Below are 57,260 nucleotides of genomic sequence, written 5' to 3'. Positions count from 1 at the left end.
CTGCGCCGGCGCCTTGTGCTTGCGGCGTGACGCACAGATTCAGCAGATGCATTTCATCGACAACTGGCATCAGCACGCAGTAGCCGATCAACGTCCCCGTCACGTGACGCAGACAGACGCCGAAATAGCCATTGCGCAGCGAGTCGCCGAAGTTGCCGCGGCTCCACGGAAACTCATACGCAAGTTTCTCGATCGCGGCGACTTCGTCCAGGTCGCTTTCGGTCATCGGCGACATGTAGCGGTCCGTGAGCAGCACGCCGCTCATGGGCGCGCCTCGTCGTGGGACGGTTGGCCGGAGCCGCCATCGGGCGCGTGCTGCGCGGACTGCTCGGCGCTATGAGCCGCTTTGGCTGATTTCGCCGCTTTGTCGGCCATGCGCTCTGCGGTCGTCTGCGCGACCTTGTCGCGCACGTACTCGGGTGCGGCCTGATCGGCGCGCACCGTGCGGCCCGCATGAAACGCGCGCAGCGCCGCGTACGCGAGCGGCAACGCATGCGGCAACGCTTGGCCATCGACGCTCCGCGCGGCCGCGACCGCCGGCAAGCGCTCGCCGAACGCGGCGGCCGCGTTGCCGGCGAGTGTGAATGGCACGTCGGGCAGCACGAGCCGCTCGGGTGCATCGAGCGTCGCCGCCTGCACGGTGCGCCATTCGTGTTGCGTGTCGTCCCACGCGTAGTCGGCCCAGTAGATTTCGTCCATGCGCGCGTCGAGCGCGGCGAGCACGCGCGTCGTCGACGGATCGCGCAGGCGGGCGCTCTCCGCGCACGCGAGCAGCGTGCCGATCGGTACGACCGGCAGGTTCAGGCCGAACGCGAGGCCTTGGGCGACGCCGGTCGCCGTACGCAGTCCGGTGAACGAACCCGGACCCGAGCCGAACGCGATCGCGTCGCAATCCGCCAGCGTGAGGCCGGCTTCGTCGAACAGTTCGCGGATCGCCGGCAGCAGGCGGGTACTGGACACCGCGCCGGTTTGTTCATGACGAACCCAGACGCGCGGTTCGGCGCTGGGCTGACCGGCGGCATCGACGGACGCGGACACGAGCGCCGCCGAGCAGAACTCGGTCGATGTATCGAGGGCAAGGAGCACTGTTTGAGTCATGGACCGTATTGTAATCGGCGCGGTGCGCGTGAATGGTGGTTTGCGCGGCCGCGCCGCCCGGCTTCGCGGCCGTCATCGTTTGGAATAAGCCCTCGGTCCCGGGGCGGCGGGCAATTGCTATGATTTTCGGCCGATCTCATCTATCCCGCCACGCGGGCCAAACGACCATGACCGACATCAATTCCCAGTTCGAGCAAGCCCAGCAAGACGTCAAGCAACTGCCCGAGCGTCCGGGCAACCTGACGCTGCTGCGTCTCTACGCGCTCTTCAAGCAGGCGAGCGAAGGCGACGTGCACGGCGACAAGCCGGGCTTCACCGACATCGTCGGCAAATACAAGTACGATGCGTGGGCGGCGCTCAAGGGCACCGCGCAGGACGCCGCGAAGCAGCAATACGTCGAACTCGTCGAATCGCTGAAGAGCGGCACCGCGGCCTGAGTTTCCGGCGCGCCAATCATCTGCCGAAATGGCCGTCTGGCAACGCTGCGACCGCCTCGCGGCGGTTTCGGCCACGAAGCTCCGGGCGGCCGCCCTCACTCGCCTACTTCATTCCGACACTTTCTTCTGTCGGAATTGCCCGAATGGTGGCGCAGTGCAGCAAATGTCGCTACAATGCCGCCTGCGCTTCACTGCTTTGTCCGTTTTTTCCAGCGGTCCTCGCGGCGCAGCGTCCATAGCGTTTGCTCCAATCCAGTTTAGAACCTGTCCCCTTCTGCCTAGCCCACTCCGGGCTCAAGTCCCAGGCTGGCGACTCGCCATGTTGGCACGTCGCATCCGATACAGCTTCTAACGAAAAACTCGCCTTCATTGTCGCGAGTTGCCCCCGTTTTTCGATTTGCTCGCTGCTGTTTTGCTCGCTGAATCCGACGACTTGGGTATGCCGATTGGCGTTGACGTTTTCATCCGATGAACCACCCAGGATCGTTTTCAAGGATTCACATGACTTTGAGCAACACCCCCAGCAGCCCGTTGAACGCCGTCGCCGACGAAGCACTCGGTCTTACGCCCGCCGCTCCCGAAGCCCTCGCGCAGGCTGACGCCAAGCCGACCTTCGCGTCGCTCGGCCTGTCCGCGGACGTCGTCTCCGCGCTGACCGCCGCCGGCTACGAGCACCCGACGCCGGTGCAGCAACGCGCGGTGCCGGCAGCGATCGCCGGCCGCGATCTGCTGGTTTCGAGCCCGACCGGCTCGGGCAAGACCGCCGCGTTCATGCTGCCCGCCATCGAGCGTTTCTCGCAGCTGCAAAAGACGCAGGCGAGCCAGCCGCGCGAACCGCGCCCGGCCGACGGTGGCCGCGGCCGCCGTCCCCAGCCGGTCGCGCGTCCTACCATGCTGGTGCTGACCCCGACCCGCGAACTGGCGATGCAGGTCACGACCGCCGCCGCGACGTACGGCAAGCACCTGAAGCGCCTGCGCACCGTCAGCATTCTCGGCGGCGTCGCTTATGGCCAGCAGCTGATGCTGCTCGCGAAGAACCCTGAAATCCTCGTCGCGACGCCGGGCCGTCTGATCGACCATCTCGAGCGCGGCCGCATCGATCTGTCGCAACTGCAGATCCTCGTGCTCGACGAAGCCGACCGCATGCTCGACATGGGCTTCATCGACGACATCGACACGATCGTCGCCGAAACGCCGGCTACGCGTCAGACCATGCTGTTCTCCGCCACGCTCGACGGCAAAATCGGCTCGCTGACCGGCCGTCTGTTGAAGGACCCGGAGCGGATCGAGATCGTCCAGCGCTTGGAACAGCGCACCAACATCGCGCAAACCGTCCACTACGTCGACGACCGCGATCACAAGGACCGTCTGCTCGACCATCTGCTGCGTGACGACGGCCTCGACCAGGCCATCGTCTTCACGGCCACCAAGATGGACGCCGACCAGTTGGCGGGCCGTCTGGCCGACGCCGGCTTCGAATCGGCCGCGCTGCACGGCGACCTGCCGCAAGGCGCGCGTAACCGCACGATCCGCGCACTGCGCGAGCGCCGCGTGCGCGTGCTGGTCGCGACCGACGTCGCCGCTCGCGGTATCGACATCCCGGGCATCACGCACGTGTTCAACTACGACCTGCCGAAGTTCGCCGAAGACTACGTGCACCGTATCGGCCGTACCGGCCGTGCGGGCCGCTCGGGTATCGCCGTGAGCCTCGTGCATCACGCCGAACAGGGCGCGTTGAAGCGCATCGAGCGCTTCGTGCGCACGCCGCTGCCGGTCAACGTCGTCGAAGGCTTCGAGCCGCGCAAGGCGGCGCCCTCGGGCAACGGCCGTCCTGGCTTCGGCGGCCGCGGCCGTCCTGGCGGTGGTAATGGCCGTCGCTTCGGCAGCGGCTCGGGCAAGCCGGGCGGCTACGGCGGCTCGCGCAACGGTAACGGCACTGGCAACAGCAACAGCAACGGCGGCGGCTGGGGCAACAAGTCGGCCGGCGGTTCGCGCGAAGGCTTCGGCTCGCGCGAAAGCCACGGCGGTTCGCGCGAAGGCTTCGGCGGTGGCTCGCGTGACGGCTACGGCGCGCGCCGCAACGACGGTCCCCGTTCGGCACGTCGCGGCAGCTAATAGCGACCCACCTGACCGACCGGATGGCTTCGCGCCGTCCGTGACACAGAAGAAAACCGGCGCTCGGGCGCCGGTTTTTTTTCGTCTATCGACTGGCCGCCCCAAATTTCACGATGTAAAAAATTTTTTTGCGTCGTAAAAAATCATGCTGCAAAGCACAAGAAGTACTATTGCAACAGGGAAAATATCGTTTCTTATCGCGAAAAGCAGGCATCAAGTCATTGATTTTATATAAAAATAAATATTGGAAAAACGCTTTGCGGCGTCTATTGTGCGTCCTTCGATTTGCCTAGACTCTTATATAAGACTTCACGAAACAGAACGCCTCTCCGGGCCCGACGCTTCGAGAAGACAGAGTCACCCATCCTCCATAACTGGCATCGAAGGAGCACATCATGACCATGACCCGCGAACAGCAAGTGCAGCAAATCAAGCAGCAATGGGAAACGGACCCGCGTTGGAAAGGTGTCAAGCGCACCTACTCGGCCGAAGACGTGGTGCGTCTGCGCGGCTCGGTGCAACCTGAGCACACGCTCGCGAAGCGCGGCGCGGAAAAGCTGTGGGCCGCCGTCAACAACGAGCCGTTCGTCAACTCGCTCGGCGCGCTGACCGGCAACCAGGCGATGCAGCAGGTGAAGGCTGGTCTGAAGGCAATCTATCTGTCGGGCTGGCAGGTCGCGGGCGATGCCAACGTCGCCGGTGAAATGTATCCGGACCAGTCGCTGTATCCGGCCAACTCGGTGCCCCTCGTTGTCAAGCGCATCAACAACACGCTGACGCGCGCCGACCAGATCCAATGGTCGGAAGGCAAGAACCCGGGCGATGAAGGCTACGTCGATTACTTCGCGCCGATCGTGGCCGACGCGGAAGCCGGTTTCGGCGGCGTGCTGAACGCGTTCGAACTGATGAAGGCGATGATCGAAGCGGGCGCCTCCGGCGTGCACTTCGAAGACCAGCTCGCATCGGTCAAGAAGTGCGGTCACATGGGTGGCAAGGTGCTCGTGCCGACCCGCGAAGCCGTCGCGAAGCTGACAGCCGCGCGTCTGGCCGCCGATGTGTCGGGCGTGCCGACCGTGCTGCTCGCCCGCACCGACGCGGAAGCCGCCGACCTCGTGACCTCGGACATCGACGAGAACGACCGCCCGTTCCTGACCGGCGAGCGTACCGTCGAAGGCTTCTACCGCACGAAGCCCGGTCTCGAGCAGGCAATCTCGCGCGGCCTCGCCTATGCGCCCTACGCAGACATGATCTGGTGCGAAACCGGCAAGCCGGACCTCGAGTTCGCCAAGAAATTCGCCGACGCGATCCACAAGGAGTACCCGGACCAACTGCTGTCGTACAACTGCTCGCCGTCGTTCAACTGGAAGAAGAACCTCGACGACGCGACGATCGCGAAGTTCCAGCGCGAACTCGGCGCGATGGGCTACAAGTTCCAGTTCATCACGCTGGCCGGCTTCCACGCGCTGAACTACTCGATGTTCAACCTCGCGTACGGCTATGCGCGCAACCAGATGACCGCGTTCGTCGAAATGCAGCAGGCGGAATTCGCGGCGGCCGAAAAGGGCTTCACCGCGGTCAAGCATCAGCGCGAAGTCGGCACCGGCTACTTCGACGCGGTCACGCAGACGGTCGAGCGCGAAGCATCGACGACCGCGCTGCACGGTTCGACGGAAAACGAGCAGTTCTTCGACAAGAAGGTCGCCTGAGATCAGCCAGTCGGGTTATGCAGTCCCGTGGCCTGAGCGCAGGAACGATCGGCAAACGTCGAGCGGCACCACCAGAGTGCCGCCGACGCAGGGAGGGCCGTGCCGTGCTGGATTGGCAGGAGCGTCAGCGCGAACGCCGACGGCCGGAGAGTCTCAAAGAAGCCAGCACGCGGCAAGCGTGCGGCGAACCTGAACGCGCCGGCAGCGCCGCCGGCGCGCTTTTTTTCGAAGGCGGTGCATGCCGGCGCCCTGCCGGCAGTGCCAAGCGATTCAGCGATAGACGATCACAGGAATTTTCGTATGCGTGAGCACGCGCTGCGTTTCACTGCCGATCAGCAGGCTGCCGAGCCCGCGCCGCCCATGCGATGCCATGAAGATCACGTCGCAGCGCCCCTGCTCGGCCGCTTCGATGATGCCGAGATACGGCGCCGGATGCACGCTCGTGCGGCTCTCGACACTGACGCCGACGCGGTGCGCCGCATGCTCGACTTCGCGCAGATGCACGCGCGCCTCGCGCTCGCTGCGTTGCAGGAACTCGCCGGGCGGTTCGACCACGACATCGGAGAACGGCGAGTACGGATATTGCGGCAGACAGGCGTATGCGGTAACGCGGGCGCCCACGGCCTGCGCGAGGTCGATCGCGCCCGCTATCGCCTTGCGTGACAGATCTGAACCATCGGTCGGAACCAGGATGTGCCTGAACATGATCCCCTCCGTCGCCGGCTGCCCGCAGCACGGCGTCAGCGTCCAACAAAGCCCAGGGTGCAGGCTGCTCGAAACGATTGTAATGCGTATGAATGCGGGTATTCGCGTCTGTCTGGAGATTGGCGCATCAGTCCCAGTAACCGGGTTCGCCGTACGTATGCTTGAGAAAGTCCAGAAACAGCCGCACCCGCAGCGGCAGATGACGGCGCTGCGGGAACACCGCGTGGATGCCGATCGGCGGCGCGGCGAATTCGTCGAGCACGCTGACGAGGCGGCCCGCCGCGATCTCCGCGCCGACCTCCCACCACGAGCGCCACGCGAGCCCGTGTCCGGCGAGACACCATTCGTGCAGCACCGCGCCGTCCGAGCACTCCATCGTGCCGGATACCTTGATCGACACGACCTTGCCGTCGTGCTGAAACATCCAGCCGCGCTGCTGGTTCGCGCTGGCGCCGAGCGCGAGGCAGTTGTGGCGCGCGAGATCGGCCAGGCTGTGCGGCGCGCCGCGCCGGCTCAGATACTCGGGCGACGCGACGCATACGCGCCGGTTCTCCGCGAGCTTCAGCGACACCAGCGACGAATCGGGCAACTCGCCGAGCCGCACCGCGCAATCGAAGCCTTCGTTGACGAGGTCGACGAGGCGGTCGGACAGATCGAGCGTGATCGACACGTCCGGATGCGCGACCGTGAACGCGGGCACCAGTGGCGCCACGTGCCGGCGCCCGAAGCCGGCCGGCGCCGACAGCCGGAGATGGCCGCTCGCCTTCACGCCGCCCGCCGACACGCTCGCCTCGGCGTTCTGCATGTCGTGAAGAATGCGCTGGCAGTCTTCGAGAAAGGCCGAGCCTTCGAAGGTCAGCGTGATCTTGCGCGTCGTGCGCACGAGCAGCTTCACGCCGAGGCGCTCCTCCAGTGCGTCGACGCGCCGGCCGATGATCGCGGGCGCGACGCCCTCGGCGAGCGCCGCCGCGGACAGGCTCCCTTTGGCCGCGACAGTGGCGAAGGTCTCGATCTGCTTGAAACGGTCCATGAACGATACGCGCCGCGGCGAGGCGGAAAAGTGAGCAGTGCGCGTCAGATTAGGTAAGCAAAAGTAAAAGATCAAGTGATCTTTAGCCTATTTTTTAGCACCTAAGGTCAGCAATACAATCGATCCCGACCTCTGACAGGAGCGCATGGCAATGTCGGCCACAACGACACCTTCCCCGCGAGCAGTGATTTTCGACGCCTACGGCACGTTGTTCGACGTGCATTCGGTGATCGCCGCCGCAGAGCAACTGTTCCCCGGCCACGGCGACGCGCTGTCGCAGCTCTGGCGCCAGAAGCAGATCGAATACACGCAATTGCGCACGCTCGCCGCGCGCAGCGACGCCCCCGGCGAACACTACCGCCCGTTCTGGGACATCACGCTCGACGCACTGCGCTTCGCCGCGAAAAGACTGCAGCTCACGCTCGGCCGCGCGGCCGAAAAGCGGCTGATGGACGAATACGCGTGCCTGTCCGCATTTCCCGACGCGGTGCCCGTGCTGCGTGCGTTGCGCGAGGCCGCCGCCGCGCCACGCGTGGGGCTCGCGATTCTGTCAAACGGCAATCCGCAAATGCTCGATATCGCGGTCAAGAGCGCCGGCATGAACGCCCTCTTCGATCACGTGCTGTCGGTCGACGCCGTGCGCGCGTACAAACCCTCGCCTGCCGCGTATGCGCTCGGCCCCGACGCGTTCGGCGTGGCCGCGCGCGAGATCGTGTTCGTGTCGTCGAACGGCTGGGACGTCGCGGGCGCGACGTGGTTCGGCTTCACGACGTTCTGGCTGAACCGGCAGAACCTGCCCGTCGAAGAGCTCGGCGTGACGCCGCATGGCACCGGTAGCGGCATGAACGATCTGCTGGACTTTCTGCGCACACTCGCGACGTCGTCACGCTCGAGCGGCGGCCGTCGAACGAAAGTTCCTGGCAGTGGCAGTCGCAAGCGCGCCGGCCCGCGCGTATGACGGCGTCCCCCGCATTCGGCAATCCACTTCCCCTTTTCAACCTTCGCATTTTTGCAATCTGACCGACCAAGGAAAAAACATGGCTAATCCGCTGTCGTTGCCGCAAGGCATGGAAATCACCGGCGACATCAAGCCCGGCTTTGAAGCGATCCTCACCCGCGAAGCGCTGGAACTCGTCGCGGCCTTGCACCGTACGTTCGAGCCGCGCCGTCAGCAGTTGCTGCAGGCGCGCGTCGAGCGCGCGAAGCGGCTCGACGCTGGCGAGCGGCCCGACTTCCTCGCCGCCACGAAGAGCGTGCGCGAGGGCGACTGGAAGATCGCGCCGCTGCCGCAGGATCTGCAGTGCCGGCGCGTCGAGATCACCGGCCCCGTCGAGCGCAAGATGATCATCAACGCGCTCAATTCGGGCGCCGACTCCTACATGACCGACTTCGAGGATTCGAACGCGCCGAGCTGGGACAATCAGATCACCGGTCATATCAATCTGAAGGACGCGGTGCGCCGCACGATCTCGCTCGAACAGAACGGCAAGTCGTACCGGCTCAACGACAGGACCGCGACGCTGATCGTACGTCCGCGCGGCTGGCATCTCGACGAGAAGCACGTGAAGGTCGACGGCCAGCGCGTGTCGGGTGGCATCTTCGATTTCGCGCTGTACATGGTGCACAACGCGAAGGAGTTGATCGCGCGCGGCTCGGGTCCGTACTTCTATCTGCCGAAGATGGAGAGCCATCTCGAAGCGCGGCTGTGGAACGACCTCTTCGTCGCCGCGCAGGAAGCGGTCGGCGTGCCGCGCGGCACGATTCGCGCGACGGTGCTGATCGAGACGGTCGTCGCCGCGTTCGAAATGGACGAGATCCTGTACGAGCTGCGTGAACATAGCTCGGGCCTGAACGCGGGCCGCTGGGACTACATCTTCTCGGCGATCAAGAAGTTCAAGAGCGACCGCGACTTCTGCCTCGCCGATCGCTCGCAGATCACGATGACCTCGCCGTTCATGCGCGCGTACGCGTTGCTGCTGCTGAAGACCTGCCATCGCCGCAACGCGCCGGCGATCGGCGGCATGAGCGCGCTGATTCCGATCAAGAACGATGCGGCCGCGAACGACAAGGCGATGGCCGGCGTGCGTTCAGACAAGGCGCGCGACGCGGGCGACGGCTACGACGGCGGCTGGGTCGCGCACCCGGGCCTCGTGCCGGTCGCGATGGAAGAGTTCGTCAAGGTGCTCGGCGATCGGCCGAACCAGATCGGCAAGCAGCGCGTCGACGTGCTCGTGAGCGCGACCGACCTGCTCGACTTCCGCCCGGAAACGCCGATCACCGAAGCGGGCTTGCGCAACAACATCAACGTCGGCATTCACTACCTCGGTTCGTGGCTCGCGGGCAATGGCTGTGTGCCGATTCACAACCTGATGGAAGATGCGGCCACCGCCGAGATTTCGCGCTCGCAGGTCTGGCAGTGGATCCGCTCGCCGAAGGGCAAACTCGACGACGGTCGCAAGGTGACGGTCGAACTGGTGCGCGAGCTCGCGGCGCAGGAGCTCGACAAGGTCAAACAGACGGTGGGCGGAGATACGAAGCCGTATGAGCGTGCCGCGCAGCTCTTCGAGCAGATGTCGACCGCGGAGCAGTTCACCGATTTTCTGACGCTGCCGCTTTACGAAGAGATTTGATGGTGTTGATGATGCAGGCTCGAGCGCCTTGGGCCTGCTCGAGCCAGGGGACCCCATCGGCTTGAACGACGGCACGCCGCGGACATACGTGGCGCGCCGTTTTTTTTGCTCGCCTTCGTGGACCAGCTCAGCGCGTGCGCCGATGTTCGACCCAATCTCCTGAACGGATCTCGGGCAGCCCTTTTACGGCGCTTGGCGCGACCGGATAGAAGCGGCAATTCACGACGTTGCCGTCCACTTTGACCATCACCTCACGTGCCAGAAAACGGGACTCGACGCCCGGATACACGGCTTCGATTTCGTCGAGCACCGCGACGAGCGCATCGTCGATTTCATAGACGTCGCCGAGCACGTCGATGCCCGCTTCGTCGACGACGAGACCCGGATAGTCGCCAAAATCGAACAGATGGCCGCGCACGGTGGTACTGCCGAGCAGGCTCGGTGCGGGGATGTCGTTGCGCGCGGCGGCTTCGCTGATGTCGTTGGTTTCACCGGCACGCAGCGTGCCGTAGACAAAGACGGTCTGCATCGTCGTTGAGTCTCCATGGTCAGAGGTGATGTCGGTGGCTCGGGGGCCATCGGGACATTATGCAACGGCGGCCCGTCGGCAACAGAAACTGGGCACGGCCTACAATGCTTGATGCCCGCGACGGTGAATGGCCTCGACCGCGCTTCGCCGTTGCCAGCTCCGTGATCCGAACCGACCTTGCCATGACCTCGTCCTCCGACTCCGACTTGTTGAGCCGCGTGCGTTTCGCCGACATACCGCCCGAGTTCGCGCCGAACGAGATGCATCCGATCCGCGTGCGCTCGCGGCCAATGCCGGCGGGCTGGCATATCGCGCGTCATACGCATGCCTGGGCGCAGGTCGCGTATGCGTCGCGCGGCGTGCTGCGGGTCGCAACGACGGGCACGACATGGATGGTGCCGCCATCGCGCGCAATCTGGTTGCCGCCGCATGTGACGCACGAAGTGGTCGCCGTCGAGGATGCGTTCCTGCGCACGCTGTACATCACCGAGAGTACGGTGCCGGCCGGGCTCGATACGCCGCGCGTCGTCGAAGTATCGAACCTGTTGCGCGAGGTGATTGCCGCGCTCGATACGCCTGGCCTGTCCGCCGCGCGCGAGCATCTGCTCGGCGCGCTCGCGCTCGATGAACTGACGCGCTCCGAGCCGTTGCCGCTGTCCGTGCCGATGCCCAGCGAAAAGCGCCTGCGCGCGCTGTGCGAGGCCGTGATCGCCGACCCGATGCATGGCGAGTCGCTCGAGCAGTGGGCATCGACGGTGGGCGCGAGCACGCGCACGATCGCGCGGCTGTTCCGCCAGGAACTGGGTGTGAGTTTTTCGCAGTGGCGTCAGCAGGCGATTCTCGCGCGCGCCATTCCATTGTTGAGCCAGGGACGACCGCTGTCGCACGTCGCGCAGGAACTGGGCTATCAGAGCCAGAGCGCCTTCTCCGCGATGTTCCGGCGTGCGTTCGGCGCGAGTCCACGCGCGTTTATCGAGCGAGGCGCCGAGCATCGCGCGAGCAACGGCGAGCATGATGACGCGCAAGCGGATGATGAAACGGCACAGGATCAAGCCGGTTCGACGGACGTCGCCGAGCGGTGAATGGCGACAACTAGCGCTGCGCGTCGGCCATCGATGCGGGGCACGCCTCAAACCCGCCGCGCCAGATGACGGATTGCGCCTAGCTGCGCGAGCCGCGGCCCGGTGAGCTTATAGCCCTTGCGCAGATAGAGCCGCGCCGCCGGATTGTCGACGAACACGCGCAACTGCAACTCACGCAGCCCGCGCTCGCGCGCCCATTGATGCGAGATGTCGAGCAGGAAGGTACCGGCGCCAAGCCGACGATATCCTTCGGCGATCTGCACGTCGCGGATATGCAGCGAATCACCCTCTTCGGTGATACGCAGCACGCCCATCGGCACGCCATCCACTTCGAGAATGAAATTCTCCGATTCGCGCCAACTGCCGAGAAACAGATCGCTGCGCCACACCAGATGATGCCGGCGATAGTAGCCGCCCATGTTGTTGCGGGTCAGCGCCTCGGCAAACTCGAAATCGTCCATGCTGGCCGAGCGCAGATGAAACGGTGACGGAGCTTCGGTGGGATCGAACATGGCAGGACCGCGAGGATGAGTCGGATAAACGGTAAAACAGGCCGCGCGCGCTGGCAATGGCTGTTTGTCCCGAGCCTTCCGGGAGGCGGCCGGCAACGGCAGTAGAAACGGAGCGGTTACGGTCCTATGAGCAGGCGCCATCACCCGCTCACCAGCACGACGGCTGCGGATATACACGTTCGCATCGTCGGCACAGCGCACGAAGCAGTGGCCGCGCCGTTCCAGTTCCTTGTCCACCACGTCGAGCAACACGTTGGCCAGCAACGGCGGATCATCATGGCGCGGACAACAGGCTTCGTCGCTCACGGAAATAGGCGCAGCTTCACCGCGCGTGCCTCCCGATCGCCCCGCTTGCGCGGGCATCTGACGCAATTCCTGTCGCATCGACATGGCGCTGGACACTCCCTCCCGTTCGGCCCTTCATCACCAGCTCCAGTCTCACCGACCTGTCCTGTGACTACTTACGGCCTCTGCTGACTTCTTGCTCCGGCTCGACGCCGTCGCCCTTTCAGGCATGAGGCGAGATCTCCCCAGGTAAGAGCGCACTCCTTCATGGCACAGCCGCCGCATTTACGCCGCTTCGTCCTGGTCACGAGAGCTTCGCGGTCTATTATTACCCGCCCGCCCTGCTTGGCAACGCCTTCTATGCGGTTCTTGTTTATCGGCTCGCGACTTACGCTCCACGCTTCCTTCCCACATTCGGCCGCCGTCATGCAGTTGCGCTTCACTTCATTCGCTGTGACCAGCTCATGGCGGGACTTGCACTCGCAGGAGTGCGCCCATGCTGGGCGCACAATAAAAAAAGCCCACTTCCTGCGAAGTGGGCTTTCTCAAATCTGGCGGAGCGGACGGGACTCGAACCCGCGACCCCCGGCGTGACAGGCCGGTATTCTAACCAACTGAACTACCGCTCCAGATTTTGCATCGCAGCCTGCGAGCCATACTCTCAGCTTGCTGCACCGTTCAAACTTCCAACCGAACGACGCCGATGTTCTGGCGTCCCCTAGGGGATTCGAACCCCTGTACTCACCGTGAAAGGGTGATGTCCTAGGCCTCTAGACGAAGGGGACAACGTACTGCTTACACCTTTAATGAAAAAGCCCGTTCAAGTATGTGTGAACGGGCTTTGTCTGGCGGAGTGGACGGGACTCGAACCCGCGACCCCCGGCGTGACAGGCCGGTATTCTAACCGACTGAACTACCACTCCAGTCTTTACACCCTGCTTGCGAGCGTCGGTTAATTCTCTGCAAGCTGCGCTGCTTTACTACTACTCGAATACTAAAGCGACGCTGATGTTTGGCGTCCCCTAGGGGATTCGAACCCCTGTACTCACCGTGAAAGGGTGATGTCCTAGGCCTCTAGACGAAGGGGACAAAATCTTTTCAGATCCGTCTCAATTCGCTTTTGACTTGATCAACTCGCGCTAACTTTTCAGTTAATTCGCCAAGCTATTTTCAGGTCAACAGCGAAGACCGCTACTTTACTACATTTCAGCGATTTGTGAAGTCTTTTTTCTACAACTATCAGACTTCTTAACCACTTTCACCTCTTTGCTCTGTTGGTGGAGGTAAGCGGGATCGAACCGCTGACCTCTTGCATGCCATGCAAGCGCTCTCCCAGCTGAGCTATACCCCCGCGCACATCAGAGAAACGAGATTTTAGAGGGCGATCTGCGCTTTGTAAATACCCTTTGAGCGATTACATGCGGATTTTTCCGGCGGCATGCGAAACCTCTGACGCACGCCGCCAACGGATTAGCCAAGCGCTTTTTCGATGCGGCTAACGACGACGTCGCGACCGAACAGCATCAGCACGCTATCGATCGACGGTGTATGCGTCGTACCCGCCACCAGCAGACGCACCGGCATCGCGAGCTGCGGCATCTTCAGCTTGTGCGTGCCGAGCGTCGCTTTCAGCGCGGCAGCGATCGCCTCCTTGGTCCATTCGACCGTCTTCAATGCAGCGGCCAGATCAGCGAGCGCCGGACGAACCGCGTCGGTGACGTGCTGTGCAAGCGACTCAGCGTCGGGTGCCGGGGTGCGATAGAACATCGCGGCGTTCTGCGCGATCTCCTTCACGGTCGACGCCCGATCCTTCATCAGGCCCACCACGCCCGTCAGATCCGGACCTTGGGCGAGTGTGGCTTCGTCGATGTCGAGCTCCGCGAAGAACGGTTTCGCCAGTTCGGCGAGGCGTGCGTTGTCGGCTTCCTTGATGTAGTGCGCGTTGAGCCAGTTCAGCTTGTCATGGTCGTACTGCGCCGGCGACTTGCCGAGGTGCTCGAGATCGAACCACTCGACGAACTGCTCGCGCGTGAAAATCTCCGCGTCACCATGCGACCAACCGAGGCGCGCCAGATAGTTGACGACCGCTTCCGGCAGATACCCCGCATCGCGATAACCCATCACGCTCATTGCGCCGTGGCGCTTGCTCATCTTCTCGCCCTGCTCGTTCAGCACGGTCGGCAGGTGTGCATACACCGGCGGCTCGCCACCGAGCGCGCGCAGTATGTTGATCTGGCGCGGCGTGTTGTTGACGTGGTCGTCGCCACGAATCACGTGAGTGATGCGCATGTCGAGATCGTCGACGACGACGCAGAAGTTATACGTCGGCGTGCCGTCCGGACGCGCGATCACGAGGTCGTCGAGTTCTTCGTTCGAGATTTCGATGCGGCCTTTCACCGCGTCGTCCCACGCGACCACGCCGGTCAGCGGATTGCGAAACCTTAGCACCGGCTTCACGCCCACGGGCGGCTCCGGCAGCACCTTGCCCGGCTCCGGGCGCCACGTGCCGTCGTAGCGCGGCTTTTCGCCTGCTTCGCGCTGGCGCTCGCGCAGCGCGTCGAGCTCTTCGGTCGACATGTAGCACGGATAGACGAGCCCCGCCTCCTGCATCTGCTTCAGCACTTCGCCGTACCGGTCCATGCGCTGCATCTGGTAGAACGGGCCTTCGTCGAAATCGAGGCCGAGCCACGCCATGCCTTCGAGAATCGCGTCGACGGATTCGGTCGTGGAGCGCTCGAGGTCGGTGTCCTCGACCCGCAGCACGAAGGTCCCTTTCATCTTGCGCGCGAACGCCCACGGATACAGCGCGGAGCGGATGTTGCCCAGGTGGATGAAGCCGGTGGGACTCGGTGCGAAACGGGTACGAACGGAGGTGGTCATTAGCGGTTACTCGGAAAACAGGCGCCGGCGCTCAGGCGAACACGACTGCGAAGCGCGGCAGCGAAGCGTGCCCATGCTGCGCGCGACGTCGCGCACGGCCACGAGGGAATAAGTGCAAGAGCCGAATTATACCTTCCGCACGCGGGTTGCCGCCCTCGTCCGAACGGCCTATGGCGCATGGGCGAACGGCGTCCGGACATCTGCGTACGCACCTTCCCGGCGCTCGCCCAACTCATCTTGAAAAAGCGCCGCGTCAGTTCCGAATACTTCCTCTGCAACGTTTCATTACAGCGGACCGCGCGAGCCGATCGTTTGCATTAAGATGTGCGCGCGCTGCGATGCGGGCTTACCGCACATCGATCCGATCCGGAGCGAACACCGCTGCAAGCGCGCGCAATCGCCGTCGGCGATCCGCCCGGTCTGACCTCAGCCTGATCGCGGTACGCGCGACGCCGCTCGCGTCGCGCGCGCCGTTGCTGGAGAACTCGTTGAAACCCTCATCCCCGAACTTGAGCCGCCGCAGCTTTTCGCTAGCGGCCGCATCCGCGGTGCTTGCCGCCTGCACCACGACCGCCGGCAAACTCGATGGCGCGCCGATCACCGCGACGCCCGCCGTTCCCCCGCCGCCTGAAAAAGCGCAACAGAAGCCGGTTCGCGTCGCGCTCGCTCTCGGCGGCGGCGCCGCGCGCGGCTTTGCGCACATCGGCGTCATCAAGGCTCTCGAGGCGCGCAATATCCAGATCGACCTGATTGCCGGCACGAGCGCCGGCTCCGTCGTCGGTGCGCTGTACGCGTCGGGCATGAACGGCTTCGCGCTGAACAAGCTCGCGCTGTCGATGGACGAAGCGTCGATCAGCGACTGGGCGATGCCGTTTCGTACGCGCGGCTTCCTGCAGGGCGTCGCGCTGCAGAACTACCTGAACACGACGCTGAACAACCGCCCGATCGAGAAGATGGCGAGGCCGCTCGGCGTGGTCGCGACCGATCTGCAAACCGGCCAGCCGATCCTGTTCCAGCGTGGCAACACCGGCATCGCGGTGCGCGCGTCATGCAGCGTGCCGTCGATTTTCGAGCCGGTGAAGATCGGCGGTCACGAGTACGTGGATGGGGGTCTCGTGAGTCCGGTACCGGCGTCGTTCGCGCGCAAGATGGGCGCGGATTTCGTGATCGCCGTCGATATCTCCCAGCGACCGGAAACCGGCGTCACGGCAAGCTCGTTCGACGTATTGATGCAGACCTTCACGATCATGGGCCAGACGATCAAGGCCTACGAGCTCGACAAGTACGCCGACGTGGTGATCCGGCCGAATCTCGCGACGATGAGCGGCAGCGATTTCTCACAGCGCAACGCCGCGATCCTCGCCGGCGAGGAAGCGGTCGCGAAGATGATGCCGGAGTTGCAGCGCAAGCTCGCCGCGCGGCGCATGGGAGCCTGAAAGCCCGGCGACGCACGGTCGCTGTGCGTCGCCATGGCAAAAATGCGCGCATCAAACGCAAAAAGCCTGCTTCGAATGAAGCAGGCTTTTTTATCGCCAGGCCTGGCGCTGAATCAGTTATTCCCGCCGATCGTCGCGGTCACACGCTTGCGCAGATCGTCGGCCTGATACGAGGTCTCGATCCGACGCGCACCCGTAAAGCGCTTTTCCCAGTAGCCGTCATCCATGTCGTCGACGCGGATCGTGCTGCCGGTGGACGGCGAGTGCACGAACTTGTTGTCGCCGATATAGATGCCGACGTGCGAGAACGTGCGGCGCATCGTATTGAAGAACACCAGATCGCCCGGCTTCAGGTCGCTTACCCGCACCTTCTCGCCCAGGCGGCTCATTTCCTCGGCACGGCGCGGCAGCGCGAGACCGAGCGTGTCCTGGAACACGTAGCGCACGAAACCGCTGCAATCGAGCCCCGAATCAGGCGTATTGCCGCCCCAACGGTAGCGAACGCCGATCATGTTCAACGCGCCGACCACCACGTCGCCCGCTTTGCCGGCCATGCCCGAAAGGAACGATTTGGCGCTGCCGCTTTCGCTGCCTGCGGCCTTGGTTTGGGGAGTGAGAAGGGAGAGAGGATCCGAGCCGTTGGGGGGCGGATATGAGGCATTCTGATTAAAACCGCTTACTTCGTCGGCGAACGCGCCGGGAGCTGCTGCCATCAAGACGCCAATGAACATCCCGGCGACGACGCGCGTGCAAGCCTGGGTGAAGTTTCTGTGCTGCATTGGTCGGTAGTTTTTGCCAAAAAATCAGGGGTCTAGAAAAAAAGTTTGCTCGATACTAGCCAGTAAGTATTTGCCTGTCAAAAGGAATAGGAAAAATCAATCGACGGACGCACTCAATTGGGGAAAGGGTGAAAAATCAACGATCAAGCGCCGCTTTCAGCAGCTTTCGCGTGTAAGGATGCGCGGGTGCAGTAAAAATTTTCTCGACTTCGCCGGTCTCGACGATCGATCCGTTTTGCATCACCACGACTCGGTGCGCCATCGCCCCGATCACTTCCAGGTCGTGACTGATGAATACGAAGCCGAGGTTGTATTTGTGCTGCAAACCGGTGAGCAGCTTGAGCACCTGCTGCTGGATCGATACGTCCAGCGCGCTGGTCGGTTCGTCGAGGATCAGCACGCGCGGCTCCAGTACCAGCGCGCGCGCGATCGCGATGCGCTGCCGCTGCCCGCCCGAAAATTCATGCGGATAGCGATACAGCGCGGTCCGGTCGATGCCGACTTCGCGCAGCACCGCGACGACCTTGTCGCGCCGCGCCTGCGGAGTCATCTGCGGCCGATGCAGCGCGAGCCCCTCACCGACGATCCGCTCGATCGTCTGCCGCGGCGAAAGCGAACTAAAAGGGTCTTGAAAGACGACCTGCATATTCGAGCGCAGCGCGGTCTTTTCGGCGCCGCGATAGCTCGCGAGCGCCCTGCCCTGAAACTGGATCTCGCCATGCGCGGTGCGCTGCAGACCGAGCAGTGCCATCGCGAGCGTCGACTTGCCCGATCCCGATTCACCGACGATCCCGAGCGTCTCGCCCTGGCGCACCGACACGTTCGCCGCGTCGACCGCGCGAAACCGCCCCGCGCCGAACCAGCCACGCAGGCCGGTCAGTTTCGTTCTGAAGTCGACCGCCACGTCGCGCGCTTCGAGCAGCACCGGCGAGATCGGCAGCACCGGCACGACCTCGCGCTGCGGCCGGCTCGCGAGCAGCCGCAGCGTGTACGGATGGCGCGGCGCCTCGAACACCTGCTCGACCGTGCCGGTTTCGACCAGCACGCCTCGCTCCATCACCGCGACGCGCTGCGCGAAGTGACGCACGAGGTTCAGGTCGTGCGTGATCAGCAGCACGGCCATGCCGCGCTTTTGTGCTTCGTCGCGCTGCAGTTCCAGCAGAAGCTCGACGATTTGCGCGCGAATCGTCACGTCGAGCGCGGTGGTCGGCTCGTCGGCGAGCAACAGGCGCGGCCGGCAGGCGAGCGCCATCGCGATCATCGCGCGCTGCCGCTGCCCGCCCGAGAGCTGATGCGGGTAGCTGTTGATGCGCCTCTCCGGCTCGGTGATGCCGGTGCGCGCGAGCAGCGCGACCGCCCGCCTGCACGCTTCGGCCGCGCTGACGCCGTCATGCACGACGATCGTTTCCGCAATCTGGTCGCCGATCGTATACAGCGGATTGAGCGCGGTCATCGGTTCCTGGAAGATCATCGCGATGTCCGAGCCGCGCAGGCCGCGCATCGCACGCTCGCTCTTCGCGAGCAGATCTTTGCCATCGAAGCGGATCGCCCCGCTCACCTGCGCGTCGTTCAGCAGGCGCAGCACCGACAGCGCGGTCACGCTCTTGCCCGAGCCGGACTCGCCGACGAGCGCGACGCGTTCACCGCGCGCGATCGCGAGCGTGACGTCGTCGACGGCCACCGTGTCGCCGAACGCGACACGCAGATGGTCGAGTTCGAGCAGCGGCGTGTCCGTCGATCGCGGATCGATTTGCGGCGGCGCGCTCATTGACCACCTCCGGCGTGTATCGCATCGGAGATACGCGTGTCGAGCGCGTTGCGCAGCGCGTCGCCCATGAAGGTCAATAGCAGCAGCATCGCCACCAGCACGCCGAAGGTCGACACCGAGATCCACCACGCGTCGAGATTCGCCTTGCCCTGAGCGAGCAGTTCGCCCAGGCTCGGCGTCGGCGGCGGCACGCCGAGGCCGAGGAAGTCGAGACTCGTCAGCGCGAGAATCGCGCTGCTCATGCTGAACGGCAGGAACGTGATGACCGGCGTCAGACTGTTGGGCAACACGTGACGCCACATGATCTGCCAATGCGACAGGCCCATCGCGCGCGCGGCGCGCACGTAGTCCTGCTGGCGATTGCGCAGGAACTCGGCGCGCACGTAGTCGGACAGGCCGATCCAGTTGAACAGCGACAGCAGCACGATCAAAAGAGCGAAGCTGCGCTCGAAGATCGATGAAAAGATGATCAGCAGATAGAGCTGCGGCATCGCGTTCCAGATCTCGATCAGACGCTGCCCGACGATGTCCGTTCGCCCTCCGAAGTAACCTTGCACCGCCCCCGCGGCGATGCCGACGATCGTGCTGATCACGGTCAGCACGAGGCCGAACACGACCGACACGCCGAAGCCGTACAGCAGACGCGCGAACACATCGCGGCCGCGGTCGTCGGTGCCGAGCCAGTTCTCGCGCGACGGTGGCGCCGGGTTGGGCGTCTTCGAAAAGTAATTGAGCGTGTCGTAGTAGTAATGATTCGGCGGATACAGCGCGAAGTTGCCCGGCGCATCGAAGCGGTGACGGATGTACGGATCGAGATAATCGGCCGGCGTGGGGAAGTCGCCACCGAAGGTGGTCTCGGCGTAGGTCTTGACGAGCGGGAAATACAGATGGCCGTTGTAGCGCACGACGACCGGCTTGTCGTTCGACCACAGCGGCCCCACGAGGCTCGCCGCGAACGCGACGACGAAGATGATCAGGCTCCAGTAGCCGAGACGCTGCTGGCGAAAACGCTGCCACACGCGACGCGCCGGCGACGGCGACATCAGTGCCCGCGCGGGTTCGGTGCGCGCCGCCGCGTCGGCGGAAAGGCGGGCTCGATTCATCAGCGCTCCAGTTGTTCGAATTGGATGCGGGGATCGACCCACACATAGCAAAGGTCGGAGATCAGCCGCGTGACGAGGCCGATCAGCGTGAACAGATACAACGTGCCGAGCACGACCGGATAGTCCCGCCGCATCACCGATTCATACGACAGCAACCCGAGCCCGTCGAGCGAGAACAGCGTTTCGATCAGCAGGCTGCCGGTGAAGAACGCGCCGATGAACGCGCCCGGGAAATTGACGATCAGCGGCAGCAGCGCATTGCGAAACACGTGCTTCCACAACACGCGCCGCTCGGACAAACCTTTGGCACGCGCGGTCAGCACGTACTGCTTGCGGATTTCGTCGAGAAACGCGTTCTTCGTCAGCATCGTGACGACCGCGAAGCTGCCCACCACCGACGCCGTGATCGGCAGCGTGATATGCCATAGATAGTCGAGGATCTTGCCGACGAGGCTCAACTGGTCCCAGTTGTCGGAAGTGAGGTTGCGCAGCGGAAACAGCTGCAGGAACGTGCCGCCGCCGAACAGCACGAGCAGCAGCACGCCGAGCACGAAGCCCGGAATCGCGTAGCCGACCAGCACGACGAGGCTCGTCGCGATATCGAAGTGCGAGCCGTTGCGCACCGCCTTCGCGATGCCGAGCGGCACCGATATCAGATAGGTGAGAAAGAACGTCCACAGGCCGATGCTGATCGACACCGGCAGCTTCGACACGATCAGCGACAACACGCTCTGATGACGGAAATAGCTCTGGCCGAGATCGAAGGTCGCGAAGCGCTTGAGCATCAGCACGTAGCGTTCGAGCGGCGGTTTGTCGAAGCCGTACAACTGCTTCAGTTGCGCGATCTGTTGCGCATCGACGCCGCTATGCGAGCGCAGCCCGAACGGCGAGGCGCCCTCCGCGCCCTTGCGCAGTTCGTGCTGCATCTGCTCGACGGGGCCGCCCGGCACGAACTGGATCACGACGAAGGTCAGCGTCAGCACGCCGAGCAGCGTCGGGATCATCAGCAGCAGGCGTTTGAGGATGTAGCTCCACATAGGCGGTGTTCCAGTGCGAACGCGTTGGTGGGGGCGATGGATCTGCGGATCAGTCGGCGCTGCCCGTGGGCGTGCGCGCCCGCGGATCCTCGTACCACCACATCGTCGTGATCCAGCCTTCCGCGCCATAGTACAGCGGCAAAGTCTTCGGCCACGCGAGCCCGCGCTTGAACGCGACGCGATGCGTGCCGCTGTACCAGTGCGGCACCACATAGTAGCCATGCATCAGCAGACGGTCGAGCGCGTGCGCGGCATCGGTCAGCTGCTCGCGCGTTTGCGCATGCACGAGCGCGTTCAACACCGCGTCGACGGCCGGCGACTTCAGGCCGATCGCGTTGTCCGAGCCGGGGGTATCGGCGGCCTTGCTGCCGAAGCGGGTGATCTGCTCGGAGCCCGGCACCTGCACGTCGGGCATGCGAATCGTCGTCACGTCGAAGTCGAATGCGTCGAGCCGCTTCTGATAGACCGCGAAGTCGGTGGTGCGGAAGTTCGCGGTAATGCCGAGCTTTTGCAGATTGCGCGTGAAGGTCGCGATGATCGGCTCCATCGACGAGGCCGAACCCGAGTCGTCGAGTATCTCGAACTGGAACGGCTCGCCCTTCGCGTTGCGCAGCGCGCCGTCACGATAGGTCCAGCCGGCCTGCTGCAGCAGATCGCGCGCCTGTAGCAGATTCGCGCGCAGCGAGCCGGGCGGATCGGTATCGGGCTGCTTCGGCGGCGGCCCGAATACCGCCGGGTCGAGTTGGGCGCGAAACGGCTCCAGCAGCGCGAGCTCGCCAGGCGAAGGCAGCCCCTTCGCCTGCCATTCGGTGTTGGCGAAATAGCTGTCGATGCGCGTGTACTGGTTGAAAAACAGCTGGCGGTTCAGCCACTGAAAGTCGAGCGCGAGATCGAGCGCCTTGCGCACCCGCACATCCTGGAACAGCGGCCGGCGCGTGTTCAGGAAAAAGCCCTGCATGCCGGTGCCGTTGTGCTGCGCAAACTCGCGCTTGATCAACTCGCCACGGTCGAACTTCTTGCCGACGTCGCGCCGCACCCAGTTGCGCGCGATATATTCGACCAGCGCGTCGTACTCGCCAGCCTTGAACGCCTCGAGCCGCGCGGTGCTATCGGCATACAGCTTGTAGACGATGCGATCGAAGTTGTTCATGCCGACGCGCACCGGCAGATCGGCGCCCCAATAGTGCGGGTCGCGTTTGAACGTGATCGTGCGGCCGTTGTCGTAGCTGTCGATCAGATACGGCCCGCTGCCGACTGGCTTTTCGAATGCGAGCTGGTCGAACGGAACACGGCTGCCGTCGGGCTTCATCCCCCACTTGCGCGAGAACACCGGCATGCTGCCCGCGAGCAGCGGCAACTCGCGATCGCGCTCGCGAAACTCGAAGCGCACCGTGGCCGGATCGACGACGACCGCACGCTTGATCTCGCTGAAAAGCGATGCGAACTGCGGCGCGGCCTGCGGGCTCTTCAGCGTGTCGAGAGAGAACTTGACGTCGTCGGCGGTCACAGGGTCGCCGTTCGAAAAGCGCGCGCGCGGATTGATGTGGAACGTGACCGACAGGCCGTCGGGCGCGACGACGATGTCGTCGGCGAGCAGCCCGTAGGCGGACGCGACTTCGTCGCTGCTGCCGATCGTCAGGCTCTCGAACATCAATTCGAGGCCGGGCGCCGCATTGCCACGCAGAGTGAACGGATTGAACTTGTCGAAGCTCGTTAGACGGCTCGGGTTCGCGAGCACGAGCGTGCCGCCTTTCGGCGCATCGGGATTGACGTAGTCGAAGTGCTTGAAGCCGGCCGGATATTTGGGCTCGCCGTATTGCGCGATCGCATGCGCGGCATGCGCGTGCGGCGCGACGAGCAGACTCGCGCACAGCAACGCGACGGCGAGCGCGGCGCGCAAGGGTCCGTGGATCACGCTGTGTCGAAGTCCCTCAGGCGTTTGAACCCGTCGCGAGCCAGTTGTCATGGAGTCGTGCTGGTAAATGGGCAGTGGCGATGTGGGGGATTCTACCCAATTAGCTTGCGCGATCTGGCGGCCGACTGCGACGAAATGCGTCAGCGACGGATGTTTCAGCACAAAAAACAAAACCGCCCTCCAAGGGCGGTTCTGTCATCGCTGCGGCCGGTTGGCGCGCTTCAGCGCTGACGCAGCGGCGACTCAGTGCCAGCCGCGATGTTGGTCGTAGTGACCGCGCGCATAGTCGCCGCGGCCCGGCGGATGGTGACGATACCAGTCGTTGCGCGCCCAGTAGCGATGGCCGTCCCAGTAACGGTCGCCATGCCAGCCGATCACGATTTGCGGACCGCCGTAGTACACGGGAGCCGGCTGATAGACGACGGGCGGCGGCGGAGGCGGCGGCGGTGCGTAGACCGGCGCCGGTGCGACGTAGACCGGCGCGGGAATGCCGATATTGACCCCGACGTTGAGCCCCGCGGCCATCGCGGCACCCGATGCAGCCAACGTCAACACGCCGAACACAAGCGGAACAATACGAGCGGACTTCATTGATCACCTTTGTAGGAACATGTTTTGTTGGCGGAAATATAACGCAAAGGCAGCAACACGCGTATTTCAACTTTGTAATAACTGATGCTGAAAATCGCCTCGCCGGCGGTGGCGTAATGTCTGGTTACACACGCCAGACGGCGGTGAAAAAGCACCCTCCGCGCGGGCGCCGGCTCGCGGCCTGGCTGACATCCCGAAAACGAACATTTTAAAGTTCGAAAGAACATATCTGTTCTATATTTCTCACCGCAGTCATCCGATCACCGCTCGGAGACGAGGCAAAAAAAATATTAAATTATCGAGAAAAATCAAGGAAACACGTCGCAACGCCTATGGTTTCCCCCGATATCCAGGTCGTTTCCAAGTGGTAGGATGACTGCCATTGAAAACCAATAAATGTTCGAATTCGCGCATGCCCGAGCACTGCGTCGGAAGCAACCGCTCAATGCGCCACGGAGACTGATTTTGAAAACGATCAAGGGATTGCGCTGGTGGATCATCGCCCTCGTGTGCGTTGGGACGATCGTCAACTATCTGTCGCGCAACGCGCTCGGGGTGATGGCGCCCGAGCTGATGAAACTGCTGCACATGAACACGCGGCAGTACTCGTACGTGGTCGGCGCGTTCCAGGTCGGCTATACGGTGATGCAGCCCGTCTGCGGCCTGATCATCGATCTGATCGGCCTGCGCCTCGGTTTCGCGCTGTTCGCGTGCCTGTGGTCGCTGACCGGCGTGTTCCACGGTTTCGCGGGCAGCTGGTTTTCGCTCGCGGCGCTGCGCGGTTTCATGGGCCTATCCGAAGCGGTCGCGATTCCGGCCGGCATGAAGGTCGTCGCCGAATGGTTTCCCGATCGCGAGAAATCCGTCGCGGTCGGCTACTTCAATGCGGGCACCTCGCTCGGCTCGCTGCTCGCGCCGCCGCTCGTCGTTTTCCTGTCGCTGCGCTACGGCTGGCAGAGCGCGTTCGCGGTGACCGGCGCGCTCGGCTTCGTGTGGGCCGCCGCATGGTTCGTGCTGTACCGCTCGCCCGCCGAGCACAAGCGCGTGAGCGATGCCGAGCGCGCCGCGATCGTCGAAGGCCAGGCACCGCCCGCCGCGCGCCGCGCGAGCGTGCGTGAAGTGCTGCGCACGCGCCGCTTCTGGGCGATCGCGCAAGCGCGCTTTTTCGCCGAGCCCGCGTGGCAGACGTTCAGCTTCTGGATTCCGCTGTATCTCGCCACGCAGCGTCATATGGATCTGAAGCAGATCGCGATGTTCGCGTGGCTGCCGTTTCTCGCCGCGGACCTGGGCGGTCTGTTCGGCGGCTATCTGTCGCCATTCCTGATGAAGCATTTTCGCGTGCCGCTGATCTGGTCGCGCATCTCGGGCGTCGTGCTCGGCGCGCTGATGATGATCGGGCCGGCATCGATCGGTCTCGTCGCGTCGCCCTACCAGGCCATCGCCCTCTTCTGCGTCGGCGGCTTCGCGCACCAGATGATCTCGGCGCTCGTCAACACGCTCGCCGCCGACGTATTCGATCCGGGCGAAGTCGGCACCGTCGCCGGCTTCGCGGGCATGGCCGCGTGGATCGGCGGCCTCGGCTTCTCCCTGACGGTCGGCGCGCTTGCCGATTCGATCGGCTACACGCCGCTGTTCGGTGCGCTCGGCGCATTCGACATCATCGGCGCGACGCTGCTGATCATCCTGATGCGCGGTGTGCCGCGCCACGGCCGCGCGCGCCGCGCCGAACTGAGCGTCAACACGGCTGCCTGACCTTCCTGGAAGACTCATCATGCGTTCACAGATCAATCTCAAACATCCGCCGCGCTTCGCGCTCGTCCCCCACGCTGGCGACCCGGCGGCCAACCCGGTCGTGCTAAGCGCGCAGCCGAATTGCCGGATCGAGCTGTTCGTGCTCGCCGAGGACATCATCCGCGTGCTCGTGCTGCCGGACGGCGAAACGCGCGGCCCGCGCACATGGGCGATCGCGCCCGGGATGGACGACGTGCCGCTCGAAGGCCGCGAGCGCCGCGACCTGAGCGGCTTCACGCCGCCGCCGTTCACGGTGAACGAAGCAGCCGGTCACATCGAGATCGAAACGGCGCGCGTGCGCGTGAGCGTGGCGCTCGAAGGCGGCGCCTGCGCCTGGGACATCCTGCACGAAGGCACATGGCATCGCGTGATGAGCGATCGCAAGACCCAGGCGTACAACTTCGGCTGGTGGGACTCGCGCGTCTATCACTACGTCGAGCGGCGCCGCGACGAAATGTACGTGGGCCTCGGCGAGCGTGCCGGCTCGCTCGATCGCGCGCGGCAAAGCTACGAGATGCGCAACATCGACGCGATGGGCTACAGCGCGCGCACCACGGACCCGCTGTACAAGCACATCCCGTTCTACGTGACGTGGCAGCCGCAGACGTCGACGGGCTTCGGCCTGTTCTACGACACGCTCGCCGATTGCCGCTTCGACATGGGCCGCGAGCTCGACAACTATCACGGCCACTATCGGCACTTCATCGCCGAGCATGGCGATCTCGACTACTACTTCATCGCATCGCCCGGCTCGCCGCTCGACGCGGTGCGCCGCTTCACGTGGCTCACCGGACGTCCCGCGTGGATGCCGAAGTGGGGCCTCGGCTACTCGGGCTCGACGATGAGCTATACCGACGCGCCGGACGCGCAACAGCAGATGGGCAAATTCATCGAGCGTTGCCGCGAACACGACGTGCTGTGCGATTCGTTCCATCTGTCGTCGGGCTATACGTCGATCGGGCCGAAGCGCTACGTGTTCAACTGGAATCACGACAAGTTTCCGGACATCGACGGCTTCGTGCGGAGCTATCTCGATCACGGCGTGCGTCTGTGCGCGAACATCAAGCCGTGTCTGCTGCAAGACCACCCAGCGTTCGACGACGTCGCCCACGCCGGCCTGTTGATCGAAGCGCCCGATGGCGATCCCGCATGGGTGCAGTTCTGGGACGAAGTCGGCGCGTACCTCGACTTCACGAATCCCGCGACGATCGACTGGTGGAAAGCTCGCGTGAAGGACGCACTGCTCAAATACGGCATCGCGGCCACCTGGAACGACAACAACGAGTTCGAGATCTGGTCGCCGCAGGCGATCGCGCGCGGCTTCGGCAAGCCCTATCCGGCATACCAGGCGAAGGTGCTGCAGACGCAACTGATGATGCGCGCGTCGCACGACGCGCAGCGCGAGCACGCGCCTGACAGGCGCCCGTTCCTCGTGTCGCGCTCGGGCGGCGTCGGCATGCATCGCTACGTGCAGACGTGGTCGGGCGACAACTACACGTCGTGGGAAACGCTGCGCTTCAATCTGAAGATGGGTCTCGGGCTCGCGATGTCGGGCGTGTCGAATAGCGGTCACGACATCGGCGGCTTCTCGGGTCCGGCGCCGGAGCCGGAGCTGTTCGCGCGCTGGGTCGCGTTCGGCATCTTCCTGCCGCGCTTTTCGATTCACTCGTGGAACGACGACGGCACCGTCAACGAGCCGTGGATGCATCCCGAAGTCACGCGGCACGTGGCAGACCTGATCAAGCTGCGCTATCGCCTGATCCCTTATCTCTACGAGCTGCTGTGGCAATCGCATAGCGCGTACGAGCCGGTGCTGCGGCCGCTGTTCGCGGAGTTTCCGCACGATCCGCGCTGCCTCGTCGATGGCGACGACATGATGCTCGGCTCGTCGATGCTGGTCGCGCCAGTGGTCGATCCGGGCCGGAGCACGCGCGCCGTGTATCTACCGGCCGGTTCGCGCTGGGTGTCGTACTGGAGCGGCGAAACATTCGACGGCGGCCAGACCGTCACGTTGCCCGCGCCGTTCGAGCGGCCGGTGTTCCTGCTGCGTGAAGGCAGCGTGATTCCGCTCAACATCGCCGAGCAGCATTTTGGCCGCCCCGCCGACGAACGCGCATTCCTCGCGGTGCCGTATGCCGACGCGGGCACCGCGCAAGGCGGCTCGATCGAGGACGACGGCGAGACCGAAGCCTGGCGCAACGGCGAGCAAGGCCGCTGGAACGTCACGCTGACGGGCGACGCAAACACTTTGCGGGTGACGCTCGAGCGTTCGCAATGGATGCCGCGCGTGCAGCCGCAAGTGCGCGTGTTCGTGCCGATGCGCGAAACACGCGCGGTCGTCTGCGCTAACGGCACGCTCGTCACCGATCACACCGCGCACGGCTGGCGCTGCCTGACGATTTCGGTGCCGCACTGAACAACACACCGCACCGGCCTGAGGGATCAGGCCGACCCATCAGTCTGGAGACATCCCAACCATGAAAATAAACCAGCGCGCGCGCACCCGCGCGTTCGTCCTCTGCTGCCTGCCGTTTGCGGGCACCGCGTTGTCCACCAGCGCATCGGCGCAAAGCAGCGTCACGCTGTATGGCGTCGTCGACAATGCGTTCGCCTATGCCAGCAACCAGAAGGGGCATTCGAATTTCTACATGAGCCAGGGCAACCTGCAGGCGAGCAAGTTCGGCTTCCTCGGCTCGGAAGATCTCGGCGGCGGCACGAAGGCGATCTTCCGGCTCGAGAGCGGCTTCAATTCGCTGACTGGCGCGCAAAGCACCGCGGGCTACCTGTTCAATCGCCAGGCCTATGTCGGCCTCGCGAACGACCGCTACGGCACGGTGACGCTCGGCCGCCAGTACACACCCTACTTCCAGATGGTCGGCGCGCTCGGACCGACCGGCGTGCTGACCGGCGCGACCGGCGCGCACCCCGGCGATCTCGACGCCCTCGACACGACGCTGCGCTTCAATAATTCGGTAACCTACCTATCGCCGACGATCGGGGGCCTGCAGGCAAGCGCGCAGTATGGTCTCGGCGGCGTGCCCGGCAGCGTCGCGAACGGCAGCCTGTTCAGCGCGGCGCTGCGTTATGACTTCCAGCCCGTGTCGCTCGCAGCCGGCTACGTGAAGCTGAAGGACATTTCGACGAGCGCGGCGCTCGGCAGCTTCGCGATCAACTCGCCGGTCAACAACGGTTACGCGAGCGCGCGCAGCGCGCAACTGTTCGCCGCGGCGGGTCGCTATACGTGGCACGATCTGATGGTGGGCCTCAACTACTCGAATGTGCAGTACGCGCCGGGCCACGGCTCGCTGTTCTTCGACAAGGCCGTGTTCAACACGTACGGTGCGATCGCGACGTACCGGATCACGCCGAGCGTGACGGTCGGCGGCGGCTATAGCTTCACCCAGGCAAGCAAGGCGAACGGCATCAGCGATCCGGCGCACTATCATCAGACCTCGCTCGAACAGACCTACAACCTGTCGACGCGCACCACGCTGTACGCGCTCGAGGCCTATCAGCATGCAGGCGGCAAGTCGCTGATCTCGTCGGGCAGCGGTGTGACCATCGCCGACGCGGTCGCGGTGGTCGGCGACTCGCAGAACACGACGCCGTCATCGGGTCCGTCTCAGTTCGTCGGCATGGTGGGGTTGCGGCACGCGTTCTAAGCGAGGCGGTCTCGGTCAGCGGCACGACGGGATCAGTCATGCGGACTCCTTGCCTGCCGCGCCGGATCTGGCGCGGTTTTCTGCGGACCAGCGTGGCGGGCTAACGGCGCCATGCATTGATCAGCAGACCTGCCTATTCACGTAGGACGTGGTCACACGCTGGAGGGCGGGGAATGTCGCTGACATCGCTGAAGTAGCGAGCGAGATCAAAATCAAGCCGCGCAAAAACAAAAACCCCGCAGAGCCTAGACTCTACGGGGTTTCGCCACCATTGCTGGCGGAGACGGAGGGATTCGAACCCTCGATCCAGGTTTTGGCCCAGATGCTCCCTTAGCAGGGGAGTGCCTTCGACCTCTCGGCCACGTCTCCCAAACTTTCTGTCGCACAGGGAGTCAGTGCGACGAAGCCAAGATCATAGCGGGCCGGGCCGATAAGGTCAATGTCTGACGAACATTATTTGTGCCAACGTGGCGTCTCACCACGCAATTCATTCACATGAACGCCACAAAACAAACGGGACGCTCTAGAGCGCCCCGTTTTTCCCGCCACTTATGCCTGATCGAGTTCGAAGGCCTTATGCAGCGCGCGTACCGCGAGCTCCATGTACTTTTCGTCGATCAACACCGAAATCTTGATTTCCGAGGTCGAGATCATCTGAATGTTGATGCCCTCTTCCGACAGCGTGCGGAACATCTTGCTGGCAATGCCGACGTGTGAGCGCATCCCGACGCCGACCACCGACACCTTCGACACCTTCGGGTCGCCCAGCACCTGCTCGGCCTGGACGTGCGCCTTTACCGTGCCGGTGAGGATTTCCATTGCACGCGCATAGTCGCCGCGGCCGACCGTGAACGTGAATGCCGTCTTGCCCTCGACGCTCTGGTTCTGGATGATCATGTCGACATCGATATTCGCGTCCGCCACCGGGCCGAGAATCTGATACGCGATGCCCGGCTTGTCGGGCACGCCCATCACGGCGATACGAGCTTCGTCGCGCTGGAACGCGATACCCGAGATGACTGCTTTTTCCATGGTCTCGTCTTCTTCAAAAGTAATCAGGGTGCCCGACTTCATTTCTTCGTCGAGTGGCATCAGCGGATCGGTCAGGCTCGACAGCACGCGCGTTTTCACCTGATATTTGCCGGCGAATTCCACCGAGCGGATCTGCAGCACCTTCGAACCCAGGCTGGCCATTTCCAGCATTTCTTCGAACGTCACGCGGTCGAGCCGGCGCGCTTCTTCAACGACGCGCGGGTCCGTGGTGTACACACCGTCGACGTCCGTGTAGATCAGGCACTCGTCGGCCTTCAGCGCGGCCGCGACCGCGACTGCCGACGTGTCCGAGCCGCCGCGGCCGAGCGTCGTGATGTGGCCGTCCGGGTCAATGCCCTGGAAGCCGGTGATCACGACCACCTTGCCGGCTGCGAGGTCTTGCATGACGCGCTCGCCGTCGATGTCGCTGATGCGCGCTTTCGTAAACGCGCTATCGGTCTTGACCGGCACCTGCCAGCCTGCGTAGCTGACCGCTTCGACGCCGGCTTCCTGCAGCGCGATCGCGAGCAGACCCGAGCTGACCTGCTCGCCGGTGGCGGCGATCATGTCGAGTTCACGCGGGCTCGGTTGAGTCGTGATCTCTTTCGCGAGGCCAAGCAGGCGATTGGTTTCGCCCGGACATTGCCGACGGCACGACGACCATCTGATGGCCGGCCTTGTGCCATTTCGCGACGCGCCTGGCGACGTTCTTGATGCGCTCGACCGAGCCCATCGAGGTGCCGCCGTATTTATGTACGATGAGTGCCATTGTCGTTCTGAACTGGAAGAGAAACCGCGCTGGCGCGCTGGAGACGACCGCACAGAAAGCACAGGGGCGCAACGTCTCGTGAACGGCGGCAAAGTGTGTGGCGGCGTAGATGCAGCACGCGTGCAGCACGCGCGGATTTGCCCGGGATGAAATCGCAAATGGCTGATCGGAATTGAACGGCGACGACGGATCACGCACGCCTGCCGGCACTAACGACCGATAGCGACAAAAGCGACGGCGAAATCGGGTCGGGCAAACAAGTTAAAGTACCTGATTAGGCGCAAAAAGACAAGACGCAACGAGCGCTCAAATGCGTCGAATCAGGCCTGCAATGGCCTGTTTTATCGTTGATTTGCGCCCTGTTTCACGCTTTCGACATCTGCACGCACCGCTTGCGCGACTGTCCGACCGGCGCTCAGGCGATCAGCAGATCCTCGCGCCAGACGATTTTCACGCACGCTTCGCGCTCCGGAGATGCGTCGCGCACAGTCCCGCGATTCACGCCGATCAGCGGCACGAACAGCAGTTCATCGCCAACGTAAAGCAATGGCACGTCGCGCTTCCATGCGGGAATGCCGCGCTCCTGAAACAGGTTCTTCAGCGTGCGGCTCGGCGCGTTCGGCACACCGACGCGCATGCGTTCTCCGCCGCGGCGCGCCCGCACGCTTAGAGAGGCTCGTTGCAGGACGCTGACGGGAACCATGTCGCATGCTTCGTTACGTGGCGCTGCGTGCGTTGCGTGGGCTACGTCGGAAGCAGCGACTGCATCCACCATCGCGAACACGAACGTGCCGCGCCATTGCGGCAAATGCCAGATCTCTTGCCCTTGCCACGCGAGTTCACTGATCTCGCGCTCGACGAGCGCGGTTTCGTCGGCGGGTTCGCTGCTATCGCCGGCTTCCCAGTAGACGAGGCCGCGATAGCTGCGCAACGCATGCCCCGCATGATCGATGCGGAGCCGATGTCCGTCCTGCCCCGCTGCCACTTCGCGCAACTGCCGCAGTGCATCCGCGACACGCGCGCTCGATGCCGCGACGAAGCCGAGCGTACGCATCCAGTAGCGCAGCAGATTGAGCGCGCGATCGTCGTCGAGAGCGAGCAGCACGTCGTGCGCGAGGGCGCGTCCTTCATCGCGCGACGCGCTTTCCATGTCGGCGCGCGCGAGCGTGTCGAGCAATCGCTGCGCCGATGCCGAATGCGCGGCCGTGCGCGCGAGCGCATCGCGAAAGCCCGGGAAGTGCACCGCGAGCACCGGCATCACCTGATGACGCAAGGCGTTGCGCGCATAACGCGTGTCCGCGTTCGATTCGTCGTCGATCCAGCGCAGCTTGCGCGCGCTCGCATAGTGTTCGAGCTGCGCGCGCAGCAGATGCAAAAGCGGCCGCACACGTGTCGTCGACGCACCTGTCGGCAGCGAGCCGGGCGCCATCGCCGCGAGACCCGCGAGCCCCGCGCCGCGCAGCAGTTGCAGCAGCACGGTCTCGGCCTGATCGTCCGCATGCTGCGCGAGCCATAGCGTGCCAATGCCGTGCGTTGCGCACATCGCTTCGAGCGCGCGATAACGCGCGTCGCGTGCCGCGCCCTCGATGCTCAGGCCCGGCGCGCGCGAAACATCCACGCGTCGCGCGTCGAATTCGACGCCACGTTCGCGCGCGAAAGCCTCGCAGTGCGCGAGCCACGTATCGGCATGTGGACTCAAACCATGATGCACGTGCAGCGCGATACAGCGTGACGCACCCGCGACGCGCACCGCCGCGTCGAGGAGCACGCTCGAATCGACGCCGCCGCTGAATGCGACCGCAATGCGCGCGTTCGAATCGAGCCCGGACAGCGCGGCGCCGAGCGCCTCGATCACGAGGCGCTCGGCGGATGAGTCGGCGGTGGTGGTCACGTCGTTAGCGCGGAAAGCGCCGGTGGACGAAAGAGACAGGCCAACGCGCGGGCTTATGCGCCCGGCGTCGTTTCCTTGAATTTGCCGTACGCCATCAGCCGTTCGAAACGGCGTTCGCGCAGGTCGTTGGTGCTCATACCCTGGAACTGGCGTAGCGAATCGGCGAGCGCACGGCGCAGCATCGCCGCCATGCCCTTCGGATCGCGATGCGCGCCGCCGAGCGGCTCGTTGACGATCTTGTCGATCAGACCGAGCGCCTTCAGACGATGCGCGGTCAGGCCGAGCGCCTCCGCTGCTTCCGGTGCCTTGGCGGCGCTTTTCCACAGGATCGATGCGCAGCCTTCCGGCGAGATCACCGAGTAGGTCGAGAACTGCAACATCAGCACGCTGTCGCCCACCGCGATAGCGAGTGCGCCGCCCGAGCCGCCCTCGCCGATGATCGTCGCGATCAGCGGCGTCTTCAGCTCGGCCATCACGTACAGATTGCGGCCGATCGCTTCGGACTGGCCCCGCTCTTCCGCGCCGATGCCCGGGTACGCGCCCGGCGTGTCGATGAACGTGAAGATCGGCAGGCCGAACTTCTCGGCGAGGCGCATCAGCCGCTCGGCCTTGCGATAGCCTTCCGGACGCGGCATGCCGAAGTTGCGCAGCGCGCGCTCCTTGGTGTCGCGGCCCTTCTGATGACCGATCACCATGCACGCCTGGCCGTTGAATCGCGCGAGACCGCCGACGATCGACAGATCGTCCGCGAAGCTGCGGTCGCCATGCAGTTCATGGAAATCGGTAAACAGCTCGCTCACGTAGTCGAACGTGTACGGACGCTGCGGATGACGGGCGATTTGCGAAACCTGCCACGGTGTGAGGTTCGCATACAGATCTTTGGTGAGCTGCTGGCTCTTCTTGGACAGCCGCTCGATCTCTTCCGAAATATCGACGGCCGAGTCGTCCTGCACGAAGCGCAATTCTTCGATCTTCGCTTCGAGTTCAGCGATCGGCTGTTCGAAATCCAGAAACGTGGTCTTCATTGGTTGTAATCCTTGGACTTACCGGGCAGCGCGTATTCTAACCGCGTGCGCCGATGTCAAAACCATTTCTCAACTATCGATATCATATACGCGATAGTCTCTGAAACGGCTTCGTTTCCTGTTCTTCTTTAGTAGTCGACCGGTAACGGATCGAGACTACGCCACATGTACCAGGTCGCCACCGTGCGCCACGGCTCCCAATTCGCGGCAACCTCGCGCGCTTCGCTGCGCGTGACGGGTTCGCCGCTGAAATAGTTGACGCTGATCGCGCGGATCAGGCCGAGGTCGTCGAGCGGTAGCACGTCGGGACGCGACAGGTTGAAAATCAGGAACATCTCCGCGGTCCAGCGGCCGATGCCGCGAATCTGCGTGAGTTCGGCGATCACCGCCTCGTCGTCCATCGACGTCCACTTGCCGACGTGCAACGCGCCCGACACGAAATGCCTCGCGAGATCGAGCACGTACTCGGCCTTGCGTTTCGACAAACCGCACGCGGTCAGCTTCTCGAGACCGAGCTTGATGAACTGCTGCGGCACGAGCTTCGGACACGCGACTTCGACCCTCGCCCACACGGCCTGCGCCGACGCGACCGAGATCTGCTGGCCGACCACCGAGCGCGCAAGCGTGACGAAAGGATCGCCACGACTCAGCAAATGCACGGGGCCGAACTTCGGAATCAGCTTCTTCAAAATGCGATCGCGCTTGACGAGATCCGCGCACGCCTTGTCCCAATACGCGGGACGCGTGACCTCAGGCGCGAGACCGCCGATCTGCACCGGCACCGCGACTTCGTTCGCGAGCGATGCGACACCGGCCGCTTCGCCGCCCGCGCTGGCCGTGCTCGCCGAGGTGGCCGATACGCGCGTCTTGCGCACGACTTCGCCCGCGTTCTTGTCACGCGCGAGTTCCTCCACGTCGCCGGCGAGCTCGGCCGCGAGTTTGGCCGGCAACGCACCGTTGCCCTTCGCACGCGACGCCGTTTTCGCGCGTTTCGCAGGCGCGTGCGCAGCTTCAGTGCCCGCGCCATTGAGCGCGCGTTTGGCCGCGCTCTTCTTTGCCGCGGCCGAGTCGGCTTTCGCCGCCGCCCCGCCCGCTTTCGAGGGCGCTTTGTCTACCGCGCCGCCGCCCGCACGAGTCGACTGAGCTGCGGCAGCCGATGCTGCGGCTGCCGCACTGGTTTGAGACGCCGCGCGTTTAGCCGGCGTCTTCGTGGCCGTTGCCATCCTGCCTCCTGCCTGGCGAGTCGTTCAGAGGGAAGTACGAGGTGCGCTCACACGCGCCGCCACTCGGTCAACCCGCCGGGTTTGTCTTCAAGGGCAACGCCGGCATCGAGCAATTCGGCCCGGATCCGGTCTGCTGCCGCATAGTCCTTTGCCTGCTTGGCGGCGATGCGCGCGGCGATCTTCGCTTCGATCGCGACGGGCTCGAGCGCGCCTTCGGCTGCAGCACCCGCTGCCTGCTGCAGGTATGCACGCGGTTCGCGTCCGAGCAGCCCGAGCACCGCGCCAAGCGCGCGCAATTGACGGGCCAGCGCGGGGTCGCGCGTGCGGTTCACTTCGGTGGCCAGCTCGAACAGCACCGACACGGCCACCGGCGTGTTGAAGTCGTCGTTCATTGCCGCCCGGAAACGCTGCGCGTGCGCTTCGTTCCAGTCGAGCACGGCGCTATCGGGCGTCACGTCTTTCAACGCCGTGTACAAACGCGCGAGTGCATTGCGCGCGTCGTCGATATGTACGTCGCTGTAGTTCAACGGCGAGCGATAATGCGCGCGCGCGATGAAGAAACGCACCACCTCTGCATCGTACTGCGCGAGCACTTCGCGAATCGTAAAAAAATTGTTCAACGACTTCGACATCTTCTCATTGTCGATCTGTACGTAGCCGTTGTGCATCCAGTAATTGACGAATGTTTGTCCGGTCGCGGCCTCACTTTGCGCGATCTCGTTTTCGTGGTGCGGAAACTGCAGATCCTGGCCGCCACCGTGAATGTCGAACTGTTCACCCAGCAGCGTGCAGCCCATCGCCGAGCACTCGATGTGCCAGCCGGGACGACCGCGCCCGTACTTCGAATCCCAGCCGCTGTCGGCCGGTTCCTCGGGCTTCGCCTGCTTCCACAGCACGAAGTCGAGCGGGTCCTGTTTCGCGTCGTTGGCCGCGACGCGTTCGCCCGCGCGCAGGTCTTCGAGCGACTTGCCCGACAGCTTGCCGTAGCCTGCGAATTTGCGTACCGCGTAGTTGACGTCGCCGTCGCTCGCCTGGTAGGCGTAGCCGTTTTTCTCGAGCGTCTCGATCATGCCGAGCATCTGCGGAATGAAGTCGGTCGCGCGCGGCTCGATGTCCGGACGCTCGATGCCGAGCGCGTCCGCGTCTTCATGCAGCGCGGCGATGAAGCGATCGGTCAGCGATTTGATGGTTTCACCGTTCTCGACTGCGCGCTTGATGATCTTGTCGTCGATATCGGTAATGTTGCGCACGTAAGTCACGTTGTAGCCAAGCGCACGCAACCAGCGCTGCACGATGTCGAACACGACCATCACCCGCGCATGACCGACGTGACAATAGTCGTACACGGTCATCCCGCAGACGTACATCCGCACGACACCTTCGCGCAGCGGCACGAAAGTCTGTTTGTCACGCGCGAGCGTGTTGTAAATGCGCAGAGATTCCATAGAGAGCGGTGCGTGGGCCGAAAGAAGTCCGCATTGTGCTTCATGCGCGCCGCGACCCGCGAAACGAACAGGATAACGGGTGCATCGCATACAGCTGAAACCGGCGCACCTCGTGCGGCGATCAGGCTGCAGACGAGGCTGCGAACCGGGCGGAGACGGCCACGAGTGGCGAAAAGACAGTCGGCGGTTCGACGGAACGCGCAGACCTTTTGTTAGAATGGCTCGGAGTATAACATCCAGACCTGAGCCTATGAAACACTCCAGCGGCCGCGCGCACAGCGCTGCGACCCTCGCCGCGACTGCGTTTGGCAACGTTGTCGGTGGCGTTACTTTCGAAGCGGCGCGTGCCCTCGCGTGGCGCGTCACCGTCGTTGCCGCACTTGCCGCGGTGCCGGTCGCGAGCGCTTATGCGCAGAAGACCGCGGTGATGCCGCAAGGCCCCGCCGTGCGTGACAATACGCCGGAAATCGACGCGTTGATCGCGCAGAAAAACTGGCAAGCCGCGCTGACCCAACTCGATGCGCGCGTCGCCGCGAATCCGCACGACGCACAAGCGAAGTTCAAACGCGCAAACGTGCTCGTGCATTTGAATCGCGACGACGAAGCGATCACGGCGTTCACCGAACTCACGCAGCTGTATCCCGAGTTGCCCGAGCCGTACAACAACCTCGCCACACTCTTCGCGAGACAAGGCCGTCTGACCGAAGCGCGCGCGGCGCTCGAGATGGCCACCCAGGTCAATCCGAACTACGGCCTCGCGTTCGAGAACCTCGGTGACCTCTATCTGCGCCTCGCCGATGCCGCGTACCGTCGCGCGGAGAGCCTCGGCAAGGCGAGCCCGAGGACCGCGCAGCGTCTCGCGGATATCCAGAAGGTCGTGTCGCCGGCAACACCCGCTACCGCGGCGTCACAGCCAGCCGCCGAGCAGACGACCGTGCCCGCCGCGCACCCCACGTCGAACATCACGGACAGCCCGAGCTTCCAGTTCGGCGGCCCGAATGGCTCGCTCGCCATGCCGCCGTACATGGCGCCGTCGCGCTGAGCGCCGGGCTCGTTGCCTGCCGCAAGTTTTCTCCAACCCCGAGGACTTTCATGAAATGGTTGATGTTGGCGCTCGGCAGCGCCGCCCTGATCGCAAACGCACCCGCCTTTGCGCAGTCCGGTTCGCAGGCCGCTCATCCTTCCGTGCTGCTGAAGACGTCGGAGGGTGACATCCGCGTCGAGCTGTATCCCGAGAAAGCGCCAAAGACGGTCGCCAATTTCCTCGACTACGTGAAAGCCGGCCAATATAGCGGCACGATCTTCCATCGCGTGATTCCGGGCTTCATGATCCAGGGCGGCGGCTATACGCAGAGCTTCGTCGAGAAGCCGACGCGCGCGCCGATTCCGCTCGAGAGCCGCACCGGTCTGAAGAACACCGCTGGCACGATCGCGATGGCGCGCACCAGCGACCCGAATTCGGCCACCGCGCAGTTCTTCATCAACACGGTGGACAATGCCAATCTCGACTACCCGAATCCGGACGGCAACGGCTACGCGGTATTCGGCAAGGTCACGAGCGGCATGGACGTCGTGAAACGCATCGAAGCCGCGCCCACCACCACGCGCGGCCCGATGAGCGATGTGCCGCAGAAGCCGATCGTGATCCAGTCGGCGACGGTGGTGAGCAAGTAAAAACGAACGGGCAAGCGAACCCGCGCGGCCGAAGCCCGGCCCCAACCAACGCCCCGGCGCGGCCGGTCGTCAGCACATGACGACGCGCCGCGCCTTTTATCCACCTGTTCATCAAAGGATTCCATCATGGTTGAACTGCATACGAACCACGGCCTCATCAAACTCGAGCTGAATGCCGAAAAGGCGCCGAAGTCGGTCGAGAACTTCCTGAACTACGTGAAGGCCGGTCACTACGACAACACGGTGTTTCACCGCGTGATCGACGGCTTCATGATCCAGGGCGGCGGCTTCGAACCCGGCATGAAGCAGAAGCCGACGGCCGAGCCGATCACCAACGAGGCGAACAACGGTCTGAAGAACGAGAACGGCTCGATCGCGATGGCGCGTACCAACGACCCTCATTCGGCGACCGCGCAATTCTTCATCAACGTGAACGACAACGACTTCCTGAACCACTCGTCGCCGACGCCGCAAGGCTGGGGCTATGCGGTGTTCGGCAAGGTCGTCGAAGGCATGGACGTGGTCGAGAAGATCAAGAAGGTCAAGACCGGTTCGAAGGGCTTCCATCAGGACGTGCCGGTCGATGATGTCGTGATCGAAAAAGCTGTCGTCGTCGGCTAAACCGTGAGTGAGTCGCGCCTCATGCGGGCGTCGACTCCTTTGAACTGAAATCAGGCACCTTCAATGCTGCAAGAGACGCCGCTGCGAAGCGTCGCCGCGGGCGTGCCAGGCGAGGGCCAACGCCCGCACGCCGCGCGCCCTTTTTTCTTCCTCTCCGATCTGCATCTGAGCGAGGCGATTCCGCGCACGGTCGCCGCGTTCGAGCATTTCATCCGCGTGAGCGCGGAAGCGGCCGACTCGGTGTTCATCCTCGGCGACCTGTTCGAGTACTGGGTCGGCGACGACATGCTGAGCGAGCCGTTCGTCGCCCATATTGCGGCGCTGCTGCACACGCTGTCCGAGCGCGGCATCGCGCTTTACATCATGCACGGCAACCGCGACTTCCTGCTGGGCAAGCGCTTCATGAAAGCGGCCGGCGCGATCTGGCTGCCCGATCCGTTCGTGATTACCGCGTTCGGAACGCGCATTGCGCTCGCCCATGGCGATGGTCTGTGCACCGCGGATCGCGGCTATCAGTTGTTCAGGTGTTTCGCGCGCAATCGACTCGCGCAGATTCTGTTTCTCGCGTGGCCGTTTCGTTGGCGTCGCAAGCTTGCCGAGAACATGCGCTCGAAGAGCGAGCATGGCCGCACGCGGCCGATGCCGATCAAGTATGACGTGACCCCGCAAGGTGTCGCCGCGCTGTTCAGGAAATCGAAGACCGCGACGATCATTCATGGGCATACCCATCTGCCCGCGCGGCATCGCGAGCCGGGCGGCACGCGCTGGGTTCTGCCCGACTGGGATCTCGATCACGGCGAGCGCCGGGGCGGCTATCTGAAGATCGATGCCGACGGGATTCGAGCGCTGCCGCTGGATTGACCTCGTGGGTACGGCGTGCGCTTCGCGCTGGCGAGGCGCCGATACCTAGCGCTCCCCCGCCAGCCCCTCCATCTTCCCCGCGATCGCCGCCGATAGCCGCCGCAAATCGAGCAACGCCGCATCCGCGCCTTGCAGACCTTCGAGGCTCGTGCCGAGCCGCTCGAGCGCATCGACGATTTCATCGATACGTCGCGCCTGAGTAGCCGCATGGTCGATCAGACCGTGAATCGCGAGCGAAACCGGATCGTCGGCGTTGGGCGTGATGCCGTATGCGCAAAACGCGCTGATTTCGCTGCCGCGCTTCGCGTCACGTGCGGCGTTGTTCGCATTCGGGTTCGCACCGTTCGCAGCCGCCGCGGCCGGCACGATGATCCGCGCCGGATTGCCGAGCGCCGTGCCACGCGCGGGCACCGGCTTCGTCACGACCGCGTTCGATCCGATCTTCGCGTCCGCGCCGACGGTGAAGCCGCCGAGCACCTTCGCGCCCGCACCGACGATCACACCACGCTCGAGCGTCGGATGCCGCTTCGCGCCGCGCGTGAGCGACGTGCCACCGAGCGTCACACCCTGGTAGATCGTACAGTCGTCGCCGATCTGCGCGGTCTCGCCGATCACGACGCCCATGCCGTGATCGATGAACACGCGCCGCCCGACGCTCGCGCCCGGATGAATCTCGATGCCGGTCATGAAGCGCGCCATCTGGGACACGAAACGCGCGAGCCAGCGGCGCTTCGCGCGCCAGCACGCGTGAGCGATCCGATGCAGCACGAGCGCGTGCAGCCCCGGATAACACGTGAGCACTTCCCATGCGCTGCGGGCGGCGGGATCGCGCTCGCGGATGGTGGCGATATCTTCGCGAAGTCTCGTGAACATGGCAGGGACTGTATTGTTGGGGGAAAACCGTCTGCGTGAGCGAATCCGCGCGGTTTGCGCATGCGCGGGACTCTGCGTTTCGCGCCATAGCTAACGGCATCGCTGCCGCTTAGCACGGCGGCGGCTTTGCTTCTAACGTTTCGTGGATTGTAGGGCGATTGCGCGAAACCTGCCGGAAGTCCCCGTCACCTGCAAGGTTGTCGTCAGACGAAGGCGGCGCATCAGGTGCGCCGTCACGGGCTGGTCAACGGACCGTCAGCCGGTCCGCCTGGTCTTGAGCAGGATGTGCTTGGCGATGCCGCGCACGATGTTGACCTCCTCGCGCTCGAGGCCCGAGCGCGCGAAGAGCCGCCGCAGCCGTGACATCAGCTTCTTCGGATTGGCCGGATCGAGAAACTCGAGCGCGACCAGTGCGCTTTCCAGATGCGCGAACATGCTCTCGATCTCGTCGCTGGCCGCCATCTGCGCGCGTGGAGCGGCGGATTCGGCCGGCGCCGCGTGTGCTCCCGCGGTGGGTGCGCCGTCGCTCGCTTCGTCGGCGCCGAGGTACGCGGTGCGTAGCTCGTAGGCGAGCACCTGCACCGCCTGCGCGAGATTGAGCGAGCTATAGGCCGGATTGGCCGGAATATGCGCAATCGCGCTGCATCGCTCGACATCCTCGTTCGACAAGCCCGTGCGCTCGTTGCCGAACACCAGCGCGATCTCGCCGTGCATCGCCTCTGCGTGCGCGGCGGCAGCAGCCGCACGCGGCGTCCATTGCGGCGGACCGTATTCGCGCAGCCGCGCGGTCAGCGCAATCGACCAGTGCACGCCAGTCAGTGCATCGGCGAGCGACGGCACCACGTGCACGGAGGCGAGTACGTCATCGGCGCCGCTCGCCATCGCGATCGCTTCGGGGTCGTTCTGCACGTTCGGCACGCGCGGCGACACGAGCACGAGCCGCGAAAAGCCCATGGTTTTCAGCGCGCGCGCCGCGGCGCCGACATTGCCCGGATGGCTGGGCTCGACCAGCACGAAACGCGTCGACGTGAAACCGCCGCGCAAATCGGCCACGGCGGGGTCGGAGGAATGGTGAGTGTGATCCACGATGAAACTCGGCTGGCTAGGACTCAAGACGCGTATGGTAGCGCCAACGGGCACTTATGCCGAATCAGGCGCACGCGCGAGCCACGCGCGCGGACGAGGGCGCAGCATCGGATCGGCACCGGCCGGCGCCTGTGCGGTACATCAGCCGCACGTGAGCGAGCACCTGCGCGAGGGCGCCCGGACTCAGGTAAAATACCGCTTTTCGCGTCCGGCGCCGACGTTCGCTGAAGCTTGCGTCGAACCGGTCGCACCGTTCTTATTCAATTCGTCTCCGTCGACGGAATGCTCTCCGGTTTGATAGCCGGTCTGCCCGTTCCGTGCTGTTTTTGCGTCGTTGCAGCGCCCGTCAGCGCAGTTTCGCGCTTATTTACCGGCCGGCAGCCGTGCTGCCCCGGCACAAGGATCAGTTTATGCATCCCATGCTCAATATCGCTGTGAAGGCCGCGCGCCGCGCAGCTCAGATCATCAACCGCGCATCGCTCGATCTCGACCTGATTCAGGTCAGCAAAAAGCAGCACAACGATTTCGTCACGGAGGTCGACAAAGCGTCCGAAGCGGCGATCATCGAAACGCTGAAGACCGCTTATCCCGATCACGCCATCCTCGCCGAAGAGTCGGGCAAGTCGGACCACGATTCCGAATACCAGTGGATCATCGATCCGCTCGACGGCACCACCAACTTCATCCACGGCTTCCCTTACTACTGCGTGTCGATCGCGCTCGCGCACAAGGGCGTCGTCACGCAGGCCGTCGTCTACGATCCGACCCGCAACGATCTGTTCACCGCGTCGCGCGGCCGTGGCGCGTTTCTCAACGATCGCCGCATCCGCGTCGCCAAGCGTGACCGCCTGGCCGACTGCCTGATCGGCACCGGCTTTCCGTTCCGCGCGCAGGACAGCCTCGAATCGTACGGCCGTCAGTTCGCCGAGATGACCGAAGCCTGCGCCGGCCTGCGCCGTCCGGGCGCCGCCGCGCTCGATCTGGCCAACGTCGCGGCCGGCCACATGGACGGCTTCTTCGAGCAGGGCCTGAACGCATGGGACGTCGCGGCGGGCAGCCTGCTGATCACCGAAGCCGGCGGCCTGGTCGGCAACTACACCGGTGATTCGGAGTTCCTGCACGTCAGCGAAGTCGTCGCGGGCAACCCGAAGGTCTACGCGCAGATGATTCCGATCCTGTCGCGCTACAGCCGCACGCGTCAGCAGTCGGCGTAAGGTGCGCCGCCGCGGCCGGTCCGCGGCAACGCATAACGGTTGCGGAGAAAAGCGGCTTCGGCCGCTTTTCTGTTGGCGGCGCTCCAGTGTGTGGGGCGTCGTGCTAAAAAGCGGAAAGTTATTCCGGGCGGTACTCCGCTGGGACCGTTCCCTGCTCCATGCCGCTTTGACCCTGCCCGACTTTCGCCCCAGGCGCAGCCTCCAATCTGCCCCATGAAAAAAGGCTTCCATACGATCATCGCGGCACAGTTCATTTCGTCGCTGGCCGACAATGCGCTGTTGATCGCCGCCATCGCCCTGCTTTCCGTGATGCGCTCGGCCGCGTGGGTTACGCCGCTGCTGCAGATTTTTTTCACGATCTCGTACGTGCTGCTCGCGCCGTTCGTCGGCGCGTTCGCCGATTCGATGCAGAAGCGTCACGTGATGTTTATCTCCAACGCGCTGAAAGCGAGCGGCTGCCTGATGATGATTCTGGGCGTTCATCCGATGATCGCCTACGGCGTGGTCGGCTTCGGCGCAGCCGCGTATTCGCCCGCCAAGTACGGCATCCTCACCGAGCTGCTGCCCGCCGAAAAGCTCGTGCAGGCGAACGCGTGGCTCGAATCGGCGACGGTGCTGTCGACGATCGCCGGCACGATGCTCGGCGGTGCGCTGATCAGCACCGTCTTCGAGCATTTCGTCACGCGTGCGCATATGCCGCTGATCCGCTCGGCCGCCGATCTCGCGATGGGCGCGGTCATGCTCACCTACGCGATCGCCGCCGCGATCAACATCTTCATTCCGGACACTGGCGCGCGCTATCCGAACCGGCTGACCGAGCCGAATAAGCTGGTCGGCGATTTCCATCACTGCTTCCGGGTGCTGTGGGCCGACAAGCTCGCGCAGATCGCGCTGTGGGTGACCACGCTGATGTGGGGCGCCGCCGTGACGATGCAGCTGCTGGTGCTCAAATGGGCGAACGTGAACCTCGGGCTGTCGTTGTCGAAGGCGGCGGTGATGCAAGGCGTGACCGGCTTCGGCATCGCGATCGGCGCGGCGGGCGCGGCCGCGCTGATTCCATTGCGCCACTCGCTGAAGGTGTTGCCGGTCGGCGTGCTGACGGGCGCGGTCGCGATCGCGATGGCCTTCTACAACAAGGACCTGTTCCCGGCGGGCGCGGGCCTGCGCTTCGGCACGCACGTCGCGCCCTACTACATTCTGCTGGCCTATCCGCTGATGATCATGCTCGGTGCGTTGTCGGGCTTTTTCATCGTGCCGATGAATGCGATCCTGCAGCATCGCGGCGCGACGCTGCTGTCGGCCGGTCACTCGATCGCCGTGCAGAATTTCAACCAGAACCTCGCGGTGCTGCTGATGCTCGGCGTGTACGCGCTGCTGCTCACGGCGAAGATGCCCGCGCAGTGGATCATCGTCGTGTTCGGCACCTTCATCACGCTGCTGATGTGGCTCGCGAAACGCCGCAGCGCGGCGAACGAACGCAGGGTGGACATGCGGGCGATGATCGAGGAATGAATGCATCACAATGCTCCAGCAATGACAGCGCGAGGCTCGGCTCGACGGCCGTAACCCGCCGCGACGGCGTGCAACCCTCGCTTTGATCGAATCGGTCATGCTGACATTCAGCTCTTGTGTTGGGCATCGTCCGTTCGGCCAGGGTCCGCTCGCCGCGCCGGCGGGTTAAACTCACGCCCTGAGCATCTACCGCAAGAAGACACGAAGGATGGGTATTCAAACCGCAGCGGCCAACGACGTCGCACAACACACGCCGATGATGCAGCAGTACCTGCGCATCAAGGCGGAGCATCCGGGCACGCTGGTGTTCTACCGGATGGGCGACTTCTACGAACTCTTTTTCGACGACGCGGAAAAAGCCGCGCGCCTGCTCGACCTGACGCTCACGCAGCGCGGCGCGTCGGCGGGCAATCCGATCAAGATGGCCGGCGTGCCGCATCACGCTGTCGAACAGTATCTGGCCAAGCTCGTGAAGCTCGGCGAATCGGTCGCGATCTGCGAACAGATCGGCGACCCGGCCACCTCGAAAGGCCCGGTCGAGCGCAAGGTCATGCGCGTGGTTACGCCTGGCACGCTGACCGACGCCGCGCTGCTGTCCGACAAGAGCGACGTCTATCTGCTCGCGCTGGGCGTCGCGCACAATCGCCGCGGTGTCGCCACGAGCGTCGGTCTCGCGTGGCTCAATCTCGCGAGCGGCGCGCTGCGCCTCGCCGAAGTCGCGCCCGATCAGGTCGCCGCCGCGCTGGAGCGCATCCGTCCCGCGGAAATTCTGGTCGCCGACGCCACCGCCGATTCGACCAGTTGGACACCGCCTGTCAACGCCAGCGCGCTCAAGCGTGTACCGGCCTGGCACTTCGATATCACCTCGGGCACGAAGCGCCTGTGCGACCAGCTCGAAGTCGCGAGCCTCGACGGCTTCGGCGCGCATTCGCTCGGTTGCGCGTGCGGGGCGGCCGGCGCGTTGCTGCTGTATGCGGCGTCCACGCAGGGCCAGCAACTGCGCCATGTGCGCAGCCTGAAGGTCGAATACGAATCCGAATACATCGGCCTCGATCCGGCCACGCGCCGCAACCTCGAACTCACGGAGACACTGCGCGGCACCGAATCGCCGACGCTGTGCTCGCTGCTCGACACCTGCTGCACGACGATGGGCAGCCGCCTGCTGCGGCACTGGCTGCATCATCCGCCACGCGATTCGGCGGTGGCTCAGGCGCGTCAGCAGGCGATCGGCGCGTTGCTCGACGCGCCGCCGGGCGCCGACCTCGACACCTTGCGCAGCGCATTGCGGCAGATTTCGGACATCGAACGGATCACCGGACGTCTCGCGCTGCTGTCGGCGCGGCCGCGCGATCTGTCGAGCCTGCGCGATACCTTCATCGCGCTACCTGCATTGCGCGCGCAGCTCGCGGCGATGGCCTCGAACGCGGATTCGCTCGCGCGCATCGACGCGGCGCTCGAACCGCCGCACGCGTGCGCCGATTTGCTGAAGCTCGCGGTCGCGCAAGAGCCGGCCGCGATGGTGCGCGACGGCGGCGTCATCGCGCGTGGTTATGACGCCGAGCTCGACGAACTGCGCGATATTTCGGAGAACTGCGGACAGTTCCTGATCGATCTCGAAACACGCGAACGCGCGCGCACCGGCATCAGCAATCTGCGCGTCGAGTACAACAAGGTGCACGGCTTCTATATCGAAGTCACGCGCGGCCAGACCGACAAGGTGCCGGACGACTATCGCCGTCGGCAAACGCTGAAGAATGCCGAGCGCTATATCACGCCCGAGCTGAAGACCTTCGAGGACAAAGCGCTGTCCGCGCAGGAACGCGCGCTCGCGCGCGAACGCGCACTGTACGACGCGTTGCTGCAATCGTTGCTGCCGTTCATTCCCGACTGTCAGCGCGTTGCGCTCGCGCTCGCCGAACTCGATCTGCTGGCCGCGCTCGGCGAACGCGCTCGCGCGCTCGACTGGGTTGCGCCGACGTTCTCGGCGAACGCGGGTATCGACATCGAGCAGGGTCGTCATCCGGTGGTCGAGGCGCAAGTCGAGCAGTTCATCGCCAACGATTGCTCACTCGCGACCGAGCGCAAGCTGCTGTTGATCACCGGTCCCAACATGGGCGGTAAGTCGACTTTCATGCGCCAGACCGCGCTGATCGCGCTGCTCGCTTACGTGGGCAGCTATGTACCAGCGCGGCGCGCGGCCTTCGGACCGATCGACCGCATCTTCACGCGCATCGGCGCGGCCGACGACCTCGCCGGCGGCCGCTCGACCTTCATGGTGGAGATGACCGAAGCCGCCGCGATCCTCAACGACGCGACACCGCAAAGCCTCGTGCTGATGGACGAGATCGGCCGCGGCACGTCGACGTTCGACGGCCTCGCGCTCGCGTGGGCGATCGCGCGCCACCTGCTCGCCCACAACGGCTGCTACACGCTGTTCGCGACGCACTATTTCGAGCTGACGCAACTACCCGCGGAGTTTCCGCACGCGGCCAACGTGCATCTGTCGGCAGTCGAGCACGGGCACGGCATCGTGTTCCTGCACGCGGTCAACGAAGGGCCCGCCAATCAGAGCTACGGTCTGCAGGTCGCGCAGCTCGCCGGCGTGCCGAACGCGGTGATCCGCGCGGCACGCAAGCATCTCGCGCATCTGGAGCAGCAATCGGCCGCGCAGCCCGCGCCGCAACTCGATCTGTTCGCGACGCAGCCTGCCATGCTCGCCGAAGACACGGACGACGACCACGAGACGGCGAGCGACGCAACGCCCGCGTCGCCCGCGATGCAGACACTCGTCGCGCGTCTGCGCGGCATCGATCCGAACGATCTGCGGCCGCGCGAAGCGCTCGATCTGCTGTACGAACTGCATGAACTGGCCGTCGCGCCGGATGCGGATCACTGACACGCCGGGACACCCGCCGCGCCCGCGCGGGCTTCGCGCGGCGCTGCGCCACGTGCTCGCACCGGCAGGCGGCATCGTCGTGCTGGTGGCAGTGTGCGCATGGACCGCGCCGGCGCGCGCTGAGGCGTCGCGCTTCGCGTTCGCGGTGATTTCCGGCACGATGCACAGCCCCGCCGACGAAGCCGCCACGCAACGGCTGCTCGAGGCGATCGGCCGCGAGCGCGACGTGCGCTTCATCGTCTACGACGGCAATCTGAAGGGGCCGAAGGAAGTTTGCCGCGACGCGCTGTTCGAGCGCCGCCACGCGCTGCTCGACAGCTCGCGCACTGCCCTCTTCTTTATCCCCGGCCAGCATGACTGGGTCGATTGCGGCACGGCGGAAGCCGGCGGCTTCGATCCGGTCGAGCGGCTCGACCAGTTGCGGCAAACGCTGTTCGCCGATCCAACGTCGATGGGGCAGAACCCGATCGCGTTGACGCGCGAGAGCGAGGTGTCGCGCTTCCGCCCGTTCCGTGAAAACGTGCGCTGGGTGGTCAACGAAAAAACGAACGACAAAGCGAACACCAACGCCGGCGACATCGTCTTCATCGGCCTGAACGCGCCGGGTCCGAACAACCACTACCTGAGCGCGGGCGGCCGCAACGGCGAGTTCGAAGATCGCGTGATCGCCAACGCATTCTGGCTCGAGCACGCGGCCGAATACGCGAAGCGCCGCGACGCGCGCGCGATCGTCGTGTTCATTCAGGGCGACTTCGACCCGGAGCGCTACGAGCGACCCGAACGGTTCGCCTGGCTGCACTTCGCACATAGCTCGCGCCGCGACGGCTTTCTGGAATTCAAGCGCAGTCTGCTCAAGCTCGCGCAGATTTTCCCCGGACCCGTGGTCGTCATTCATGCAGACGAGGACCGGCCGGCCGGCGGTTTCGTCATCGATCAGCCGCTACGCAACGACAAGGGGACGGTCGTGACGAACCTCACGCGCATTGCGCTCGCACCGCATGATCGTCTCAACCAATGGATTCAGATAGAAGCGGATTTCGGCAGCAAGCCGCCGTTCAGAGTCAGCGTGCGCGACGTGCCGAAGCAGATGCCGCTGCCCACCACGCCGCCGGTCTTGCCGCCCGCATCGCCGCGCGACGAATCCGGCGCGTCGATGCCGGTTGCGCCGGAGATGCCGAATGTGGAAGGTTTCGGGCCGGCGTCGGAATTGCCGCCCGTATTGCAGACACCTGGAGAGTCGCAGGAGCAGCAGCCGCAGCCGCGCATCCCGTCCGACCAGGGCGGCGGCGACTATGGGCCCGCTATCTCGATGCCGCCGGGGTCGATACTGCCAGCCTCGCCTGCGTTGCCCGCATCGGTGCCGTCTGCCCCCGCGACGACACCGCGCATGCCCGCAAGCTCAGTGCAGGGTCGGTTTTGAGCTGTCTTCTTCGTCCTCGTCTTCATCGTCGTCGAGAACTTCGAGGCCGTCCGCGCCATGCGCGTGCTCGTGCTGGATTTCGTCTTCAGTTGCCGGACGCACGTCTTTGACGGTCAACGCGAAACGCAGCGCCATGCCGGCGAGCGGATGATTGCCGTCGAGCACGACCTTGTCTTCCGCGACGTCGGTCACCACGTACACCAGCGCATCGATTTCCTCGTCGCCATCTTCGGGGGTGCCTTCGAACTGCATGCCGACTTCGAGCGGTTCCGGGAAGCGATCGCGCGGCTCGATCTTCACAAGCTCGGGATCGTATTCGCCGAACGCGTCTTGCGGCTCGAGCTGGATCTGGGTCTCGAAGCCGGCCTCGTGGCCGTCGAGCTCTTCCTCGATCTTGGGGAACGTGCCATCATAGCCGCCGTGAAGATAGACCATCGGCTCTTCGCTTTCCTCGATCAGATTGCCCTGCGCATCCGACAGCTTGTAGGCGACCGACACGACGGTGTTCTTTGCGATTTTCATTCGACTCTCCAGAATACAACTCACATTATACGATGCCCAGGCGGCCCACCCACCTCCCGGCCGATGCAGGTTCGGCAAGCAATTCGCCGTCTGCTGCAAAGCCGGCCACGCGGCCCACTCTTCCGCCCTCGCCCGACGTTCCGACCGCACTTCTCGGCCATCTGAGCCCGTCGCAATTCATGCGCCGCTACTGGCAGAAAAAGCCGCTGCTGATCCGTCAGGCGATTCCGGACATCGAAGCGCCGCTGTCGCGCGACGAGCTGTTCGAGCTGGCCGATCGGGACGACGTCGAAGCGCGCCTGATCACGCACTTCCGCAACAAATGGCAGCTGGAGCACGGCCCGTTCGCGCCCGACGAACTGCCGTCCGTCAAACAGCGCGCATGGACACTGCTCGTGCAGGGCGTGGATCTGCACGACGACCGCGCGCGCGCGTTGCTCGACCGTTTCCGTTTCGTGCCGGACGCGCGTCTCGACGACCTGATGATTTCGTATGCGACCGATAGTGGCGGCGTCGGCCCGCACTTCGATTCCTACGATGTGTTTCTTTTGCAAGTAAAAGGCAAGCGCCGCTGGCGCATTAGCGCGCAGAAAGATCTGACGCTGCAGCCCGGCTTGCCGTTGAAGGTTTTACAGCACTTCGAGCACGAACAGGAGTGGGTACTCGAGCCCGGCGACATGCTGTACCTGCCGCCGCACATCGCGCACGACGGCATCGCCGAGGGCGAATGCATGACCTGCTCGATCGGTTTTCGCGCGCCCTCCGAAAGCGAGCTGACCGCGCAGTTCCTCTACCACCTGGCCGAGCGCGGAGAGGCCACGGGCAAGGCGGGCGCCCTTTATCGCGACCCACGGCAGGCCGCGGTCGAACAGCCGGCCGAGTTGCCCGCGGCGCTCGTCGAACGGGTGGGCGCGATGCTTGCTAAAGTGCGATGGAATGAGCAGGACATTGCGTCGTTCCTTGGCACGTACCTCAGCGAACCCAAGCCGAGTGTCGTCTTCGATCCGCCGCAACGGCCGCTCAACGAAGCCCGTTTCATCGGCGCGGCGTCGAGATCCGGTCTACGGCTCGATCGCAAGAGTAACCTGTTGTATGAACGACGTTTTTTCTTCGTAAATGGAGAAGAAATATCGTGGACCGGCGCGAAAAAATGGCTGTTTGAACTCGCAAATCTGCGGTGCATGAGTGCGATACGCTTTGTAACACTATCACACGATTCATCGGTGACAGCACTGCTACACGAGTGGTATTGTGCGGGCTGGATACAGGTAGGCGAGATTGCGTAACTCTGCCCGCCTGTTATACCGTACGGTGAAATTTTGTATGAGAAAGACAACGTATTGACCCGCATTTATCGACTGTCAGTACGAAAGTGCATATAATTTCCGCCCAAGCCGTAGGGAAGATTCCAGCTCGTCAAAAGAGCATCTCCACCAGCGGCCCAGGTCGGTGTTGGAGCACATTACCGGTTTTATTTTGCGCTGTTGCTTACCTTTAAACCATAAAAGGACGTGATCATGAAGAAATCCCTCCTCGTAGCATCCCTGTTGGCAGTTGTGGCACTCGCTGCATGCAACAAGAGCAACGATCAGGCTGCTGCACCGTCGGAAGCTGCGTCCGCACCGGCGGCAGCATCGCCTGCTGAAGCAGCATCGCCGGCAGTTGCAGCATCGCCGGCCGAGGCAGCATCGCCGGCCGAAGCAGCATCGCCGGCCGAGGCAGCATCGCCGGCTGAAGCAGCATCGCCGGCAGCAGGCGCAAGCCAGTAAGCCGCAACGGTTCGGCGCTGTAGCGGCGCTCCCGCTACAGCGCCTGCGCACGAAACGTTTGGAGGTTGGCCGGAAACGGCGCGGGCCGCAAACGGGCAAAGAAAAACGCCACGGATTCACATCCGTGGCGTTTTGTCATTCAGGGCCGCTTTCCGCTGCGGAGCTCGTCGCATGTGTGGAACACATCCCCTATCGAACCGGCGCCGCTGGCCCAGCGCTCTCCTCAAAGAACTCACGCACCACGTCGATCTCGCGGGTGCGCTTGAACGGCGGCAGACTCTGCCAGATGCGGCGGCCATAAGGTTTATCGACGAGACGTGTATCGCAGATCATCAGCACGCCACGATCGGTCTCCGCGCGAATCAGCCGGCCGGCGCCCTGCTTCAGCGTGATGACGGCCTGCGGCAGCTGATGCACGGCGAACGGGCTCAAGCCCTTCTTCGTCAGTGCGTCGAGCCGCGCGGCCAGCACGGGATCGTCCGGCGGCGCAAACGGCAGCTTGTCGATCACGACCAGCGACAGCGCGTCGCCGCGCACGTCCACCCCTTCCCAGAAGCTCTGACTGCCGACCAGGATCGCATTGCCGTAGGCGCGAAAGCGGTCGAGCAGTTCGGTGCGGCTCGCATCGCCCTGCACGAGCAGCGGATAGTCCCAGCCGCGCGACTCGATCGCGTCGCGCAGCTTCGCCGAGATACGATCCACCGCGCGCAGCGTCGTGCACAGCATGAAGACGCCGCCGCCCGATGCTTCGATCGCGGGCAATGCGGCATCGAACACGGCGTCGGTGAACATCGGCGATGACGGCTGTGGCAGATTGCGCGGTACGTACAGAAGCCCTTGCGATGGATAGTCGAATGGGCTCGGCAATGTCATCGAGCGCTTCGAGTTCAAGCCCATCTGCGCCGCATAGTGCGTGAAGTCGCCGCGCACCGACAGCGTCGCCGATGTGAAGATCCACGCGCGCGGTACGCCGGCGCGCTGCTTCGCGAAAATCGGCGCGACCGACAACGGCGTTTCGTGCAGCTGCACCGTGTGCGAGAACACCTCGATCCAGCGCACCTTTTCATTCGGATCGGCGCGCTCCGCGCTGGCGTCACCCTCGCGGGTCGCAACCACGTCGCGTTCTGCACTCGTGGGTGGCGTGGTCCAGCCGCTCAGCACGTCCTGCAACTCGCGCGCGCGACGCAAACACGCGCCGAGCGATTCGGCTCGCTCGGCCTGGCCCGCCAATGCCGAGGCCAACGCGTCGAGCTCGGCCTCGAGCGTCTCGAGCGCGGCGAACAGCGGGTGATCGTCGGGCAACTGGCCGATCGACAGACGCACCGAGTCTTCCTTGAACGCGAGCCGCACGTCGCGCGCGGCGCGCTCGAGCGTCGCGCCGAGCTTGACCCAATCGACCGCATCGCGTGCGTGACCGAGGCCCTCGGCCACCGAATCGCGTGCGAGTTCGAGAAACTGCGCGGTCGATAGCGTCTCGCCGAAAAACAGCGTCGCGGTTTCGGGCAGCTGGTGCGCTTCGTCGAAGATGATCGTATTCGCAGTCGGCAGCAGCTCCGCCATGCCGGTATCGCGCAGCATGACGTCGGCGAAAAACAGATGGTGGTTGACCACCACGATATCGGCCTGCTGCGCTTCGCGGCGCGCCTGCATCACGAAGCAGTCCTTGTAGTGGGGACACTCCTGGCCGAGACAGTTGTCGCGCGTCGACGTGACCATCGACCACACCTGCGCCGTTTCCGGCACGCTCGCGAGTTCGGCCTTGTCGCCGGTGCGCGTGATCTTCGCGAAGCGCACGATGTCCTGCAGATACGAGGTCTCCTGGCGCGACGGCAGACGGCCGTTGTCCGCGGTGCGTTGCAGGTAGTAATGGCACAGGTAGTTCGCGCGGCCCTTCAGCATCGCGACCGACACCGGCACCGCGAGCGCGTCGCGCACGGTCGGAATGTCGCGCTGGAACAGCTGATCCTGCAGATGCTTGGTGCCGGTCGAGACGATCACCTTGCCGCCCCACAGCATGGCCGGCACGAGGTACGCATAGGTCTTGCCGGTGCCGGTACCCGCCTCTACGATCAGCGTATTCTCACCACCGTCGACGCCATCGGCTTGTGCGTTGCTCCCGGTCGACTCAGAGACGGCTTCAGCGCCGGTCTGCTGCAGGCGCCGCGCCGGGCGCTTCTGCGTCTCGAACATCGCGGGCTCGGGCATCGCGCGGCCCGACGCCTCCATCGCCGCGGCAACCGCGCGCGCCATCTCGATCTGCGACGCACGCGGCCGATAACCGTCGATCTGCCGTGCGAGCAGACCGTTGTCGGCGAAGATGTCGTCGAGCTCGCTCGCGCGGCGCCGATTCAGCGACACACCTGGCGCCGGTGCTGCCGCGCGCGGCGCAGGCGTACCCGAAGCAGATGCGTTGTCCGGCGCGGCCCGGGATGAAGTGTCATGCGATGAATTCAAGGCAAGCGTTCCTGCTAAGTCCGGCTCGCGCGCTGCGCGCCCGGCGCCTGCCAGGCCGCGAACTCAGGCGCGCGCGTCCGGTTCGAGCTGCAATTGCAGCAAGATGATGGTGTCCTTGACTTTAAGTTTGCGCTTTTTCAGGCGCTGTAACTCGAAGTCGTCGATGCCGGGTTCATCCGACATCCGGTCGATCAACCGGTCGAGTCCACTATGCTCCGATTCCAGTTGCAGAATGCGGTCGCGAAGTGTGTTTGCGTCGATGACGTGATGACGATCGCGCATGCTCGCCTCCTCTGGTCGGCGGCACGAACCGCGTGCGCGCGGTCCGATGCCTGAGGTTGCTGTCCGCCTCAAAACGCATTACGGCGACTACGGCGGCCCTGGCCACGACCGCCACGGCTTACTCTACGATACAGCCACTACAGCACGCTTACTGTTGCTCTTGTTGCTGCTTTTTCTGCTCTTCGAGCTGTTGCTGCTTCAGCTCGTCCTGACGCTTCTGCTCGGCCTTCTCGGCGGCTTGCTTTTGACGTGCTTCGACATCGAGCTTGTGCTGCTCGGCCTCGGCCTGCTTCCGCTCGAAAGTCTCCTGTTTCTGCTGGCGCTCCGCGGCCTTTTGCGCACCCTGCCGACGCGCTTCCTCGAGCTTGCGCTGGTAGTCGCTCTGCTTCTGGTCGTAGGCCTTCTGATTGGCCGCCGCCTGCGCAGGCGTGACACCACGCTGCGCCTGATCGAGCGCGTGCTGGCGCTGCTTCTCCTCGTAGGCCTGCGCGTTGGCTTCGTGCTGCGGTGCCGCGGCGCTGCGCTGCGCCTGATCGAGCGCGTGCTGACGTTGCTTCTCCGCGTAGGCCTGCGCATTGGCTTCGCGCTGCGGCGCCTCGGCGTTGTGCTGCGCCTGATCGAGCGCGTGCTGACGCTGCTTTTCCTGATACGCCTGCTCGTTGCGCGCGTCTTCGGCGGCACGTTGCGGCGCTTCCGCCTCGTTTTGCGCGCGCCGCAACGCGGTGCGTTCGTCGCGTTCACGGGCGCGCTGCGCACGCTGCTCGGCGTCGAGCGCGAGCTGTTCCTTGCGGATGTCCGCCTGCACGCTGCGCATCGCGTCGCGCGCGCGGTTCAGACAGTGATTGACGAAGAAGCGGCTGTAGCAGTTGTGTTGCGCGACAGCGAATTGATAGTTGTTGTCGTCGGTGCGCTGATTGAGCACCTGTTGCCGCTCGTCGAACGACTTGTCCAGCACGGCTACGTCACTTGCGCTTTGAGGGCCGTCGGCGGTTGCGGCGGCTTGCGGGCCCGAGCCCGCGACGGGCGCCGTACCTTGCGCGGGCGTCGCGCTTTGCGCCGCGGCCGACACCGGCACGACGAGCGCTGCGGCGATCACGCACGACGCGGCAGCCGTTAAAGCCGACCGACCGAACGAGCGCAAAGAAACCAGCGGCAATTGAGACGAACCCGGCAGTGAACCCGGCAGTGAACCTGACGCCAGCGAAGAGACCAGGCGGTTGAGGGACAAGGAGATTGGCAACGTCGTAGAGGGTCAACGGAACATGCCCGAAATTCTAACACCCCACGGTTGAGCCCTTTGGCATTTATGGCAAAATGCCCCGCTCTAGACTTGGTCGCGGCACATGCCCGGCCTGTCCCGATTTGCCGCCCGCGCGCGGCCCATCACTGAGTCCGCAGGAACACCAAGACCTTATGACGGAAACCGTAGCACTCAAGATCGTCCAGCGCATCGCCACCGAACTGTCCGTCCAGCCGCGCCAGGTCGCGGCCGCGGTGGAACTACTCGACGAAGGCGCGACCGTTCCGTTCATTGCCCGTTATCGCAAGGAAGTGACCGACAATCTCGACGACACGCAACTGCGCAATCTCGAGGAACGCCTAGTCTATTTGCGCGAGCTGGAAGACCGGCGCGCGGCGATCATCGCGAGCATCGACGAACAGGGCAAGCTCACCGACGAGCTGCGCGGCGCGATCGAAGGCGCCGACAGCAAACAGGTGCTCGAAGACCTCTATCTGCCATACAAACCGAAGCGCCGCACGCGCGCGCAGATCGCGCGCGAAGCCGGCTTGCAGCCGCTCGCCGACGCGCTGCTCGGCAATCCGCTGCTCGATCCGCAAGCCGAAGCCGCGGCGTACGTGGACGCGGACAAAGGCGTCGCCGATGTGAAGGGCGCGCTCGACGGCGCGCGCGACATCCTCTCCGAACAATTCGGCGAGACCGCCGAACTGCTCGGCAAGCTGCGCGACTATCTGTTCAACCAGGGCGTGGTGTCGTCGAAGGTCGTGGAAGGCAAGGAAACCGCGGAAGAGGAGAAATTCCGCGACTACTACGACTACGCCGAAACGATCCGCACGGTGCCGTCGCATCGCGCGCTCGCACTGTTCCGCGGCCGCAATGCCGGCGTGCTGATGATCAAGCTCGGCCTCGGCGAAGAGCTCGACGCGCAGGCGCCGCACCCGGGCGAAGCGCTGATCGCGCGGCACTTCGGCATCGCCAATCAGAACCGCCCCGCCGACAAGTGGCTCTCCGACGTGTGCCGCTGGTGCTGGCGCGTGAAGGTGCAGCCGCACCTCGAAAACGAACTGCTGACCAATCTGCGCGACGAAGCCGAACACGAAGCGATCCGCGTGTTCGCGCGCAATCTGAAGGACCTGCTGCTCGCGGCGCCGGCTGGTCCGAAGGCCGTGATCGGTCTGGATCCGGGCTTGCGCACCGGCGTGAAGGTGGCGGTGGTCGACCGCACCGGCAAGGTGCTCGCGACCGACACGATCTACCCGCACGAGCCGCGCCGCGACTGGGACGGCTCGCTCGCGAAGCTCGCGCGAATCGCCGCGCAAACGCAGGCCGAGCTGATCAGCATCGGCAACGGCACCGCGTCGCGTGAGACGGACAAGCTCGCGAGCGAGCTGATCGCGCGTCATCCGGAGCTGAAGCTGCAGAAGATCGTCGTGTCCGAAGCCGGCGCGTCGGTGTACTCGGCGTCCGAGCTTGCCGCGAAGGAATTCCCCGCCATGGACGTGTCGCTGCGCGGCGCGGTGTCGATTGCGCGACGTCTGCAGGACCCGCTCGCCGAGCTCGTGAAGATCGAGCCGAAGGCGATCGGCGTCGGCCAGTATCAGCACGACGTGAACCAGCGCGAACTCGCGCGCTCGCTCGACGCGGTCGTCGAAGACTGCGTGAATGCGGTCGGCGTCGATGCGAACACCGCGTCGGTCGCGCTGCTCGCGCGGGTGTCGGGTTTAAACGCAACGCTCGCGCGCAACATCGTCGACTATCGCGATGCGAACGGGCCGTTCCCGTCGCGCGAGCATCTACGCAAGGTGCCGCGTCTCGGCGACAAGACCTTCGAGCAGGCTGCCGGCTTCCTGCGCATCAATAACGGCGAGAATCCGCTCGACCGTTCGTCGGTGCACCCGGAAGCGTATCCGGTCGTCCAGCGCATCCTCGCGAAGATCAGTAAGCAGGTCGGCGAAGTGCTCGGCAATCGCGACGCGTTGCGCGGACTGTCACCCACCGAATTCGTCGACGAGCGTTTCGGTCTTCCAACCGTGCGTGACATCCTGGTCGAACTCGAGAAGCCGGGCCGCGATCCGCGTCCCGAGTTCAAGACCGCGACGTTCCGCGAAGGTGTCGAGAAGGTCAGCGATCTGATCCCGGGCATGGTGCTCGAAGGCGTCGTGACGAACGTCGCGGCGTTCGGCGCGTTCATCGACGTCGGTGTGCATCAGGATGGCCTCGTGCACGTGTCGGCGATGTCGACGAAGTTCGTGAAGGACCCGCATGAGGTCGTGAAAGCCGGTCAGATCGTCAAGGTCAAGGTGCTCGAAGTCGACGTGAAGCGCCAGCGTATCGCACTGACGATGCGTCTCGACGACGAA

At 64.3% G+C, this 57,260-nt stretch carries 46 protein-coding genes, 6 tRNA genes and 2 pseudogenes (1 of these 54 running past the window's edge); 21 read left to right on the top strand and 33 right to left on the bottom strand.

All coding sequences use genetic code 11. The annotated features are described in order from the left end of the window. Both rimI and tsaB read right to left on the bottom strand, forming a co-directional pair. Window positions 1-265, bottom strand: the 5' portion of a protein-coding gene (gene rimI, locus OKW38_RS07105) for a ribosomal protein S18-alanine N-acetyltransferase (RefSeq protein WP_018417621.1). Its footprint begins 230 nt before the window's first position; only the first 265 of its 495 coding nucleotides appear in the window; its start codon is at window positions 263-265; its stop codon lies beyond the left edge, outside the window. Next, entirely contained in the window at window positions 262-1,098 is an 837-nt protein-coding gene (tsaB, locus tag OKW38_RS07100) for a tRNA (adenosine(37)-N6)-threonylcarbamoyltransferase complex dimerization subunit type 1 TsaB (RefSeq protein ID WP_429293275.1), read from the bottom strand. Before tsaB ends, rimI begins: the two co-directional genes overlap by 4 nt. A gap of 167 nt (window positions 1,099-1,265) precedes the next feature. Here tsaB and OKW38_RS07095 point away from each other — a divergent pair, with 167 nt between their 5' ends. Then, entirely contained in the window at window positions 1,266-1,535 is a 270-nt protein-coding gene (locus OKW38_RS07095; RefSeq protein WP_184056944.1) for an acyl-CoA-binding protein, read from the top strand. A gap of 169 nt (window positions 1,536-1,704) precedes the next feature. On the opposite strand, the gene OKW38_RS07090 is transcribed toward OKW38_RS07095, so the two are convergent. Then, window positions 1,705-2,028, bottom strand: a complete 324-nt coding sequence (locus tag OKW38_RS07090) for a hypothetical protein (RefSeq protein ID WP_184056947.1) — start codon at window positions 2,026-2,028, stop codon at window positions 1,705-1,707. 8 nt (window positions 2,029-2,036) lie between these two features. Between OKW38_RS07090 and OKW38_RS07085 the strand changes: the two genes are divergently transcribed. Both OKW38_RS07085 and aceA read left to right on the top strand, forming a co-directional pair. Further along, window positions 2,037-3,650: a DEAD/DEAH box helicase gene (locus OKW38_RS07085; protein WP_090800627.1), complete on the top strand. Its 1,614-nt coding sequence runs from the start codon at window positions 2,037-2,039 to the stop codon at window positions 3,648-3,650. Window positions 3,651-4,051: 401 nt separating this feature from the next. Next, on the top strand, window positions 4,052-5,356 hold the full coding sequence (gene aceA, locus OKW38_RS07080) for an isocitrate lyase (protein ID WP_429363685.1): 1,305 nt from the start codon (window positions 4,052-4,054) through the stop codon (window positions 5,354-5,356). 270 nt (window positions 5,357-5,626) lie between these two features. Here the strand turns inward: aceA and OKW38_RS07075 are convergent, their stop codons facing one another. Together OKW38_RS07075 and OKW38_RS07070 are read right to left on the bottom strand one after the other, a co-directional pair. Next, entirely contained in the window at window positions 5,627-6,061 is a 435-nt protein-coding gene (locus OKW38_RS07075) for a universal stress protein (RefSeq protein ID WP_090800630.1), read from the bottom strand. A 127-nt stretch (window positions 6,062-6,188) separates the two neighbouring features. After that, the gene (locus OKW38_RS07070; RefSeq protein ID WP_429360768.1) at window positions 6,189-7,091 is read right to left on the bottom strand and encodes a LysR family transcriptional regulator; all 903 of its coding nucleotides are present in this window, start codon (window positions 7,089-7,091) and stop codon (window positions 6,189-6,191) included. 151 nt (window positions 7,092-7,242) lie between these two features. Here OKW38_RS07070 and OKW38_RS07065 point away from each other — a divergent pair, with 151 nt between their 5' ends. Together OKW38_RS07065 and aceB are read left to right on the top strand one after the other, a co-directional pair. Continuing rightward, a complete protein-coding gene (locus OKW38_RS07065) occupies window positions 7,243-8,049 on the top strand; it encodes a haloacid dehalogenase type II (RefSeq protein WP_429360766.1) in 807 nt (268 codons plus the stop codon). 79 nt (window positions 8,050-8,128) lie between these two features. Continuing rightward, window positions 8,129-9,721: a malate synthase A gene (aceB, locus tag OKW38_RS07060; protein WP_429360765.1), complete on the top strand. Its 1,593-nt coding sequence runs from the start codon at window positions 8,129-8,131 to the stop codon at window positions 9,719-9,721. Window positions 9,722-9,848: 127 nt separating this feature from the next. Here the strand turns inward: aceB and OKW38_RS07055 are convergent, their stop codons facing one another. After that, complete coding sequence (locus tag OKW38_RS07055; RefSeq protein ID WP_187610454.1) at window positions 9,849-10,250, bottom strand: gamma-glutamylcyclotransferase family protein; 402 nt, start codon at window positions 10,248-10,250, stop codon at window positions 9,849-9,851. Window positions 10,251-10,432: 182 nt separating this feature from the next. On the opposite strand from OKW38_RS07055, the gene OKW38_RS07050 reads away from it, so the two are divergent. Then, window positions 10,433-11,332: an AraC family transcriptional regulator gene (locus tag OKW38_RS07050; RefSeq protein ID WP_429334785.1), complete on the top strand. Its 900-nt coding sequence runs from the start codon at window positions 10,433-10,435 to the stop codon at window positions 11,330-11,332. Window positions 11,333-11,379: 47 nt separating this feature from the next. Here the strand turns inward: OKW38_RS07050 and OKW38_RS07045 are convergent, their stop codons facing one another. The 8 genes and pseudogenes from OKW38_RS07045 to gltX form a co-directional block, all read right to left on the bottom strand. Continuing rightward, window positions 11,380-11,844: a GNAT family N-acetyltransferase gene (locus OKW38_RS07045; protein ID WP_090800638.1), complete on the bottom strand. Its 465-nt coding sequence runs from the start codon at window positions 11,842-11,844 to the stop codon at window positions 11,380-11,382. A 123-nt stretch (window positions 11,845-11,967) separates the two neighbouring features. Then, a pseudogene (locus OKW38_RS07040) lies at window positions 11,968-12,111 on the bottom strand (group II intron reverse transcriptase/maturase); the annotation flags it as partial. A 570-nt stretch (window positions 12,112-12,681) separates the two neighbouring features. Further along, a tRNA-Asp gene (locus OKW38_RS07035) sits at window positions 12,682-12,758 on the bottom strand. An 80-nt stretch (window positions 12,759-12,838) separates the two neighbouring features. After that, window positions 12,839-12,914 (bottom strand) — tRNA-Glu (locus OKW38_RS07030). Window positions 12,915-12,975: 61 nt separating this feature from the next. Next, a tRNA-Asp gene (locus OKW38_RS07025) sits at window positions 12,976-13,052 on the bottom strand. 90 nt (window positions 13,053-13,142) lie between these two features. Then, window positions 13,143-13,218: transfer RNA gene (locus OKW38_RS07020), tRNA-Glu, on the bottom strand. A 186-nt stretch (window positions 13,219-13,404) separates the two neighbouring features. Beyond that, window positions 13,405-13,480, bottom strand: a tRNA-Ala gene (locus OKW38_RS07015). A gap of 119 nt (window positions 13,481-13,599) precedes the next feature. Further along, the gene (gltX, locus tag OKW38_RS07010) at window positions 13,600-15,009 is read right to left on the bottom strand and encodes a glutamate--tRNA ligase (protein ID WP_429360764.1); all 1,410 of its coding nucleotides are present in this window, start codon (window positions 15,007-15,009) and stop codon (window positions 13,600-13,602) included. A gap of 488 nt (window positions 15,010-15,497) precedes the next feature. Between gltX and OKW38_RS07005 the strand changes: the two genes are divergently transcribed. Next, window positions 15,498-16,445: a patatin-like phospholipase family protein gene (locus OKW38_RS07005; protein ID WP_429360763.1), complete on the top strand. Its 948-nt coding sequence runs from the start codon at window positions 15,498-15,500 to the stop codon at window positions 16,443-16,445. Between the two features lie 113 nt (window positions 16,446-16,558). Here OKW38_RS07005 and OKW38_RS07000 read toward each other — a convergent pair whose 3' ends face one another. From OKW38_RS07000 to OKW38_RS06975, 6 genes are all read right to left on the bottom strand, one after another. Beyond that, a complete protein-coding gene (locus OKW38_RS07000) occupies window positions 16,559-17,224 on the bottom strand; it encodes a C40 family peptidase (RefSeq protein ID WP_429360761.1) in 666 nt (221 codons plus the stop codon). A gap of 136 nt (window positions 17,225-17,360) precedes the next feature. After that, window positions 17,361-18,992, bottom strand: coding sequence for an ABC transporter ATP-binding protein (locus OKW38_RS06995; protein WP_429334788.1), 1,632 nt, complete (start codon window positions 18,990-18,992; stop codon window positions 17,361-17,363). After that, the gene (locus tag OKW38_RS06990; RefSeq protein WP_429360759.1) at window positions 18,989-20,095 is read right to left on the bottom strand and encodes an ABC transporter permease; all 1,107 of its coding nucleotides are present in this window, start codon (window positions 20,093-20,095) and stop codon (window positions 18,989-18,991) included. Before OKW38_RS06990 ends, OKW38_RS06995 begins: the two co-directional genes overlap by 4 nt. Beyond that, on the bottom strand, window positions 20,095-21,132 hold the full coding sequence (locus OKW38_RS06985; RefSeq protein ID WP_090800650.1) for a microcin C ABC transporter permease YejB: 1,038 nt from the start codon (window positions 21,130-21,132) through the stop codon (window positions 20,095-20,097). Before OKW38_RS06985 ends, OKW38_RS06990 begins: the two co-directional genes overlap by 1 nt. A 49-nt stretch (window positions 21,133-21,181) precedes the next feature. Further along, window positions 21,182-23,098, bottom strand: a complete 1,917-nt coding sequence (locus OKW38_RS06980) for an extracellular solute-binding protein (RefSeq protein WP_090800652.1) — start codon at window positions 23,096-23,098, stop codon at window positions 21,182-21,184. 192 nt (window positions 23,099-23,290) lie between these two features. Continuing rightward, window positions 23,291-23,638: a hypothetical protein gene (locus OKW38_RS06975; RefSeq protein ID WP_429334790.1), complete on the bottom strand. Its 348-nt coding sequence runs from the start codon at window positions 23,636-23,638 to the stop codon at window positions 23,291-23,293. Window positions 23,639-24,103: 465 nt separating this feature from the next. On the opposite strand from OKW38_RS06975, the gene OKW38_RS06970 reads away from it, so the two are divergent. The 3 genes from OKW38_RS06970 (at window position 24,104) to OKW38_RS06960 (ending at window position 29,091) form a co-directional block, all read left to right on the top strand. After that, window positions 24,104-25,390, top strand: a complete 1,287-nt coding sequence (locus OKW38_RS06970) for an MFS transporter (RefSeq protein WP_090805357.1) — start codon at window positions 24,104-24,106, stop codon at window positions 25,388-25,390. Window positions 25,391-25,409: 19 nt separating this feature from the next. Further along, complete coding sequence (locus tag OKW38_RS06965; RefSeq protein WP_429360757.1) at window positions 25,410-27,845, top strand: TIM-barrel domain-containing protein; 2,436 nt, start codon at window positions 25,410-25,412, stop codon at window positions 27,843-27,845. Between the two features lie 61 nt (window positions 27,846-27,906). Next, window positions 27,907-29,091 (top strand): porin, encoded by a 1,185-nt coding sequence (locus OKW38_RS06960; protein WP_429360755.1) that lies wholly within the window; start codon window positions 27,907-27,909, stop codon window positions 29,089-29,091. Between the two features lie 275 nt (window positions 29,092-29,366). Here OKW38_RS06960 and OKW38_RS06955 read toward each other — a convergent pair. The 6 genes and pseudogenes from OKW38_RS06955 to cysS form a co-directional block, all read right to left on the bottom strand. Further along, a tRNA-Ser gene (locus OKW38_RS06955) sits at window positions 29,367-29,460 on the bottom strand. A 180-nt stretch (window positions 29,461-29,640) separates the two neighbouring features. After that, a pseudogene (locus tag OKW38_RS06950) lies at window positions 29,641-30,892 on the bottom strand (aspartate kinase). A gap of 415 nt (window positions 30,893-31,307) precedes the next feature. After that, complete coding sequence (tilS, locus tag OKW38_RS06945) at window positions 31,308-32,783, bottom strand: tRNA lysidine(34) synthetase TilS (RefSeq protein ID WP_429360754.1); 1,476 nt, start codon at window positions 32,781-32,783, stop codon at window positions 31,308-31,310. 53 nt (window positions 32,784-32,836) lie between these two features. Beyond that, window positions 32,837-33,808, bottom strand: coding sequence for an acetyl-CoA carboxylase carboxyltransferase subunit alpha (locus OKW38_RS06940; protein WP_013089750.1), 972 nt, complete (start codon window positions 33,806-33,808; stop codon window positions 32,837-32,839). Between the two features lie 128 nt (window positions 33,809-33,936). Next, the gene (locus OKW38_RS06935) at window positions 33,937-35,031 is read right to left on the bottom strand and encodes a DNA-3-methyladenine glycosylase family protein (RefSeq protein WP_429360753.1); all 1,095 of its coding nucleotides are present in this window, start codon (window positions 35,029-35,031) and stop codon (window positions 33,937-33,939) included. Between the two features lie 47 nt (window positions 35,032-35,078). Continuing rightward, window positions 35,079-36,476, bottom strand: a complete 1,398-nt coding sequence (cysS, locus tag OKW38_RS06930; RefSeq protein ID WP_429360752.1) for a cysteine--tRNA ligase — start codon at window positions 36,474-36,476, stop codon at window positions 35,079-35,081. A gap of 250 nt (window positions 36,477-36,726) precedes the next feature. Here cysS and OKW38_RS06925 point away from each other — a divergent pair, with 250 nt between their 5' ends. From OKW38_RS06925 to OKW38_RS06910, 4 genes are all read left to right on the top strand, one after another. Next, the gene (locus OKW38_RS06925; RefSeq protein ID WP_090800695.1) at window positions 36,727-37,518 is read left to right on the top strand and encodes a tetratricopeptide repeat protein; all 792 of its coding nucleotides are present in this window, start codon (window positions 36,727-36,729) and stop codon (window positions 37,516-37,518) included. Between the two features lie 50 nt (window positions 37,519-37,568). Continuing rightward, window positions 37,569-38,150, top strand: a complete 582-nt coding sequence (locus tag OKW38_RS06920) for a peptidylprolyl isomerase (protein WP_429334795.1) — start codon at window positions 37,569-37,571, stop codon at window positions 38,148-38,150. Window positions 38,151-38,276: 126 nt separating this feature from the next. Then, window positions 38,277-38,771, top strand: coding sequence for a peptidylprolyl isomerase (locus OKW38_RS06915; protein ID WP_090800697.1), 495 nt, complete (start codon window positions 38,277-38,279; stop codon window positions 38,769-38,771). A gap of 63 nt (window positions 38,772-38,834) precedes the next feature. After that, window positions 38,835-39,632, top strand: a complete 798-nt coding sequence (locus OKW38_RS06910) for a UDP-2,3-diacylglucosamine diphosphatase (protein ID WP_090800699.1) — start codon at window positions 38,835-38,837, stop codon at window positions 39,630-39,632. A 45-nt stretch (window positions 39,633-39,677) separates the two neighbouring features. On the opposite strand, the gene cysE is transcribed toward OKW38_RS06910, so the two are convergent. From cysE to OKW38_RS06895, 3 genes are all read right to left on the bottom strand, one after another. Then, entirely contained in the window at window positions 39,678-40,505 is an 828-nt protein-coding gene (gene cysE, locus OKW38_RS06905) for a serine O-acetyltransferase (protein WP_429360751.1), read from the bottom strand. Window positions 40,506-40,760: 255 nt separating this feature from the next. Beyond that, window positions 40,761-41,591, bottom strand: coding sequence for an RNA methyltransferase (locus OKW38_RS06900; RefSeq protein WP_090800702.1), 831 nt, complete (start codon window positions 41,589-41,591; stop codon window positions 40,761-40,763). Window positions 41,592-41,851: 260 nt separating this feature from the next. Further along, a complete protein-coding gene (locus OKW38_RS06895) occupies window positions 41,852-42,007 on the bottom strand; it encodes a hypothetical protein (RefSeq protein WP_167368595.1) in 156 nt (51 codons plus the stop codon). On the opposite strand from OKW38_RS06895, the gene OKW38_RS06890 reads away from it, so the two are divergent. From OKW38_RS06890 to OKW38_RS06875, 4 genes are all read left to right on the top strand, one after another. Then, window positions 42,002-42,805, top strand: a complete 804-nt coding sequence (locus tag OKW38_RS06890) for an inositol monophosphatase family protein (protein ID WP_429360750.1) — start codon at window positions 42,002-42,004, stop codon at window positions 42,803-42,805. The two genes, OKW38_RS06895 and OKW38_RS06890, sit on opposite strands and share 6 nt — an antisense overlap. A gap of 213 nt (window positions 42,806-43,018) precedes the next feature. Further along, window positions 43,019-44,317, top strand: coding sequence for a lysophospholipid transporter LplT (gene lplT / locus OKW38_RS06885; protein ID WP_429360748.1), 1,299 nt, complete (start codon window positions 43,019-43,021; stop codon window positions 44,315-44,317). Between the two features lie 208 nt (window positions 44,318-44,525). Continuing rightward, on the top strand, window positions 44,526-47,213 hold the full coding sequence (mutS, locus tag OKW38_RS06880; protein ID WP_429360746.1) for a DNA mismatch repair protein MutS: 2,688 nt from the start codon (window positions 44,526-44,528) through the stop codon (window positions 47,211-47,213). Beyond that, window positions 47,179-48,633, top strand: coding sequence for a hypothetical protein (locus OKW38_RS06875; RefSeq protein ID WP_429360744.1), 1,455 nt, complete (start codon window positions 47,179-47,181; stop codon window positions 48,631-48,633). Before mutS ends, OKW38_RS06875 begins: the two co-directional genes overlap by 35 nt. Here OKW38_RS06875 and OKW38_RS06870 read toward each other — a convergent pair. Continuing rightward, on the bottom strand, window positions 48,613-49,155 hold the full coding sequence (locus OKW38_RS06870; protein WP_090800708.1) for an FKBP-type peptidyl-prolyl cis-trans isomerase: 543 nt from the start codon (window positions 49,153-49,155) through the stop codon (window positions 48,613-48,615). The genes OKW38_RS06875 and OKW38_RS06870 overlap by 21 nt on opposite strands. A 32-nt stretch (window positions 49,156-49,187) precedes the next feature. On the opposite strand from OKW38_RS06870, the gene OKW38_RS06865 reads away from it, so the two are divergent. Both OKW38_RS06865 and OKW38_RS06860 read left to right on the top strand, forming a co-directional pair. Next, window positions 49,188-50,441 carry a cupin domain-containing protein gene (locus tag OKW38_RS06865; protein ID WP_090800710.1) on the top strand — a complete coding sequence of 418 codons (1,254 nt, stop codon included), beginning with the start codon at window positions 49,188-49,190 and terminating at the stop codon, window positions 50,439-50,441. Between the two features lie 231 nt (window positions 50,442-50,672). Continuing rightward, the gene (locus tag OKW38_RS06860; protein ID WP_167368596.1) at window positions 50,673-50,924 is read left to right on the top strand and encodes a hypothetical protein; all 252 of its coding nucleotides are present in this window, start codon (window positions 50,673-50,675) and stop codon (window positions 50,922-50,924) included. Between the two features lie 189 nt (window positions 50,925-51,113). Here the strand turns inward: OKW38_RS06860 and OKW38_RS06855 are convergent, their stop codons facing one another. The 3 genes from OKW38_RS06855 to OKW38_RS06845 all read right to left on the bottom strand — a co-directional run bounded on the left by OKW38_RS06855 (window position 51,114) and on the right by OKW38_RS06845 (window position 54,756). Further along, window positions 51,114-53,378, bottom strand: a complete 2,265-nt coding sequence (locus OKW38_RS06855; protein WP_429360742.1) for an ATP-dependent DNA helicase — start codon at window positions 53,376-53,378, stop codon at window positions 51,114-51,116. A 63-nt stretch (window positions 53,379-53,441) separates the two neighbouring features. Further along, entirely contained in the window at window positions 53,442-53,660 is a 219-nt protein-coding gene (locus tag OKW38_RS06850; protein ID WP_013089766.1) for a DUF465 domain-containing protein, read from the bottom strand. A 148-nt stretch (window positions 53,661-53,808) separates the two neighbouring features. Beyond that, window positions 53,809-54,756, bottom strand: coding sequence for a hypothetical protein (locus tag OKW38_RS06845; RefSeq protein WP_429360740.1), 948 nt, complete (start codon window positions 54,754-54,756; stop codon window positions 53,809-53,811). Between the two features lie 317 nt (window positions 54,757-55,073). Here OKW38_RS06845 and OKW38_RS06840 point away from each other — a divergent pair. Beyond that, window positions 55,074-57,260, top strand: a 2,187-nt coding sequence (locus OKW38_RS06840; protein ID WP_429360738.1) for a Tex family protein, incomplete at its 3' end; no start/stop codon positions are given.

This window comes from Paraburkholderia sp. MM5496-R1 (assembly GCF_050436205.1).
GTDB lineage: Bacteria > Pseudomonadota > Gammaproteobacteria > Burkholderiales > Burkholderiaceae > Paraburkholderia > Paraburkholderia tuberum.
The sequence above is the reverse complement of the archived record's forward strand: the minus strand, read 5'-3'. Positions and strand labels throughout refer to the sequence as shown.

What these genes read in the sequence shown, in the direction of transcription:
- OKW38_RS06850 (WP_013089766.1), bottom strand. Translation starts at nt 53,660, where the DNA reads ATGCGCGATCGTCATCACGTCATCGACGCAAACACACTTCGCGACCGC.
- OKW38_RS06865 (WP_090800710.1), top strand. Translation starts at nt 49,188, where the DNA reads ATGCCCAGGCGGCCCACCCACCTCCCGGCCGATGCAGGTTCGGCAAGC.
- OKW38_RS07085 (WP_090800627.1), top strand. Translation starts at nt 2,037, where the DNA reads ATGACTTTGAGCAACACCCCCAGCAGCCCGTTGAACGCCGTCGCCGAC.
- OKW38_RS06875 (WP_429360744.1), top strand. Translation starts at nt 47,179, where the DNA reads ATGAACTGGCCGTCGCGCCGGATGCGGATCACTGACACGCCGGGACAC.
- OKW38_RS06935 (WP_429360753.1), bottom strand. Translation starts at nt 35,031, where the DNA reads ATGGCAACGGCCACGAAGACGCCGGCTAAACGCGCGGCGTCTCAAACC.
- OKW38_RS06985 (WP_090800650.1), bottom strand. Translation starts at nt 21,132, where the DNA reads ATGTGGAGCTACATCCTCAAACGCCTGCTGCTGATGATCCCGACGCTG.
- OKW38_RS07065 (WP_429360766.1), top strand. Translation starts at nt 7,243, where the DNA reads ATGTCGGCCACAACGACACCTTCCCCGCGAGCAGTGATTTTCGACGCC.
- OKW38_RS06925 (WP_090800695.1), top strand. Translation starts at nt 36,727, where the DNA reads ATGAAACACTCCAGCGGCCGCGCGCACAGCGCTGCGACCCTCGCCGCG.
- OKW38_RS06890 (WP_429360750.1), top strand. Translation starts at nt 42,002, where the DNA reads ATGCATCCCATGCTCAATATCGCTGTGAAGGCCGCGCGCCGCGCAGCT.
- OKW38_RS06910 (WP_090800699.1), top strand. Translation starts at nt 38,835, where the DNA reads ATGCTGCAAGAGACGCCGCTGCGAAGCGTCGCCGCGGGCGTGCCAGGC.
- OKW38_RS06960 (WP_429360755.1), top strand. Translation starts at nt 27,907, where the DNA reads ATGAAAATAAACCAGCGCGCGCGCACCCGCGCGTTCGTCCTCTGCTGC.
- OKW38_RS06895 (WP_167368595.1), bottom strand. Translation starts at nt 42,007, where the DNA reads ATGCATAAACTGATCCTTGTGCCGGGGCAGCACGGCTGCCGGCCGGTA.
- OKW38_RS06860 (WP_167368596.1), top strand. Translation starts at nt 50,673, where the DNA reads ATGAAGAAATCCCTCCTCGTAGCATCCCTGTTGGCAGTTGTGGCACTC.
- mutS (WP_429360746.1), top strand. Translation starts at nt 44,526, where the DNA reads ATGGGTATTCAAACCGCAGCGGCCAACGACGTCGCACAACACACGCCG.
- OKW38_RS07095 (WP_184056944.1), top strand. Translation starts at nt 1,266, where the DNA reads ATGACCGACATCAATTCCCAGTTCGAGCAAGCCCAGCAAGACGTCAAG.
- OKW38_RS07070 (WP_429360768.1), bottom strand. Translation starts at nt 7,091, where the DNA reads ATGGACCGTTTCAAGCAGATCGAGACCTTCGCCACTGTCGCGGCCAAA.
- OKW38_RS06995 (WP_429334788.1), bottom strand. Translation starts at nt 18,992, where the DNA reads ATGAGCGCGCCGCCGCAAATCGATCCGCGATCGACGGACACGCCGCTG.
- OKW38_RS06870 (WP_090800708.1), bottom strand. Translation starts at nt 49,155, where the DNA reads ATGAAAATCGCAAAGAACACCGTCGTGTCGGTCGCCTACAAGCTGTCG.
- OKW38_RS06915 (WP_090800697.1), top strand. Translation starts at nt 38,277, where the DNA reads ATGGTTGAACTGCATACGAACCACGGCCTCATCAAACTCGAGCTGAAT.
- OKW38_RS06990 (WP_429360759.1), bottom strand. Translation starts at nt 20,095, where the DNA reads ATGAATCGAGCCCGCCTTTCCGCCGACGCGGCGGCGCGCACCGAACCC.
- OKW38_RS06980 (WP_090800652.1), bottom strand. Translation starts at nt 23,098, where the DNA reads ATGACAACTGGCTCGCGACGGGTTCAAACGCCTGAGGGACTTCGACAC.
- aceA (WP_429363685.1), top strand. Translation starts at nt 4,052, where the DNA reads ATGACCCGCGAACAGCAAGTGCAGCAAATCAAGCAGCAATGGGAAACG.
- OKW38_RS07075 (WP_090800630.1), bottom strand. Translation starts at nt 6,061, where the DNA reads ATGTTCAGGCACATCCTGGTTCCGACCGATGGTTCAGATCTGTCACGC.
- OKW38_RS06975 (WP_429334790.1), bottom strand. Translation starts at nt 23,638, where the DNA reads ATGAAGTCCGCTCGTATTGTTCCGCTTGTGTTCGGCGTGTTGACGTTG.
- cysE (WP_429360751.1), bottom strand. Translation starts at nt 40,505, where the DNA reads ATGTTCACGAGACTTCGCGAAGATATCGCCACCATCCGCGAGCGCGAT.
- aceB (WP_429360765.1), top strand. Translation starts at nt 8,129, where the DNA reads ATGGCTAATCCGCTGTCGTTGCCGCAAGGCATGGAAATCACCGGCGAC.
- OKW38_RS07045 (WP_090800638.1), bottom strand. Translation starts at nt 11,844, where the DNA reads ATGTTCGATCCCACCGAAGCTCCGTCACCGTTTCATCTGCGCTCGGCC.
- gltX (WP_429360764.1), bottom strand. Translation starts at nt 15,009, where the DNA reads ATGACCACCTCCGTTCGTACCCGTTTCGCACCGAGTCCCACCGGCTTC.
- cysS (WP_429360752.1), bottom strand. Translation starts at nt 36,476, where the DNA reads ATGGAATCTCTGCGCATTTACAACACGCTCGCGCGTGACAAACAGACT.
- OKW38_RS07050 (WP_429334785.1), top strand. Translation starts at nt 10,433, where the DNA reads ATGACCTCGTCCTCCGACTCCGACTTGTTGAGCCGCGTGCGTTTCGCC.
- lplT (WP_429360748.1), top strand. Translation starts at nt 43,019, where the DNA reads ATGAAAAAAGGCTTCCATACGATCATCGCGGCACAGTTCATTTCGTCG.
- OKW38_RS06965 (WP_429360757.1), top strand. Translation starts at nt 25,410, where the DNA reads ATGCGTTCACAGATCAATCTCAAACATCCGCCGCGCTTCGCGCTCGTC.
- OKW38_RS06920 (WP_429334795.1), top strand. Translation starts at nt 37,569, where the DNA reads ATGAAATGGTTGATGTTGGCGCTCGGCAGCGCCGCCCTGATCGCAAAC.
- OKW38_RS06940 (WP_013089750.1), bottom strand. Translation starts at nt 33,808, where the DNA reads ATGAAGACCACGTTTCTGGATTTCGAACAGCCGATCGCTGAACTCGAA.
- OKW38_RS07055 (WP_187610454.1), bottom strand. Translation starts at nt 10,250, where the DNA reads ATGCAGACCGTCTTTGTCTACGGCACGCTGCGTGCCGGTGAAACCAAC.
- OKW38_RS07000 (WP_429360761.1), bottom strand. Translation starts at nt 17,224, where the DNA reads ATGCAGCACAGAAACTTCACCCAGGCTTGCACGCGCGTCGTCGCCGGG.
- tsaB (WP_429293275.1), bottom strand. Translation starts at nt 1,098, where the DNA reads ATGACTCAAACAGTGCTCCTTGCCCTCGATACATCGACCGAGTTCTGC.